This is a genomic window from Sulfitobacter sp. M39 (assembly GCF_021735935.1).
In the GTDB taxonomy this organism is placed as follows: Bacteria; Pseudomonadota; Alphaproteobacteria; order Rhodobacterales; family Rhodobacteraceae; genus Sulfitobacter.
Window position 1 is genome coordinate 1,534,784 of the sequence record NZ_WMDZ01000001.1, and the last position, 56,753, is coordinate 1,591,536.

At 61.7% G+C, this 56,753-nt stretch carries 56 protein-coding genes, 2 tRNA genes and 1 riboswitch (2 of these 59 running past the window's edge); of the genes, 24 read left to right on the forward strand and 34 right to left on the reverse strand.

Annotated features, from left to right (window positions below; genetic code table 11):
* The 16 genes from GLP43_RS07370 to GLP43_RS07445 form a co-directional block, all read right to left on the reverse strand.
* Positions 1–730, reverse strand: the 5' portion of a protein-coding gene (locus GLP43_RS07370; RefSeq protein WP_237278805.1) for a DegT/DnrJ/EryC1/StrS family aminotransferase. It extends 449 nt beyond the left edge of the window; the window shows 730 of its 1,179 coding nt (coding positions 1–730); the start codon lies at positions 728–730; its stop codon lies off the left edge, out of view.
* A 95-nt stretch (positions 731–825) separates the two neighbouring features.
* Positions 826–2,130, reverse strand: a complete 1,305-nt coding sequence (locus GLP43_RS07375; protein WP_237278806.1) for an NAD(P)/FAD-dependent oxidoreductase — start codon at positions 2,128–2,130, stop codon at positions 826–828.
* 73 nt (positions 2,131–2,203) lie between these two features.
* A complete protein-coding gene (locus GLP43_RS07380) occupies positions 2,204–3,562 on the reverse strand; it encodes a glutamine synthetase family protein (protein ID WP_037944976.1) in 1,359 nt (452 codons plus the stop codon).
* Positions 3,562–4,242, reverse strand: coding sequence for a type 1 glutamine amidotransferase (locus GLP43_RS07385; protein ID WP_237279934.1), 681 nt, complete (start codon positions 4,240–4,242; stop codon positions 3,562–3,564). Before GLP43_RS07385 ends, GLP43_RS07380 begins: the two co-directional genes overlap by 1 nt.
* A gap of 13 nt (positions 4,243–4,255) precedes the next feature.
* On the reverse strand, positions 4,256–5,590 hold the full coding sequence (locus GLP43_RS07390) for a glutamine synthetase family protein (RefSeq protein ID WP_005852447.1): 1,335 nt from the start codon (positions 5,588–5,590) through the stop codon (positions 4,256–4,258).
* Between the two features lie 98 nt (positions 5,591–5,688).
* Complete coding sequence (locus tag GLP43_RS07395; RefSeq protein ID WP_237278807.1) at positions 5,689–6,495, reverse strand: ABC transporter permease; 807 nt, start codon at positions 6,493–6,495, stop codon at positions 5,689–5,691.
* A complete protein-coding gene (locus GLP43_RS07400) occupies positions 6,492–7,373 on the reverse strand; it encodes an ABC transporter permease (protein ID WP_237279935.1) in 882 nt (293 codons plus the stop codon). The genes GLP43_RS07395 and GLP43_RS07400 overlap by 4 nt, the downstream gene beginning before the upstream one ends.
* A gap of 109 nt (positions 7,374–7,482) precedes the next feature.
* Positions 7,483–8,217 carry a transporter substrate-binding domain-containing protein gene (locus GLP43_RS07405; RefSeq protein ID WP_237278808.1) on the reverse strand — a complete coding sequence of 245 codons (735 nt, stop codon included), beginning with the start codon at positions 8,215–8,217 and terminating at the stop codon, positions 7,483–7,485.
* 36 nt (positions 8,218–8,253) lie between these two features.
* Entirely contained in the window at positions 8,254–9,030 is a 777-nt protein-coding gene (locus GLP43_RS07410) for an ABC transporter ATP-binding protein (protein ID WP_237278809.1), read from the reverse strand.
* A 127-nt stretch (positions 9,031–9,157) separates the two neighbouring features.
* Entirely contained in the window at positions 9,158–9,598 is a 441-nt protein-coding gene (locus tag GLP43_RS07415; protein WP_005852457.1) for a tellurite resistance TerB family protein, read from the reverse strand.
* Positions 9,599–9,635: 37 nt separating this feature from the next.
* Positions 9,636–10,073, reverse strand: coding sequence for a tellurite resistance TerB family protein (locus GLP43_RS07420; RefSeq protein ID WP_074635615.1), 438 nt, complete (start codon positions 10,071–10,073; stop codon positions 9,636–9,638).
* A gap of 135 nt (positions 10,074–10,208) precedes the next feature.
* Complete coding sequence (locus GLP43_RS07425) at positions 10,209–10,502, reverse strand: DUF1330 domain-containing protein (protein ID WP_237278810.1); 294 nt, start codon at positions 10,500–10,502, stop codon at positions 10,209–10,211.
* A gap of 10 nt (positions 10,503–10,512) precedes the next feature.
* Positions 10,513–11,295 carry a 23S rRNA (adenine(2030)-N(6))-methyltransferase RlmJ gene (rlmJ, locus tag GLP43_RS07430; RefSeq protein ID WP_237278811.1) on the reverse strand — a complete coding sequence of 261 codons (783 nt, stop codon included), beginning with the start codon at positions 11,293–11,295 and terminating at the stop codon, positions 10,513–10,515.
* A 24-nt stretch (positions 11,296–11,319) separates the two neighbouring features.
* On the reverse strand, positions 11,320–12,969 hold the full coding sequence (locus GLP43_RS07435) for a CTP synthase (RefSeq protein WP_237278812.1): 1,650 nt from the start codon (positions 12,967–12,969) through the stop codon (positions 11,320–11,322).
* A gap of 177 nt (positions 12,970–13,146) precedes the next feature.
* Positions 13,147–13,515, reverse strand: a complete 369-nt coding sequence (gene secG / locus GLP43_RS07440; protein ID WP_037943847.1) for a preprotein translocase subunit SecG — start codon at positions 13,513–13,515, stop codon at positions 13,147–13,149.
* Positions 13,516–13,634: 119 nt separating this feature from the next.
* A complete protein-coding gene (locus GLP43_RS07445) occupies positions 13,635–14,030 on the reverse strand; it encodes a DUF6524 family protein (RefSeq protein ID WP_237278813.1) in 396 nt (131 codons plus the stop codon).
* Positions 14,031–14,245: 215 nt separating this feature from the next.
* Here GLP43_RS07445 and GLP43_RS07450 point away from each other — a divergent pair, with 215 nt between their 5' ends.
* Both GLP43_RS07450 and GLP43_RS07455 read left to right on the forward strand, forming a co-directional pair.
* The gene (locus GLP43_RS07450; protein WP_237278814.1) at positions 14,246–15,541 is read left to right on the forward strand and encodes an adenylosuccinate synthase; all 1,296 of its coding nucleotides are present in this window, start codon (positions 14,246–14,248) and stop codon (positions 15,539–15,541) included.
* A 54-nt stretch (positions 15,542–15,595) separates the two neighbouring features.
* Positions 15,596–15,826 carry a DUF2842 domain-containing protein gene (locus tag GLP43_RS07455; RefSeq protein WP_237278815.1) on the forward strand — a complete coding sequence of 77 codons (231 nt, stop codon included), beginning with the start codon at positions 15,596–15,598 and terminating at the stop codon, positions 15,824–15,826.
* 104 nt (positions 15,827–15,930) lie between these two features.
* Here the strand turns inward: GLP43_RS07455 and GLP43_RS07460 are convergent, their stop codons facing one another.
* The gene (locus GLP43_RS07460) at positions 15,931–18,141 is read right to left on the reverse strand and encodes a hypothetical protein (RefSeq protein ID WP_237278816.1); all 2,211 of its coding nucleotides are present in this window, start codon (positions 18,139–18,141) and stop codon (positions 15,931–15,933) included.
* Positions 18,142–18,278: 137 nt separating this feature from the next.
* On the opposite strand from GLP43_RS07460, the gene GLP43_RS07465 reads away from it, so the two are divergent.
* Positions 18,279–18,971: a thiamine diphosphokinase gene (locus GLP43_RS07465; protein ID WP_237278817.1), complete on the forward strand. Its 693-nt coding sequence runs from the start codon at positions 18,279–18,281 to the stop codon at positions 18,969–18,971.
* On the opposite strand, the gene GLP43_RS07470 is transcribed toward GLP43_RS07465, so the two are convergent.
* Positions 18,904–19,830: a DMT family transporter gene (locus tag GLP43_RS07470; protein WP_237278818.1), complete on the reverse strand. Its 927-nt coding sequence runs from the start codon at positions 19,828–19,830 to the stop codon at positions 18,904–18,906. The two genes, GLP43_RS07465 and GLP43_RS07470, sit on opposite strands and share 68 nt — an antisense overlap.
* A gap of 109 nt (positions 19,831–19,939) precedes the next feature.
* A complete protein-coding gene (locus tag GLP43_RS07475; RefSeq protein WP_237278819.1) occupies positions 19,940–21,355 on the reverse strand; it encodes a diguanylate cyclase domain-containing protein in 1,416 nt (471 codons plus the stop codon).
* A gap of 89 nt (positions 21,356–21,444) precedes the next feature.
* Here GLP43_RS07475 and GLP43_RS07480 point away from each other — a divergent pair, with 89 nt between their 5' ends.
* The 5 genes from GLP43_RS07480 to GLP43_RS07500 all read left to right on the forward strand — a co-directional run bounded on the left by GLP43_RS07480 (position 21,445) and on the right by GLP43_RS07500 (position 26,189).
* A complete protein-coding gene (locus GLP43_RS07480; RefSeq protein WP_074635627.1) occupies positions 21,445–21,738 on the forward strand; it encodes a DUF3572 domain-containing protein in 294 nt (97 codons plus the stop codon).
* Between the two features lie 2 nt (positions 21,739–21,740).
* Entirely contained in the window at positions 21,741–22,448 is a 708-nt protein-coding gene (locus GLP43_RS07485; protein ID WP_237278820.1) for an HAD family hydrolase, read from the forward strand.
* Positions 22,449–22,567: 119 nt separating this feature from the next.
* Complete coding sequence (locus GLP43_RS07490) at positions 22,568–23,164, forward strand: heme NO-binding domain-containing protein (protein WP_237278821.1); 597 nt, start codon at positions 22,568–22,570, stop codon at positions 23,162–23,164.
* A 44-nt stretch (positions 23,165–23,208) separates the two neighbouring features.
* Positions 23,209–24,210, forward strand: a complete 1,002-nt coding sequence (locus GLP43_RS07495; protein WP_237279936.1) for a GGDEF domain-containing protein — start codon at positions 23,209–23,211, stop codon at positions 24,208–24,210.
* Positions 24,211–24,440: 230 nt separating this feature from the next.
* Complete coding sequence (locus GLP43_RS07500; protein WP_237278822.1) at positions 24,441–26,189, forward strand: sugar phosphorylase; 1,749 nt, start codon at positions 24,441–24,443, stop codon at positions 26,187–26,189.
* 24 nt (positions 26,190–26,213) lie between these two features.
* Here the strand turns inward: GLP43_RS07500 and GLP43_RS07505 are convergent, their stop codons facing one another.
* Together GLP43_RS07505 and GLP43_RS07510 are read right to left on the reverse strand one after the other, a co-directional pair.
* Positions 26,214–27,434: a glycosyl transferase gene (locus GLP43_RS07505; protein WP_237278823.1), complete on the reverse strand. Its 1,221-nt coding sequence runs from the start codon at positions 27,432–27,434 to the stop codon at positions 26,214–26,216.
* Between the two features lie 13 nt (positions 27,435–27,447).
* Positions 27,448–28,233 carry an HAD-IIB family hydrolase gene (locus GLP43_RS07510; RefSeq protein ID WP_237278824.1) on the reverse strand — a complete coding sequence of 262 codons (786 nt, stop codon included), beginning with the start codon at positions 28,231–28,233 and terminating at the stop codon, positions 27,448–27,450.
* Positions 28,234–28,594: 361 nt separating this feature from the next.
* Here GLP43_RS07510 and GLP43_RS07515 point away from each other — a divergent pair, with 361 nt between their 5' ends.
* The 7 genes from GLP43_RS07515 (at position 28,595) to GLP43_RS07545 (ending at position 35,904) form a co-directional block, all read left to right on the forward strand.
* Positions 28,595–29,185, forward strand: a complete 591-nt coding sequence (locus tag GLP43_RS07515; protein ID WP_443069477.1) for a helix-turn-helix domain-containing protein — start codon at positions 28,595–28,597, stop codon at positions 29,183–29,185.
* Positions 29,186–29,255: 70 nt separating this feature from the next.
* The gene (locus tag GLP43_RS07520; protein WP_237278826.1) at positions 29,256–30,845 is read left to right on the forward strand and encodes an ABC transporter substrate-binding protein; all 1,590 of its coding nucleotides are present in this window, start codon (positions 29,256–29,258) and stop codon (positions 30,843–30,845) included.
* A 92-nt stretch (positions 30,846–30,937) separates the two neighbouring features.
* On the forward strand, positions 30,938–32,047 hold the full coding sequence (locus GLP43_RS07525) for a M24 family metallopeptidase (RefSeq protein ID WP_237278827.1): 1,110 nt from the start codon (positions 30,938–30,940) through the stop codon (positions 32,045–32,047).
* Positions 32,041–33,048, forward strand: a complete 1,008-nt coding sequence (locus GLP43_RS07530; protein ID WP_005852501.1) for an ABC transporter permease subunit — start codon at positions 32,041–32,043, stop codon at positions 33,046–33,048. Before GLP43_RS07525 ends, GLP43_RS07530 begins: the two co-directional genes overlap by 7 nt.
* Position 33,049: 1 nt before the next feature.
* On the forward strand, positions 33,050–33,955 hold the full coding sequence (locus GLP43_RS07535; RefSeq protein ID WP_237278828.1) for an ABC transporter permease subunit: 906 nt from the start codon (positions 33,050–33,052) through the stop codon (positions 33,953–33,955).
* 3 nt (positions 33,956–33,958) lie between these two features.
* Entirely contained in the window at positions 33,959–34,936 is a 978-nt protein-coding gene (locus GLP43_RS07540; protein ID WP_064216034.1) for an ABC transporter ATP-binding protein, read from the forward strand.
* Positions 34,933–35,904, forward strand: coding sequence for an ABC transporter ATP-binding protein (locus tag GLP43_RS07545; protein WP_237278829.1), 972 nt, complete (start codon positions 34,933–34,935; stop codon positions 35,902–35,904). Before GLP43_RS07540 ends, GLP43_RS07545 begins: the two co-directional genes overlap by 4 nt.
* Before the next feature lie 37 nt (positions 35,905–35,941).
* Here the strand turns inward: GLP43_RS07545 and GLP43_RS07550 are convergent, their stop codons facing one another.
* Positions 35,942–36,829, reverse strand: coding sequence for a 2-dehydro-3-deoxygalactonokinase (locus GLP43_RS07550; protein ID WP_237278830.1), 888 nt, complete (start codon positions 36,827–36,829; stop codon positions 35,942–35,944).
* Between the two features lie 172 nt (positions 36,830–37,001).
* On the opposite strand from GLP43_RS07550, the gene GLP43_RS07555 reads away from it, so the two are divergent.
* From GLP43_RS07555 to panC, 6 genes are all read left to right on the forward strand, one after another.
* Positions 37,002–37,925, forward strand: a complete 924-nt coding sequence (locus tag GLP43_RS07555) for a choline ABC transporter substrate-binding protein (RefSeq protein WP_074635647.1) — start codon at positions 37,002–37,004, stop codon at positions 37,923–37,925.
* An 84-nt stretch (positions 37,926–38,009) separates the two neighbouring features.
* A complete protein-coding gene (choW, locus tag GLP43_RS07560) occupies positions 38,010–38,843 on the forward strand; it encodes a choline ABC transporter permease subunit (RefSeq protein WP_237278831.1) in 834 nt (277 codons plus the stop codon).
* Between the two features lie 8 nt (positions 38,844–38,851).
* Positions 38,852–39,880: a choline ABC transporter ATP-binding protein gene (gene choV, locus GLP43_RS07565; protein ID WP_237278832.1), complete on the forward strand. Its 1,029-nt coding sequence runs from the start codon at positions 38,852–38,854 to the stop codon at positions 39,878–39,880.
* Between the two features lie 69 nt (positions 39,881–39,949).
* Positions 39,950–40,891 carry a DMT family transporter gene (locus GLP43_RS07570; protein WP_237278833.1) on the forward strand — a complete coding sequence of 314 codons (942 nt, stop codon included), beginning with the start codon at positions 39,950–39,952 and terminating at the stop codon, positions 40,889–40,891.
* Between the two features lie 156 nt (positions 40,892–41,047).
* Positions 41,048–41,875, forward strand: a complete 828-nt coding sequence (gene panB, locus GLP43_RS07575; protein ID WP_237278834.1) for a 3-methyl-2-oxobutanoate hydroxymethyltransferase — start codon at positions 41,048–41,050, stop codon at positions 41,873–41,875.
* Entirely contained in the window at positions 41,872–42,717 is an 846-nt protein-coding gene (gene panC, locus GLP43_RS07580; protein ID WP_237278835.1) for a pantoate--beta-alanine ligase, read from the forward strand. Before panB ends, panC begins: the two co-directional genes overlap by 4 nt.
* Positions 42,718–42,791: 74 nt before the next feature.
* Here panC and GLP43_RS07585 read toward each other — a convergent pair whose 3' ends face one another.
* The 9 genes from GLP43_RS07585 to GLP43_RS07625 form a co-directional block, all read right to left on the reverse strand.
* Complete coding sequence (locus GLP43_RS07585; protein ID WP_237278836.1) at positions 42,792–44,309, reverse strand: catalase; 1,518 nt, start codon at positions 44,307–44,309, stop codon at positions 42,792–42,794.
* Positions 44,310–44,413: 104 nt separating this feature from the next.
* Positions 44,414–45,181 (reverse strand): ABC transporter ATP-binding protein, encoded by a 768-nt coding sequence (locus tag GLP43_RS07590; protein WP_237278837.1) that lies wholly within the window; start codon positions 45,179–45,181, stop codon positions 44,414–44,416.
* Positions 45,178–46,206, reverse strand: coding sequence for a FecCD family ABC transporter permease (locus GLP43_RS07595; protein ID WP_237279937.1), 1,029 nt, complete (start codon positions 46,204–46,206; stop codon positions 45,178–45,180). Before GLP43_RS07595 ends, GLP43_RS07590 begins: the two co-directional genes overlap by 4 nt.
* Before the next feature lie 20 nt (positions 46,207–46,226).
* Positions 46,227–47,243 carry an ABC transporter substrate-binding protein gene (locus tag GLP43_RS07600; RefSeq protein WP_237278838.1) on the reverse strand — a complete coding sequence of 339 codons (1,017 nt, stop codon included), beginning with the start codon at positions 47,241–47,243 and terminating at the stop codon, positions 46,227–46,229.
* A gap of 144 nt (positions 47,244–47,387) precedes the next feature.
* A riboswitch (cobalamin riboswitch) is annotated at positions 47,388–47,586 on the reverse strand.
* A gap of 124 nt (positions 47,587–47,710) precedes the next feature.
* A tRNA-Glu gene (locus tag GLP43_RS07605) sits at positions 47,711–47,785 on the reverse strand.
* 256 nt (positions 47,786–48,041) lie between these two features.
* Positions 48,042–48,116, reverse strand: a tRNA-Glu gene (locus tag GLP43_RS07610).
* A gap of 75 nt (positions 48,117–48,191) precedes the next feature.
* The gene (recJ, locus tag GLP43_RS07615; RefSeq protein ID WP_237278839.1) at positions 48,192–49,931 is read right to left on the reverse strand and encodes a single-stranded-DNA-specific exonuclease RecJ; all 1,740 of its coding nucleotides are present in this window, start codon (positions 49,929–49,931) and stop codon (positions 48,192–48,194) included.
* Positions 49,932–50,029: 98 nt separating this feature from the next.
* Entirely contained in the window at positions 50,030–51,316 is a 1,287-nt protein-coding gene (locus GLP43_RS07620; RefSeq protein ID WP_237278840.1) for a homoserine dehydrogenase, read from the reverse strand.
* 106 nt (positions 51,317–51,422) lie between these two features.
* Positions 51,423–51,719: a hypothetical protein gene (locus tag GLP43_RS07625; RefSeq protein WP_005852539.1), complete on the reverse strand. Its 297-nt coding sequence runs from the start codon at positions 51,717–51,719 to the stop codon at positions 51,423–51,425.
* A gap of 79 nt (positions 51,720–51,798) precedes the next feature.
* Here GLP43_RS07625 and GLP43_RS07630 point away from each other — a divergent pair, with 79 nt between their 5' ends.
* Positions 51,799–52,386, forward strand: a complete 588-nt coding sequence (locus GLP43_RS07630) for a TetR/AcrR family transcriptional regulator (RefSeq protein ID WP_237278841.1) — start codon at positions 51,799–51,801, stop codon at positions 52,384–52,386.
* 48 nt (positions 52,387–52,434) lie between these two features.
* On the opposite strand, the gene GLP43_RS07635 is transcribed toward GLP43_RS07630, so the two are convergent.
* The 3 genes from GLP43_RS07635 to GLP43_RS07645 form a co-directional block, all read right to left on the reverse strand.
* Positions 52,435–53,115 (reverse strand): nitroreductase, encoded by a 681-nt coding sequence (locus GLP43_RS07635; RefSeq protein ID WP_237278842.1) that lies wholly within the window; start codon positions 53,113–53,115, stop codon positions 52,435–52,437.
* A gap of 93 nt (positions 53,116–53,208) precedes the next feature.
* Positions 53,209–54,582, reverse strand: coding sequence for an L-serine ammonia-lyase (locus GLP43_RS07640; protein ID WP_237278843.1), 1,374 nt, complete (start codon positions 54,580–54,582; stop codon positions 53,209–53,211).
* Entirely contained in the window at positions 54,582–55,268 is a 687-nt protein-coding gene (locus GLP43_RS07645) for a glutathione S-transferase family protein (RefSeq protein WP_237278844.1), read from the reverse strand. The genes GLP43_RS07640 and GLP43_RS07645 overlap by 1 nt, the downstream gene beginning before the upstream one ends.
* Before the next feature lie 228 nt (positions 55,269–55,496).
* Between GLP43_RS07645 and rpiA the strand changes: the two genes are divergently transcribed.
* Entirely contained in the window at positions 55,497–56,285 is a 789-nt protein-coding gene (gene rpiA, locus GLP43_RS07650; RefSeq protein WP_005852551.1) for a ribose-5-phosphate isomerase RpiA, read from the forward strand.
* 21 nt (positions 56,286–56,306) lie between these two features.
* A protein-coding gene (locus GLP43_RS07655; RefSeq protein ID WP_237278845.1) for an FAD-dependent oxidoreductase crosses the window boundary here: on the forward strand, positions 56,307–56,753 show its 5' end (the start). It continues 1,020 nt past the right edge of the window; the window shows 447 of its 1,467 coding nt (coding positions 1–447); the start codon lies at positions 56,307–56,309; its stop codon lies beyond the right edge, outside the window.

Genomic DNA, 56,753 nt, shown 5'->3' on the forward strand with positions numbered 1-56,753 from the left:
TGTTGAGCCGCAGGTTATAAAGCGGCAGTTTGTTCTGCCAGCGCGCACAGGCGTCCGCGATGCCGGGGTGTTTCTTCCAGTTATGTTCATAGGCACCGGACATGATGATCGCACGGGCCACCAGATCGGCGTCGTCGGTGATCAGGATGCCGCCTTCGCCCGCGTTGACCATCTTGTAGGACTGGAAGGAAAAGCAGCCGATCTTGCCGATGGTGCCGATCTTGCGGTCGTGCCAGAGGGTGCCGAGCGAATGGGCCGCATCCTCAATCACCGGCACGTTTGCGGCATCGCACAGCTGCATGATCGCATCCATATCCGAGGTATGCCCCCGCATGTGGCTGATGATCACCGCGTCGACACCCGGCAGCTTGGCGGCGAAATCCGCCATATCGATCCGGTAGTTCGCCCCGACCTCGCAGAGCACCGGCGTATAGTTGGCGTGGATCACGGCAGAGGGGACGGCCGCGAAGGTAAAGCCGGGGATCAGCACCTTGGCATTCTGCGGCAGGTCCAGCGCCAGCAGTGACAGAAACAGCGCGGCAGAGCAGGACGACACCGCCAGCGCATAGCGGCTGCCCATCATTTGGGCAAACTCGGCCTCCAGCAGGGACACCGGCGCATCGGCGGCAGCGGTGTAACGAAACAGATCGCCGCTTTGCAACAGCTGCTCTATCTCGGCGCGGGCTGTGTCGGGAATGGCTTCGGCGCTGTGCATGTCGGGCAGGGTCATATTTCAATATCCTGAATGTTTGTTTTCAGAATGGTAAAACAATGCGCCTATAGGACCAAGTCTTTTCCCCGTTCCGCTACATGAATGTTTTGTGACTATATCCCCAACCGGTCGCGCAGGCTGAACCAGCTCATGGCGAGCGCAAGCAGCGGGCTGCGCAGCGCGCCGCCGCCGGGGAAGGTCGGCGTGGGCAGGGCGCTCATCGTGTCAAAGCCGTCGCCATCGCCCTGGATCGCACGGGCCATCAGCTGCCCTGCGTGGATCGCGGTGCCGACGCCGTGGCCGGAATAGCCCGAAGCCGACAGGATGTTCGGTGCCACGCGGGCCAGAAAGGGCAGCCGTTTCATGGTGATCGCCAGCGTGCCGCCCCAGGCGTAGTCGATCTTGACGTCGCGCAGCGCGGGGAAAACCTGCGCCATAGGTTTGCGTGCCTTGGCGGCGAGGTCGCTGGGGAAGCGGTAGCCATAGCTTTCGCCGCCACCGAACAGCAGCCGCCCATCATGGCTCAGCCTGAAATAATTCACCACGAATTTGCTATCGGCCACGGCGACATCCCGGGGCAGCACGTCTTTCACGCGGTCGCCCAAGGGTTCGGTGGCGACGATAAAGTTGTTGATCGGCATGACCTTGGCCGCGACCTTGCGGTTCAGCCCGCCCAGATACCCGTTGCAGGCGAGGATCACATGGTCCGCCGTCACCCGCCCGCCATCGGTCTGCACAGTGGCGGGGCTGCCTTCGGTGATGTGATGCACCGCACTGCGTTCATATATCTCGACCCCTGCCGCCTGCGCTGCCCGTGCCAGCCCAAGGGCGAGGTTGAGCGGATGCAGATGCGCGGCCCCCATATCCAGAATACCGCCGCGATAGGCGGGCGAGGCACAGACAGTGCGCAGCGCGTCGCGGTCCAACACCTCTATCTGGTCGTAGCCATAGCGGTCCTGCAAGAAGCTGGCATAGGCGTGCAGATGCTCCACGTCACCGGCAGAACTGGCGGTCCAGGCGACGCCGGGCTTGAGGTGGCAATCGATGTCATGGGTCTTGATCAGGCTTTTGACAAGCGCCTTGGCGTCCTCGCCCAGATCCCATAGGCGCGTTGCGCCATCGCGTCCGACCATCTTTTCCAGCGTGTCCTGTTCGACGCGCTGACCGCTCCCCAATTGCCCGCCATTGCGCCCCGAGGCCCCAAAGCCCACGCGCTGCGCCTCGACCAGCACGACGCGGCGACCGGCCTGTGCCAGATGCAGCGCAGCCGACAGGCCGGTATAGCCGCCCCCCAAAACGCAGACATCCGCGCGCTGATCGCCCTTGAGCGTGGGGTAGGCATCGGTCGGGGTTGCGGTCGCGGCGTACCAGCTGTCTGGATAGCGGCCCGGTGCATCGTTTGCGTATAGCAGGTTCATTGCAGATCGGCCCCCTTGGCCGTTTCCAAATGGTCTTAAATCCTCGCCGAAGGCTCCCGCGGGTGCGGCGGGCCTAGACGTTCATCAACAGGTGCTCGCGTTCCCACGGGGAAATCACATGCAGGAACTCTTCGTATTCCGCGCGTTTGACGATGGCGTAGACGCGGGCGAACTCGGGGCCCAACACCTCGTGCAGGGTCGTGGCCTCTTCGAAGAGATCCAGCGCGGATCCCAGCACCTGCGGGATATCCCCGTCGCCGTCATAGGCGTCGCCCTTGAATTCGGCTTTGGGCTTTTTCTGTTCCATCAGACCCAGATAGCCGCAGGCGAGCGAGGCGGCGATGCCGAGGTAGGGGTTGCAGTCCATCCCGGCCAAGCGGTTCTCGACCCGGCGCGACGCGGGGCCGGACAGGGGTACGCGGATGCCCGTGGTGCGGTTGTCGCGGCCCCATTCCAGATTGATCGGCGCGGCATGGTCTTTGACGTAGCGCCGGTAGCTGTTCACATAGGGCGCAATAACGGCCAGCGCGTCGGGCATGTGGTTCTGCATTCCGGCGATAAAGTGGTAGAAGGCATCTGTTTCGCCCCCTTGTGGGCCAGAGAAGATGTTCTTGCCCGTCGTGGCATCCAGCACCGAATGGTGGATATGCATGGCGCTGCCGGGTTCGTTGGCGATGGGTTTCGCCATGAAGGTGGCATAGCAATCGTGGCGCAGGGCGGCTTCGCGGATCAGACGCTTGAAATAGAACACCTCGTCGGCCAGCCGCACCGGATCACCGTGGATCAGGTTGATCTCAAGCTGGCCCGCGCCGCCTTCTTGGGTGATGCCGTCAATCTCGAACCCCTGCGCTTCGGCAAAGTCGTAGATGTCGTCGATCACGGGGCCGAATTCATCGACCGCGGTCATGGAATAGGCCTGGCGCGCGGCAGCAGGGCGGCCGGAGCGGCCCATCATCGGTTTGATCTCATGCGCGGGGTCGAGGTTGCGCGCGACCAGAAAGAACTCCATCTCGGGGGCGACAACCGGCTCCCAGCCTTGGGCACGGTAGAGATCGACAACGCGTTTCAGCACATTGCGCGGCGAATATTCAACTGGATTGCCGTCGCGGTCAAAGGCGTCGTGGATCACTTGCAGCGTCCAGTCGCCGGTCCAAGGGGCGGCGGTCGCGGTCGAGATATCGGGGCGCAGGATCATGTCTTTTTCGATGAACCCGTCGGCACCGGCGGCGTCGCCCCATTCACCGGTGATGGTCTGGTAAAAGATGCTGTCGGGCAGGTGGAAATATTCCTGCCGTGCGAATTTTGTGGCGGGCACCGCTTTGCCGCGTGCGATGCCGGGGAGGTCGGGGATGATACATTCAACTTCGTCGAGCCGCTTGCCCTCTAGATATTCGCGTGCTGCGGGGGGAAGCTCTTCAAGCCAGTCGGACATCATAATCTCTCTTTCTTGAGGAAATCTGCAATATGGTCGGCGATTTTTGCATTGTCGGTGGGGGCGTCCAGCAGGGCAGAGGCCGCCTGAAGCTGGTGATCGGGCACCACGCCTTTGCCGCGGGTGCGGATCAGCCCGTCGATAAAGTCTTGGGTGAATTCGGGGTGGGGCTGGATGGTCCAGATCTGATCATCATATAGCAGGGCCGCATTGGCGCAGAAATCAGAGGCACCGACCACCTTGGCCCCGTCGGGCAATTGGGTGACCTGATCCTGATGCCAGGCGTTCAGGGCCAAGGTCTCTCCGTCGATGGTGTATTCGGTGCGGCCCACGGACCAGCCGCCGGCGAATTTCTCGACCTTGCCGCCAAGGGCTTGGGCAATGATCTGGTGGCCAAAGCAGATGCCGACCAGCGGGCGGCCTGCCTCGCGGATGGCGCGGATCAGCTGTTCCAGCGGGGGGATCCAGTCGTGATCCTCGTAGGCACCGTGTTTCGATCCGGTGATTAGCCAGCCGTCCGCCTCCACCGCCGAGGCGGGGAAGTCGCCATCGACCACGGACCAGATCTTGAAGTCGAACCCGTGCCCGCCCAGCAATTTGACGAACATATCGCCATAATCGCCAAGCGCGGCTTTCATATTGTCGGGGGAGTGGCCGGTTTGAAGGATACCGATTTTCATGGGGGGCATCTGATTACACCGTGTCCAGATAGATTTCGACCTGCTCTTGCGGGGTCAGTTCCTGCATATAATGCAGCTCCTGCCGCTTGGTGAGGATAAAGTTGCGCACCATTTCGGGGGCAAAGATACGCTTTACCTCGGCGGAGTTTTCGAACGCGTCGATCGCGGATTTCCAGTCGCCGGGGATTTGCGGCAGGTCGGCGGCATAGGCGTTGCCGGTGATCGGGGCGGGGGGCTCTGCCCCGTCTTCGATGCCGTTCATCGCGGCCCCCAGCACGGCGGCCAGCATCAGATAGGGGTTCACGTCGCCGCCCGACACACGGTGTTCGATCCGCCGCGCCTTGTGGCTGCCTGAGGGAATACGGATGGAGGATGTGCGGTTTTCGTAGGCCCAAGAGATCCCCGTGGGCGCGTGGGCACCGGGCACCATACGGTCAAAGCTGTTGGCATGGGGCGCAAAGACCAGCGCGCAGCCGGCCATGGCATTCATACAACCCGCCACAGCGTGACGCATGATCGCCGTGCCTTGGGGGCCGCCGTCGTCAAAGACGTTGTTGCCGTTCTTGTCGAGCACCGAGAAATGCGTGTGCAGGCCCGACCCGGGGTAATCCTCGTAGGGTTTCGCCATGAAGCTTGCGGCAAAGCCGTGGCGGCGGGCGAGGCCTTTGACCAGCATCTTGAACAGCCAGGCGTCATCGGCGGCGCGCAGGGCGTCGTCGCAATGCATGAGGTTGATCTCGAACTGGCCCAGACCCGCTTCGGAAATGGCGGTATCGGCGGGGATGTCCATCTCTTCGCAGGCGTCATAAAGATCGGTGAAGAATTCATCGAACTGGTCCAGCGCGCGGATCGACAGGGTTTCGGCGGCCTTGCGGCGTTTGCCCGACCGTGGCGACAGCGGCACCTGCAGTTTGCGGCCCGAATCGTCGATCAGGAAAAACTCAAGCTCGACCGCGCAGACCGGCGTCAGCCCGCGATCCTTGTAGCGTTCGACCACCGCGCGCAGGGCATGGCGCGGGTCGCCGCCATAGGGGCGCCCGTCCTCGTGGAACATCCAGATCGGCAGCAGGGCCGAGGGCGCATCAAGCCAGGGCATCGGCAGAAAGCCGCGCTCGGTCGGGTGCAGGATGCCATCGGCATCGCCACTTTCAAACACCAGCGGGCTGTCGTCGATGTCTTCACCCCAGATATCGAGGTTCAGTACCGACATGGGAAAGCGCGTGCCGTCCTCTACCACCTTATCGGCAAAACGCGTGGGGATGCGCTTGCCGCGGGCCTGACCATTGAGGTCGGCGGCGGCCACACGGATTGTGCGGACCTGAGGATGTTTGCGGAGCCAGTTTTTCATATCACACCTTGCAAGCGGCGGGCATGAACGGCGTTCTTACAACGTGAAAACCGGGGGGTAGCGCCCACGCGCTAAATAATTTGATCAAAAAACAGATACTACCGGATCAGATTTAGACGCAAGCGAATTTTCCGCACCGCAGCTTGGGGCACGTGGCGGTTCAAACGGCGGTTGATCAGCCCGAAGACGGCGATGATCACCAGCGTCAGCAAAATGAAGTAGCCCGCCAGAATGGGGTAGGGGATAAACGGGTTGAACGTTTTGTCCGCGAAATAGCTGGCGTAATACAACGCGTCCCCGCGTTGTTGCAGCGCCGGAAAACCGGTGAAAAACACCAGTGTGGTCGCATGAAACAGGAAGATCGCCTCGTTTGTATAGGCGGGCCATGCCAGCCGCAGCATGGTGGGCCAGATGATGCGCTTGAACCGCGGCCAGCCGGAAATGCCGTAGGCATCGGCGGCTTCGGTGTCGCCCTTGGGAATGGATTGCAGCGCGCCATAGAAGATCTCGGCCGAGTAGGCAGAGGTGTTGAAGAACAGAACAATCAGCGCCCCAAGCCACGCAGAGGTGAACATATCAAAGAACGGGTGCACAGATTTTAGGCTAAGGAACAAAAAATAGCCAAAGAAGAACTGGATGAACAAGGGCGAGCCGCGAAACAGGAAGATAAACCACTCCGCCGGTTTGCGCAGCCAAGGGCTGGGGTGGGCTTTGGCCACGGCCAGCGCGGTCGCCAGCAGAAAGCCGCTGACCAGCGCGAAAAAGCCGTAGTAGACGTTCCAGATCATGCCCGAGCCGATCAGGGTGAACTGGTCACACAGCGTAAAGTCGCTGCGCGGCAGCAGCCGTTCGCCATAGCCAAGCGAGCGCAGCCCATAGGATTGGATGGTTTCCCAACAGGTCATGCCGCTGCCTTTCGCTGTGCTTCGCCGCCGGCGGTGGCCTGACCCTTGGTCAGACGGCGCATCAGCCGGTCGAGCACGATTTCAGACACACGGGTAAAGCAGAGGTAGAACACCAGAAGCGCCAGAAAATACCACATGCGCCAGTCGGGGTGGGGGTAATCGGTAAAGCGCGGGGTCTTGGCTCCGCCCAGATCACGCGCCCAATAAACGATGTCTTCGACGCCCAGCAGGAACAACAGTGGGGTGGCCTTGATCAGCACCATCCACAGGTTCCCCAGACCGGGCAGCGCATAGACCCACATCTGCGGCACAAGGATACGCCAGAAGGTCTGGCGCGGGGTCATGCCATACGCCTCGCCGGTCTCGATCTGGGCGCGGGGCACAGCCCGCATCGCGCCATAAAGGACATTGGCGGCAAAGGCCCCAAAGACGATGGCAAAGGTCAGTACCGCGAGCGAAAAGCCATAGGCCTCGTGGACCCATTGGGCAGAGTTGCCAAGCGGCATCTTGGCGGCCTGACAGACAAGAAAATCACTGCCCTGACGGATCGGCTGATCCCAGTCGGGGCATTTCACCTTGTGGCGCAGGTATTCGATGCCCTGATCCAGCGCGATGACGAAAAACAGGAAGAAGGCGATGTCGGGCACGCCGCGCACAATGGCGATATAGGCGCGGCCCAGCCATGACAGCGGCGCAAAGGGCGACCGCGCGGCCATCGCGCCGCCAAAGCCAAAGGCAAGTGCTGCGGGGGCGGTGATGGCGAGCAGCAGCAAGACGGTGCCGAATGCGCCATAAAAGGCCAAATGCTTGCCCGTGGTCAGGTAGCACGTCAGCCACGACAGGCCGGAAAGCGTTTCTGGGTCGGTGCAGGCAAAAATGGCGGAATGTCCCGGTGGTATGCGCCCTTTGGCGGGCGTCTGGATTTGGGTCTTTAATCAGATCGGCAGGCAGAGAAAAGGGGCGGCATCTGCGCCGCCCCGATCAGGATCAGAATGTTTTAGCTTCTTCGCCGAACCATTTGATGATCAGCTTGTTCAGGCTACCATCGTCCTTCATGGACTGGATCGCGGCGTCGAATTTCGCTTTCAGCTCTGTGTCGCTTTCGCGCAGGCCAAGACCGATGCCGCCGCCCAGTGGCACGTCGTCACCGACGAAAACCATCTCGCCGCCGGATTCCTCGACCGTGGGGACCAGCGCGTCCTTGTCGGCGAAAACCGCATCCGCTTCGCCATTGTTCACGGCTGCGACGGTTTCATCATAAGTGGCGAATTCCAGCAGGGTGGCACCGGATTCAGCCACGTGACCGGCTTGGATCGTGCTGGTCTGTGCTGCAACAACACCGCCCATCACATCGGCATCCGCCGATTTCGCCGCATAGGCGGACGCCGCGGGCGGGAAGTAGTTCTGTGTGAAATCAATCACTTCTTCACGCTCGTCGGTGATGCTCATACCGGCGATGATGGTGTCGTAGTTGCCCGATGTCAGGTTCGGGATGATGCTATCCCATTCGTTGGTGACCCATTCGCAGGTCAGCTCGGCACGGGCGCAAAGCTCGTCCCCGACTTCGCGCTCGAAGCCGTCTACTTCGCCCGCGTCATTCAGGAAGTTATAGGGAGGGTAGGCCCCTTCGGTCCCCATGCGGATGGTTTTGCCGTGGGCGTCTGCCATGGCGAAACCGGTGCTCAGCGCGAGTGCGGCGGTTGCAAGAACGAGTGTTTTCATTTTTGAAGTCTCCCAGTTTATTGTTTTTAGGTGGTTTTACTCTGCGTGAGTGGCCGAGAGGAACCCGCGCAGACGTTCTGATTTAGGGGCGCCGAACAGGTCTTCGGGGGCCCCTTGTTCTTCGATCAAACCCTGATGCAGGAAAACGACGTGATCCGAGACATCGGCCGCCAGTTTCATATCATGGGTTACGATCATCATGGTCCGCCCTTCGGCGGCCAGATCCTTGATGACTTTGACGACCTCTTGCTCAAGCTCGGGGTCCAGCGCCGAGGTCGGTTCGTCGAATAGCAATGCTTCGGGCTCCATGCACAGCCCGCGTGCGATGGCGGCGCGTTGTTGCTGGCCGCCCGACAGTTGCGCTGGAAAGACATCGCATTTGTCGCCAATCCCCACCTTGTCAAGATAGGCACGCGCGGCGGCCTCAACCTCGGCGCGGTCGCGGCGCAGGACGGTCAGCGGGGCCTCCATCACGTTTTGCAGGATCGTCATATGGGACCACAGGTTGAACTGTTGGAACACCATCGACAGATTCGTGCGGATGCGCAGCACCTGTTTGGGATCGGCAGGGCGGCGGTGATGACCGGTGCCTTTCCAGGTGACAGCTTCACCGTTGAAGCGCAAATCGCCCTGTTGGCTGTCTTCCAGCAGGTTACAGCAGCGCAGCAACGTCGATTTGCCGGAGCCGGACGACCCGATCAGCGAGATGACGTGCCCGCGCGGGGCCTTGACCGACACCCCCTTGAGCACCTCCAGAGGGCCATAAGCCTTGTGAAGATTGTTGATCTCAATAACGGGGGGCTGATCTGTCACTGTGCTGCCTTATTGTGCATTCCGCAGCAAGTTAAGGTGATTTTAAGGGGGATTTGCAATCCAGAACTTGGGTTTCGCCCAATAATTCAACGGTTGACCCCGCGTAAATTCACCGCCTGCGCGTAAACTAGTCTTTGTCTTCAATCTGCTTGCGCACGATGGCGCTGTCGGTGTCTGTGACCCCCAGCAAGTTGGCCACCAACCGCAGCAATGCGTTTTCTTCGTCAGAGCGGCTGCCATCGGCCAGCACGACCTCCCACAGGGCTTTGATCACGGCAAGGCGGTCGTCATAGGGTACGGCATCCTTGATCGCGCGGGTAAAGCGGACGGTATCGGGGGCTTCGGCCTCTAGCGCTTCGGCGTCCGCCCGCAGGGAGGCGGTGCCGTCAGCGTCCAGTGCATAGCGTTTCGCGATGATCTGGTCGATGCGCGCGCGCTCGGACGGGGCGTATTCATTATCCGACTTGGCAATGCGCACCAAAAGCGCGGTCAGCGCAAGGCGGGCATCCCCATCGGGAAGCTGGGCGGGATCAGGCTGGGTCAGCCGTTTGATGAATTCTGCGAACATGGGCGTGATATAGAGCGGTTGCGGCGCAAGGCCAAGGTCACAAAGCGTTCAGCGCTTTTTCGCGGGCGGCGGTCATGTCCGCGTCGCTGAGGCCAAGTGCGGTTTCAATGGCCAGCAGCTGGATCTCTTCGTCGTCGTCACGTGCGCCATCCGCAAGCGCCACAGACCACATCGCATCGCCAAGCGCCTTGCGGTCGTCATAGGCGACTTCCTCGCGCAGGATCTGGGCGAATTCGGGCGTACCGGGGGCGTGGCGTTCCAGCGCTTCGCAGGTGGCGCGCAGTTTCGCGGCCTCGATCGGTTTCAGGCCAAAGGTCTGGGCGAGGATGCGGTCGATCTGCCCCACTTCGGCAGCGCGGTAGGTGCGGTCGGCCAGCGCCACACGCACCAGCAACGCCCCAAGGGCAAGCTGGGGGGTCGGCTGTGGCAGCGGCTTGGGGTCCGGCTTGCGGCGGGGGAATAGACGTTCAAACATGGCAACTCTTTATCCTTGCGGGCACATGAGGCTAACCCGATTCCGCGCGCAGCGTTCCGTTTTTCCCATATTCGCAAAGGGGTGATGTATAAAAAGCGCAATGCCGCAGGGGCAGGCGCGGGGCCTGTCGCGACCTTAGGCGTCATACCCTTCGACGATGACCAGATTTCCATCAGAGACGGACGACCGGATATCTTTGGCCGCCTGATACCCCTCGCTTTCATAGCAGGCCACAGCATCGGCCAGCGAGGCAAACTCGATCACCACGATGCGCGGGTGTGACGTACCTTCGCGGATGTCTGGCGTGGCCCCACGGACCAGAAACTTTGCCCCGAAATCGGCAAAAGGCTTGGCATTTGCAGCGCGGTATTTGTCGTAGACTTCGGCATCGCGCACGTCGACGTTAGCGATCCAGTAACCTTTGGGCATCGGGGGCTCCTTATCGGGGTAGGGTTTTGAACTTGGCCGTCAGACGGGCCGCTTCTTCTTTCAGCCCATAGGGCGGGTTCAGCACGAACATGCCTGACCCGACCATCCCGTGACCGGGGCGGGCAGGGGCAAAGCTGACTTCGTGACGCAGGGCCTCGGGGTGGGCACCCATCAGCGCGCTGAGCATCGGTTGATGCGCTTTATTGGTCAAAATCGGATACCACAGTGCAATGATGCCGACGTTCCACGCGCGCGCCAGCTTGCCAATGTGGCGCGGGATATCGGCATAGTCGGTTTTGATCTCGAAGCTGGGGTCGATCAGCATCAGGCCACGGCGCGGCGTGGGCGGGGTCAGGGCAAAGGCCATGTCGAACCCGTCGCGGTGGTGGCATTTGACGTCATAGGGCGACATCGCCAGATCAAGTGCCGCATGTTCGCCGGGGTGCAGTTCGGCCAGATGGATGCTGTCGCTGTCGCGCAGCAGCTTGGCCGCCAGCAGGGGCGAACCGGGGTATGCGTCTGCGCCGTGTTCACCGGTGATCTGGTCTAGCACCTGTGCGTAAGGGTGCGCATCGTCGAACCAGCCGCGCACGCGGCCAATGCCCTGCGCCGCCTCGCCTGTTTTCAGCGCGGGCGTGTCGGACAGGTCATACAGCGCGCGCCCCGCATGGGTTTCCATATAGGACAGCGGTTTGTCCTTGCGGGTCAGATACCCCAACATCCACGCCAGCAGGCTGTGTTTGTGAACATCGGCCAGATTGCCGGCGTGGTAGATATGTTGGTAGCTGAGCATGCCGTTGGCCGCCTTTCGCGAGGGTCAGACCAGCCGCGACATTTCCTTGGCGGCGCGGATGAAATCCTTGAACAAGGGGTGCGGATCAAAGGGTTTGGATTTGAGTTCGGGGTGGAACTGCACACCGATGAACCACGGGTGATCGGACCATTCCACGATCTCGGGCAGCATGCCGTCGGGCGACATCCCCGAGAAGGTAAGACCCGCTTTTTCAAGCTGTTCGCGGTAGGCGGTATCGACCTCATATCGGTGGCGGTGACGTTCGTCGATGGACGTGGTGCCATAGACTTTGGCCACGTTCGACCCTTCTTTCAGCGTCGCGTCATAGGCACCAAGCCGCATGGTGCCGCCTTTGTCGTCGTCGAGCTTGCGTTCGACCTTGTGGTTGCCCTGCACCCATTCCTTGAGGTGGTAGACCACGGGTTCGAACCGTTTCTTGCCGGTGGATTCGTGGTCGAATTCTTCCGAGCCTGCGGTTGTGAGGCCGGCCACGTTGCGCGCGGCTTCGATCACGGCCATCTGCATGCCCAGACATATCCCCAGATAGGGGACTTTCTGCTCGCGGGCATATTGCGCCGCCTTGATCTTGCCCTCGGTGCCGCGTTCGCCAAAGCCGCCGGGCACAAGGATCGCGTGGAACCCTTCGAGGTGGGCCGATACATCATCGCTTTGATCAAAAACCTCGGCATCGACCCAGTCGATCTTGACCTTGACGCGGTTGGCCATGCCACCGTGGGTCAGTGCCTCTGCAATCGATTTATAGGCATCTTCCAGCTGGGTGTATTTGCCGACGATGGCGACGTTCACTTCGCCTTCGGGGTTGTGCACGCGGTCAGAGACATCGCGCCAGACCGACAGTTCGGGCTTGGGGGCGGGGGAAATATCGAACGCGTCCAGCACGGCCTGATCCAGCCCCTGCGCATGATAGGCCAGCGGCGCGTCATAGATGGTTTTCAGGTCATAGGCCGCGACCACGGCCTCTTTGCGGACGTTACAGAACAGGGCGATTTTCTCGCGCTCTTTCTCGGGGATGGGGTGTTCGGAGCGGCAGACCAGAATATCCGGCGCGATCCCAATGCTTTGCAGTTCCTTGACGGAGTGTTGCGTCGGCTTGGTCTTTAGCTCGCCGCTGGCCGCGAGATAGGGCAGCAGGGTGAGGTGCATGAAGATACACTGGCCGCGTGGCTTATCGTGGCTGAACTGGCGGATCGCTTCGAAGAAGGGCAGGCCTTCGATATCGCCGACGGTACCGCCGATTTCGCACAGCATAAAGTCGACCTCGTCATCGCCGACATGCAGGAAATCTTTGATCTCGTTGGTGACGTGGGGAATCACCTGAATGGTCTTGCCCAGATAGTCGCCGCGCCGCTCTTTCTCGAGCACGGTGGAATAGACCCGGCCCGAGCTGATCGAATCCGTCTTGCGCGCGGCCACGCCGGTAAAGCGTTCGTAGTGGCCCAGATCCAGATCGGTTTCGGCGCCATCGTCGGTGACGAAAACCTCGCCATGTTCAAAGGGCGACATCGTGCCGGGATCGACGTTCAGATAGGGGTCCAGTTTGCGCAGACGGACGGAGTATCCGCGCGCTTGCAACAAGGCCCCCAAGGCCGCAGAGGCAAGGCCTTTGCCAAGGCTGGAAACCACACCACCGGTGATGAAAATATAGCGTGCCATGTGATGAAGGCCCCCGTGAGTTCAGATTTGATGCGGCAAAAGCCAAGCAATTGAGCTGCGGAAAACCGCAGCATCACGGGACTTAAGCCTAACAGGATTCGGATGGAAAAAGCAAGGCCAAGCCGCAACATCATGTTGCGTATCTTGGCCCAACCTCAAGCTGTTGTAGTGTCTGGATCAATCCGCAGTCGGCACTTGCGGTGTATTTTCCGCAGGTGTCGGTGGCAGCAGCGCGTCGGCATCGGGCAGCGCTGGTGCGTCACCCTGGTTCAGCGCTGGTGGCGTGCCGCCCAGACGATCGATAACCGAAGAACCGGCAGATTTTTCAGCCGCGATAATGGTCAGCGTGATCGAGGTCACGATAAAGGCCGCGGCCAGAACCCAGGTCAGTTTACCCATGGCTGTGGCTGCCGAACGACCGGAAACGGCTCCGCCGCCACCGCCGCCGCCCATGCCAAGGCCGCCCCCTTCGGACCGTTGCAGCAACACGACTGCAATCAGGCCAAGGGCCAGAATGAGATGGACAATCAGGACTACATTTTCCATGGGTACCTACGGCTCTGCGTTTTGGACTTTGGGCGTGTCTAGGCAAGTTTGCCTATGGGGGCAAGGGAGGATTGGCACCCGCGGTGCCGCTTGGGCGGAAAGCCCGTGTGAAAGCCGCCTCAGGTTTCCACATCGTCCACGTCTGCCTGACCGGATACCGCCCTGCGAAAGATGCTCCAGCTGAGGCCGATGCCCAGCACAAAGCTCAACGCGACAAGGCCGAGCCAGAGGTTAAAGCTGCGATTGTCCAGTCTTAGGATGCCCAGATCATAGAGCACCCAAAGGCTTGACCCCACCAGCGCCAGCACCAGCAGCATCCCCAGCCCACCGATAGAGCGTAGCGTCGCGCGCAGATAGATCACGTAGCCGATGAACAGCAAAAGCCCCAGCAGCACCGCGACGGACAGGTTCATATGCCCGTATCGCTGCGCCCAAGTGACATAGTTATAAGGGGTCGGGTTAAAGGTCGCGGCCAGCAAGACAAAGGCGCAGGCCCAACGTATGATGAATCCCATCTGCGGTACTTCCTTCATTGATCCGTCACGGAATATCGGTGCAGCCTAGGCAAAGTCTATGGCCCGTTGCGAAGTTTCACGGCCCGAGGCTGATAAATGCCCAGAAAAATGACGCGGCGGCGTTTTGGCTGCATTTTACAGTTTCGGTCCCCGACGGTCGTCGCTATACCTCCACGGGTTTGCACGGTTATTTGAACTGTTAAAGGAATATCTTCATGGCCAACGTCGTAGTCGTAGGCGCCCAATGGGGCGACGAAGGAAAAGGCAAAATCGTGGACTGGCTCAGCGAACGGGCCGATGTCATCGCGCGTTTTCAGGGCGGCCATAACGCGGGCCACACATTGGTCATCGACGGCAAGGTCTACAAGCTGCACGCGCTGCCTTCGGGCGTTGTCCGCGGGGGCAAGCTTTCGGTCATCGGTAACGGTGTTGTGCTGGACCCGTGGCACCTGCTGAAAGAGATCGAGACGATCCGCGCCCAAGGCGTAGAGATCACGCCGGAAACGCTGATGATCGCGGAAAACACACCGCTGATCATGCCCTACCACGGCGAGCTGGACCGCGCCCGCGAAGAGGCCGCGTCAAAAGGCACCAAGATCGGCACCACCGGTCGCGGCATCGGCCCGTGCTACGAGGATAAAGTCGGCCGTCGCGCCATCCGCGTTGCCGATCTGGCTGATCCTGCCACGCTTGAAGCCCGCGTTGACCGCGCGTTGCAGCACCATGATCCGCTGCGCAAGGGTCTGGGCGTCGAAGCCATCGACCGCGACGGGCTGGTTGAACTGCTTAAAGAGATCGCACCGAAGATCCTTGAATACGCAGCACCTGTCTGGAAGGTGATGAACGAAAAGCGCAAGGCCGGTAAGCGTATCCTGTTCGAAGGGGCGCAAGGCGCGCTGCTGGACATCGACTTTGGCACCTATCCTTTCGTCACGTCGTCGAACGTGATTGCAGGGCAGGCGGCAACAGGTGTCGGCATCGGACCGGGCGCGATCAACTATGTGCTGGGCATCGTCAAAGCCTATACCACCCGCGTGGGCGAAGGGCCGTTCCCGACCGAACTGCATGATGCGGACGGTCAGCGCTTGGGCGAGCGGGGCCATGAATTCGGCACCACCACCGGGCGTAAGCGTCGCTGTGGCTGGTTCGATGCGGCTTTGGTGCGCCAGACCTGCGCGACCAGCGGCGTCACCGGCATCTCGCTCACGAAACTGGACGTGCTGGACGGGTTTGAAACGCTCAAGATCTGCACCGGCTATGAGCTGGACGGCGCGCAGTTGGACTATCTGCCCACAGCGGCCGATCAGCAAGCCCGCTGCACCCCCATCTACGAGGAAATGCCCGGTTGGTCCGAAAGCACCGAAGGCGCGCGCAGCTGGGCCGATCTGCCAGCGAATGCGATCAAATATGTGCGCCGCGTCGAAGAGCTGATCCAGTGCCCCGTGGCACTGCTGTCGACCTCGCCAGAGCGGGACGACACGATTCTGGTCACCGACCCCTTCGCCGATTGATCTGACACGCCGGGGCCCTTTGGGGCCCTTGGCACGTGATGAAAGGACGACACGATGGCCCTTGGATATAAAGCACGCCGCCGGTGGGCGCTGGTCATTCTGCTGATTGGTCTGCCGCTCTATATCATTGCGGCGGTGGTCACCGTGTCGCTGTTTGACCGGCCACCCTTCTGGATCGAACTGGTGATCTATATCGCGCTTGGCGTGGTCTGGGCGATCCCGTTCAAATTTGTGTTCAAGGGGATCGGTCAGGCGGACCCGAACGCGGATCGCGACGCAGAATAACCCGTTTCGCCTGCACGTCTTAGAGCGTTGCAGACCACCATTATCCCATAAAAAACGGCCCCCGAGGGGGCCGTTTTTCGTTTCGGTCGTCATGTCCTGCCCGCTTAGCCCGCGGCGCGCGCATCCGGCTGGAACCCGATCTGTTCGGAGGCCTTGAAGCGGCCACCTTCCAGCTTTTGCAGCTTGCCGGTGCGCAGCAGCTGACCGAAGGAGCGTAGACCTTCCTCGCGGCTGAAATCCTCGGCACCGCCTTGGCGTACGGTGTTCATCAGCTGCGGACGCGAGAAATCGTCCATGCCTTCGACAAAGGCCATATAGGCCGCGGCCGCCTCCAGCAGGTCGGGAAGCTGGGTCGCGCCCATTTCCTCGGCGAACTCGGCAAAGCCACCGGCTTGCGGTGCCGGCGCGGGGGCCACAGCAGCCACGCGACGGGGGCGTACGGGGGCCACAGTGCGCGGCTGGTCCGTGTCGATCCGCTGTGCCGCTACCAGTTTCAGCGGGGCAGGGCGCGGTTCGGCAGGGCGTTCGGTGCGGGCCGTGGTAGACGCGGGGCGGCGTGGTTTGACCACCTCGGCCAGATCGCTGCGGTAGGCGTTGTTTTCGCGTTCCGCAGCATCGGGCGCACCAAGGGCCATATCGGCCTTTTTCGCGGCCACGGCGGCGCGCAGATGGGTGATCGCGTCGCGGCGTGTAGCGGCTTCGGGTTCGTCCATCTGGTTGTCGGTTTCCGCCAGCAGACGGTTCATATCCGGGCCGCTGTCCGCGTCGAGCGTTGGCAGGCTGCGGCGTTGTGGGGCGGCTTTGGGGGCTTCGGCTTCGGGCTCTGCCACGGTTTCGGTTTCGGCCTGTACCTCTTCGGCGTCATCCTCGGAAACATCAATGTCGACGGTTTCTTCTTGGGCCGTGTCTTCCTGCGAGTCTTCCTCGGCGGTCTCTTCTTCGGGCGCGTTGTCCTCATCGGCGACAGCTTCTTCGGCGTCCTCAGGCGCGTCGGTCAGCGTGTCGGCAGCGGCGGAGGACAATGTTGCCTCAAGCTCGGCCAGTTCGCGGGCCAGATCTTCTTCGTCCTCGTCAGAGAGCGTCGATTCGGGGTCGCGCTGGATACGCAGGGCGGGCTTCTCAGGCTCTTCCAGAACCGCAGGCGCGTGCTCTTCGACCTCTTCCAGCTCGCCTTCGGCGATGGCACGGTCGATGTCGGCGCGTTTGACCTTGAGCACACGACCACGGGGCGCTGTGTCTTCTTCAGCTTCATCGGTTTCTTCAGCCTCGACCTGCGCGGCTTCAGCTTCTTCCACTTCATCAGTCGCAACGTCTTCGTGCTGTTCTTCACTCACTTGTGCAGCGGCAACTTCTTCCTCAGCCTCAGCCTCAGCCTCAGCTTCGAGGTCGGCAGAGTGTGCGATATTTTCGACCGTATCGTCGGCGTCCAGCGCGCCCTCAATGTCGTTGATCGCGTTCGCGATGACATCGTCGGTGCTATCTTCGGCGTCGATTGTGTCCTCGTCGTCAAAGACCTGCGGCTGCGGCGCGGCGGGGGCATCCTGATTGGCGACCACGGCGCGGATGCGCTGCAGTTTGGCCGCGATGCTATCGACGACAGGGGCCGCGACGGGCTGGATTTCGGCGTCTTGGTCGTCGACGGTCACCTCGTTGCGCGGGCTGTCGGCGAAAAATGCTTCGACGTCTTCGTCGGGTTGGCCGGGGACGATATCTACCTCGGCGGCCGGTGCCGCAGGAGCAGGGGCCGCTTCGGCTTGCGTTGCTTCCGGCTTTGGTGCGGCTGCGGAGACATCACGGCTGACCACCTCGTCGCGCGGTGCGGCGGCTTCGGCCTGAGGCGCGGGCGCGGCCTCTGCCTCGGCAGATTTGAGCGCATTGATGCGGTAAGCGTCATAATAGGCAGAGATTTCCTTGGGCCGGCGCGGCGCGAAGGAGGTCGACACCACCGAAGGACCGGCAGCGGTGCTGCTGACCTGTGACTGCGGTGCGGCAGGTGTCTTGGGTGTTTCGGCGGCTTCGGGCGTTGGGGCGGGCTGCGCTGGCGCTGCGGGCTCTGCCGGGGTCTGCGCGCTCAGGACGATCTGACCGTCCTGCTGGCGGGCCTCGACGCGGCGCGAGATTTCTTTCTGGGCGATATGGGCCAGCATCTCCGCATCGGGCTGTGCGGGTTCTGCACCGAAATACCGATCCTCCGACGACAGGTCGCGGAAATACTCTGCGATGGCCTTCATGGTGCCGAATGAATCGTCAAAGCCTTCCAACGTGCACGAGAAAGTGCCGTATGAGACCGTCAGAATTTTGTTGTTATTCATCATCGGATGGTCGTCCTCTGCCTATTTGCAGCTTACTGTTTACCATAAGGTTCAAGACCAATTCGGCTCGAATCTGTGCCCTGCAACGTATCATTTAATGTCAAAATTGCGGCATTGTTTCCAATTTGAGGTAAAACGGCGTGAAAACAACCATTGTGGCAAGCCGCGGCCCTGTCACCGTCATTGGGGGCGGACAGCCCGGCCCGAACGACCTCAAAGAGGCGTTGCAGCTTGCCCCGATGTGTGTGGCGGTCGATGGCGGGGCAAATCTGGCCCGCGACGCAGGCGTAGAGATCGCGGCGCTGGTGGGGGATTTTGATTCCGTCACGCCCGAGACCCTGTCGCAAATCCCGCCCGCGCGGCAGTTTAAACTGGCAGAGCAGGAAACCACCGATTTCGACAAGGCGCTGCGGTCGGTGGCCGCGCCGTTGATCGTGGCGGTGGGGTTTTCGGGCGGGCGCGTGGACCATCAGCTTGCCGCCCTGAGCAGTCTAGCGCGGCATCCGCACCAGCGTTGCCTGCTCATCGCCGGAGAGCAGGTGATTTTCCTCGCGCCGCCCCGGCTTGATCTGCCGACGCGGGCGGGGGATGTGGTGTCGATATACCCGCTGGCGGCGGTCCACGGGGAAAGCAGCGGGCTTGAGTGGCCGCTTGACGGGCTAGAGCTGTCGCCGCTGGGGCGGTTGGGGACATCGAACCGTGCGACGGGGCCCGCGACCCTTAGGGTGGATCGCCCCGCTGCGTTGGTGATGGTTCCCAGGGTGCTCATTCCGCAGGTTGCACAATCGCTGCTGCAGCCAGACGCCGCTGCGTGGCCCGCTCCCTCAGAATAATATAGAGACCGGCGGCCATGGTGATCCCCATCCCAAGCGCCGCCAGCGCATTGGGTAGATCGCCAAAGACGATCAACCCGACCAGCGTCGCCACGGGAATTTCGAGATATTGCATCGGGGCCAGCGTGGCCGAGGGGGCGAAGCGCAGGGACCATGTCATCAGCAGATGTGCCACGCTGCCCAGGACGCCGATTGCGATCAGCAGCATCCAGGCGTTTGCATCAGGGACGCGCCAGCCCAAGGCGGGCAGCGCAAGTGTTTGACCCAGACCCAGCAGGGGCAGCAGTATCATGACCGCCATGAACCCGCTGACCGTTTGCAGGCTGATCGGGTCGGTGTGTTTCGCAATCTGCCGTGTCACCAGCATGAACAGCGCAAAGTTGAGCGCCACGCCGACGGGCAGCAATGCGGGCCAGCCCACCTCGGCAAAGCTGGGTTGCACCACCAGCAGCGTCCCACAAAAGCCGACGATACAGGCGAGAAGACGGCGGCTGCCGACCTCTTCCCCCAGCACGTATTTGCCGAGCAGAAGTATAAAGAAGGGCATGACAAAGATAATCGCCACCGCATCGGCCAGCGGCAGGTATTTAAGCGCGGTGAACATCATCGCGATCCCGATGACATGCAGCACTGTGCGCACAAAGGCGAGACACAGCGTTCGGCCCCGCATCGCCAGCGGCCTGCCCGTCAGCAGCACCAGCGGCAGCAAGATCAGCAATTGCACGGCAAAGCGGATAAACACGACCTGACCCAGCGGCACGGAGGACCCCAGCAGTTTCGCAATTGCATCGCCCACAGGGGCAACGATGCAAAAGCCAAGCATCATGGCAATACCGGTCATCGGTTTATCGGGCAGCATGGCAAAGCCTTTGTCGAGGATCAGGGGGGATAGGCCCCAGACGTGCAGGCATATCGCAGCCAGAGTGGCGGCATTTTTCCGGCTTTGCAACCGTGGGGAGAGGGTGATTTCACGCCGCTGACCGGATTAGTCCTACGCGATCGCGCCCGCGGTGTTTCGCACTGTATAAAGCCTGATCCGCGCGGTCGATTAGCTGTGCCGCGATGGCCGAGGCATCAAGTGGGGCGGGGAAGGCGTCGCCGGTTTCAGGCTGTGCGGTACATAGCCCGATGCTGATCGTGGCATGGATTGGCTGCGCGCTGGCGGGGATGGTAAATGGCGTCGTGCGGTAGGCGTCGCACATGCGTTTGGCCATCTGGGCGGCTTCTGCCTCTGTGATGCCCGGGAGGATGAGTAAAAACTCCTCCCCTCCGATGCGGGCGGCAACGTCGAGCGGGCGCAAACATGATTTTAGCCGGCGTGCTGTTTCTACCAACACGGCGTCCCCCGAGGCGTGGCCGAAAGCGTCATTCACTCGTTTGAAGTGGTCTATGTCTACCAGCATCACGGCCAGCGGTATACCTTTGCGGCGGGTGCGCACGGCAAGCCGCGCGACCTCTGACAGGGCGTGCCGGCGGTTGTAGATTCCTGTCAGCGGATCAAAAACCGCTTCGCGCAGGCGTGTATCGACATCACGCCGGATCGTGTCACCCTGCTGTTTGCGCGCCAGGAGCCCGGTCAGCCGCAGCGAAAGTTCCTCTATATCAAAGCCATGCTGCATCAGGTCGTCGGCCCCCAGATCCAGCGCATGGGCGGCACCGGCGGGGTGGGGGCGCGATTGCAGCACAAGAATGCCGCAGTGCCGCGTCGTCGTATTCGCCCGCAGGGTCGAGATCAGGCGCAGTGGCGCCTCGTCGCGCGTTTCGACACCGGTCAGGGTCAGGATGAAGACATCGGGCAGCGCGTTCTGCCGGATACCGGTCAACGCGTCGCGGATGGTCGTCTGGCTGACAGCCCCCCTCAGACGTTTGCGTAGCTGAGTGACATGCACCTGTGTCTCTGCCTTGTCATGGCTGACGATCTGGAACGTGCCCGGGCGGGTGAAGGTGGCAGCGGTTTCTTCCAGCCCGAGCGGGGGGCAAATCCCGTCCCGCATGGCCGTGGGGCTGGCCCCATGGGCCGCGCGTATCATGCTGCGCACCCGTCCCAGAAACAGCTTGTCGCAGACAGGTTTGACCATTGCTTCCTGTGCGCCATTCGCCAACAGGTGCAAACACAGCTCCGCGCCACCGCCATCGGCCAAGGCAAAGATAGGTATCCGTGATGTCCGCGGCGACCCCGCGAGCATCGTGCATAGGGCCGTCGCATCTTGCCCGTCCAGATGATGCGCCGTGATAACCAAATCAGGCGCCGACCGGCGCGAGATGTCGACCGCCTGGGCCACGGTGGACGCCTGCCATACCTCGTAGGAGGCGGACATGAGTTTGGTTTTCAACGCGATGCGGTTGGTCGCAACCGTATCCACAATCAGGACTTTACCGGGCACTTGTCTTCATTCTCCACTCACGTGTAACTGGCTTTAGCGCTCTTTGTTGCTGTGATTGGTTAACAAAGCGTTTCGTTTGAGAAACCGTGATGGAAATTAATATGATGAAGCAAGATGCCGCCGAGACGGTCGCCCTGCAGGCCTTGGCCTGGCTGGCCGCGAACGAAGACCTGATGCCCACCTTTATGGGATCAACAGGCGCATCTGCCGAAGATCTGCGCACGCAGGCTGGTGATCCGGTGTTTCTGGGCGCGGTGCTGGATTTTATCATGATGGATGACGCCTGGGTCACGGAGTTTTGCGATACCGTGAACATCCCTTACGACCGTATCATGCAAGCACGTCAGTCGCTTCCGGGTGGCGCACAGATGAATTGGACCTGAAAATGATCAAAGCGCTGCTGTTCGACAAAGACGGAACCCTGTTCGACTTCGCTGCCACATGGGAGACATGGGCCAATGCTTTTCTGACCCGGATTAGCAAGGGAGACGGAGAGAGGGCGACTTTGCTGGGGCAGCAGATCGGCTTTGATTACGGGACGCAGACGTTCTCGCCCGACAGTATCGTTATTGCGGGCACACCGGGGGAGGTCGTCGATGCGCTGGCCCCCCATGTGGCTGAAATTGCGAAGACGGATCTATTGGACCTGCTGAACCACGAGGCCGAAAACGCCCCTCAGGCAGAGGCAGTGCCGCTGGTTGCCTTGCTGGAGGCTTTCAAGGCACGCGGGCTGGTGCTTGGCGTCGCCACCAATGACGCCGAAGCGCCCGCCCGCGCGCATTTGGGCGGCGCAGGGGTGACCGGGTATTTTGACTTTATCGCCGGTTTCGATAGCGGACACGGTGCTAAGCCCACGCCGGGGCAGCTCTTGGCGTTTGCCAAAGCCGTGGGGGTGGACCCGTCGGAAGTCGCGATGATCGGGGATAGCCTGCACGATATGGCGGCGGGCCGTGCGGCAGGTATGGCCTGCGTTGCGGTGCTGACGGGACTGGCCACACGTCAGGACCTGGAAGGGGCCGCCGATGTGGTGCTGCCCGACATCGGCCATTTGCCCGCGTGGCTGGACGGGCAGACTCGTGATCCGCAGGGCTGACAGCTAGATTGCATTTGAGGCAAAACCAAAGCGCATTCCGCCGCGGCGGAGGTTTAGCCTTCGGCCTTTGTTAACTCTCATCCGCCATCTTCCCCGTGTAACGGCGGAAAAGGGGTGCGATGCACGGGCTGATCAACCATACGATCCAACGGTTCGTGCTGGATAGCTTTGGCCACCGTGTCTGGGTGCAGGTCGCCCTGCGCGCCGATCTTTGTGCCGCTCTGGGCACGGCGGATTTCGAACCGATGCTCACCTATGATGATGCGATCACGCCGCGCGTTATCAACCGCCTGTCTGCCGTGATGAAACGCTCGATCCCCGATATTCTAGAAGATCTGGGCGCATGGCTTGTGTCCAACCCCGACCGCGAAGGCGTGCGACGTTTGCTGCGCTTTGGCGGCGAAGATTTTGAAGAGTTCTTGCATTCTCTCAATGACTTGCCAGAACGTGCCAGCCTCGCCGTGGAAGACCTGCAACTGCCCCAGATGGAGGTCGCGCAGCTTGATGACTGGCGCTTTACGCTCACCTGTCGCGGGAAAATACAAGGGTTTGGCTATGTGATGATGGGCGTGATGCGGGTGATCGCGGATGACTATGGCACATTGGCCCTGCTTGACTGCAAAGCCGCCCCACCGGAGGGGGAGGTGATTACCGTCACGATTATTGACCGGCACTACGCACAAGGCCGCAGCTTTGATCTGGGTGCACGCGGGTGACAGTAGGGGCAGCCTATGAGGCGGCATTGGATGTGCTATGCCCGATGCATGTGATCGTGCAGCCCTGCGGACGTATCCGGCATGTGGGCCCCACCATCCACAAACTGCGCCATCGGGGCACTTGGATCGGGAGCGATTTTTTCGACCAGTTTGTCATGCGCCGACCGAATATGGCCGACAGTATTGCGCAAATCCGCCCAATGGCGGGGCGCAAGCTGCATCTGGCGTTGCACGACCGGCCCGAGCAGATTTTTAAAGGGGTTCTGGTCCCGCTGCCTCGTGGTGCCGAACAGATGGAAAGCTCGGAAACCGACTGTCTGATAAACCTGTCATTCGGGATATCGATCCTGAGTGGCGTCCGCACCCATCGCCTAAGCAATGCAGATTTCGCGCCGACGGACCTCGCGGTCGAGATGCTTTATCTGATGGAGGCAAAATCGGCGGCGATGGCGGCATCACGTGCGCTGAACCAGAAGCTTGAGGTCGCAAAGATCGCGGCGGAGGAGCAAGCGTTTACGGATACGCTGACCGGCTTGAAAAACCGGCGCGCGATGGATCACGTGCTGTCCCGGCTTATCGCGGGGAACAAGGGGTTCGCCGTGATGCAGATCGATCTGGATTACTTCAAGGCGGTAAACGACAGTCTGGGCCATGCGGCGGGGGATCACGTGTTGCAAACCGCGGCCCGGATCATGGTGGAGGCAACACGGGACATCGACACCGTCGCCCGCGTCGGCGGTGACGAATTTACCCTGCTGCTGCCTGGGGTTACCGGCAGCGCGCATCTGGCACAGGTCGCCGAACGGATCATCACGCGACTGGAACGGCCGATCGGATTTGATGGCGCGGCGTGCCAAATCTCCGCCAGCATCGGCAGCATATGGGTTAAAGCGGGGCAGGATGCCGTGGCCGAAGATGTCCTGTCGGACGCCGATGCGGCGCTCTACCGCTCCAAGCAAGCTGGGCGTGCGCGGCACACGGTGCACGGCGAACCTGTGCCAGACGCCATACCGAAGGGGAGGGAGAAACCACATGCGCTGCAGTAGATGACGGCGCGCGCTGGGCGTGGTGGCTTTAGTGCACGTCACAAAGGCGGGGGCCTGTAGATATACGGGCGTTAAATCTGTGCAATGCTTCAATATTGTGCGCGATGCCTGAAAACGCGCCGCAGGGGGCTGCAGCGACAGGATTATGGGGGCCCCGCTTTTGGCTGCTCGTCACACGGGCGCGGCTGCGTTAGGGTTTGGGGAAGGATATTCAGGCAAGGCAGGAAATTATGACGGACAGTGCCCGTTCTCTCGGCTCTCGGCTTAGCGCGGTGTTGGCAGAGGTCTACCCCGATCTGGATGCCGATATCCTTTCCAGCAAGGTCCTTGACGCCTTCTGGCCCGAGGGAACAACCCGCCGCAAAAGGGGCCGTGTTGCCGGCAATACGCTTTGGTCGGAACGCGACGCGCTGCTGATCACCTATGGCAACTCTATCGTGGACGGGGCGCATAAGCCGCTGGATTTGTTGAACGACTTCTTGCACCGGTACTTGCGCGGCACATTGAACAGCGTGCATATCCTGCCGTTCTTCCCCTATACTTCTGACGACGGGTTTGCGGTGTCCGATTTTCGCGCGGTGAACCCGCAGCTAGGGGATTGGCCTGATATCAACCGCATCGCCGCCGATTTCACGCTGATGTCCGATCTGGTGCTGAACCATGTGTCGAGCCAGGGGAACTGGTTCAACGCCTACCGTCAGGGGCAGGCCCCCTATGACAAGTTCTTTTTCGAAGCCTCACCGCAGGATGATCTGCGCGAGGTGGTACGCCCGCGCACGACGCCCCTGCTGCAAGAGGTAGAGACCTCGAGCGGCCCGCGCCATGTCTGGTGCACTTTCAGCCATGACCAGATCGACCTTGATTTCCGCAACCCCGAGGTGCTGCTCGAGTTTTTGCGGATCATCCGCCTGCATGTGGACAATGGCGTGCAGATCATCCGGCTGGATGCGGTGGCGTTCTTGTGGAAGCAGATCGGCACCCCGTCGATCCACCTGCCACAAACCCATGCGATTATCCGGCTGATGCGTTTGCTGTGCGATTATGCGCCGGAAAAGATCATCTTGCTGACCGAAACCAATGTGCCCAAGGCCGAAAACCTCAGCTATTTCGGGGCAGGGGACGAGGCCCATGCGATCTATAATTTCCCGCTGCCGCCGCTGATCTTGCATGCGATGATGTCGGGCAATGGGGCGCATCTGCGGCGCTGGCAACGTACGATGCCGCCGGCCCCCATGGGTTGCGCCTATCTGAACTTTACCGCCAGTCACGACGGGATCGGCATGCGCCCCGCCGAAGGGTTGTTGCCCGAGGATGAAAAACAACAGGTCATTGATACGGTGCTACAGGTCGGCGGGTTGGTGTCGATGCGCAGCCTGCCCGACGGCGGGCAAAGCCCGTACGAGCTGAACACGACCTTTTACGACGCGCTGTCGCGGACCTTTAAGGGCGAGGATGACCATCATCATGCGCGGTTCATCTGTTCGCAGACCATCGTCATGTCGCTGGAGGGGATACCCGCCTTCTACATCCACGCCATGCTGGCGACACCCAATGATCACGCGCAGGTCGAACATCGCGGGATGAGCCGCGCGATCAACCGACACCGATGGGATTATCCGAGCTTGCGCGACCGGCTGGCCGATGCGTCCAGCGCGCAGTCGCAGGTCTTGGGCGATCTGTCGGCGCGGCTAAAGGTGCGGCAGAAACAAAAGGCGTTTCACCCCAATGCGACGCAATTCACCGTGAACCTGCAAGATGACCGCGTGTTCGGCGTGTGGCGGCAAAGTCTGGACCGCAAACAGTCGATCTTTGCGCTGCATAACGTCAGCGACGCCTCTGTCGCGATTTCGGCGGCGGCGCTAAACCTGATCGAGGATCAACCGTGGCTGGACCTGATCAGCGGTGATTTGATTGACGCCAGCGCTGATCACATCACGCTAGCCCCCTATCAATGCATGTGGATCACCAACCGGTTCTGACGGCACCGCCCGCGCGGCCCCTAGTTAACTGTATTCAGCGTCATCCGCTGCCGCGGCCTCGCGTAGTTTGGCGAGAAATTCAGGTGCGGCGGAATGAACGCGGTTCCATGTGGGGATAAAGGGGGTCTCGTGCGGGTTATCGAGAAAGAAGTGTCCCGCCCGCATGATATTCTCGGTAAAGAGCTCGATCGCGCGTTCTTCCTTGTGGCGGTCGATGCTCAGCCCGTTCATCTTGGCGTCGTTGTAATAGGCATCCAGCAGGTCGAGCGCACAGCGATAATAGGTCGCCTTGAGCGTGCGAAAGACATTGGGTGTGAACACCGTGCCGTCTGCCGCCAGCTTGCGGAAAATAGCCTTGCAGATGTCGGTGGACATGCGGTTCAACCCCGCATCGGCGTCGGCCTCGCTCAGATCTTGGTGCTTGTGGTCATAGTCGTCGGCGATTTCGACCTGACAGACCGATTTCGGCGCGAGGTTGCGCCATGCCTCTGACAGCACGCCGATCTCCAGCCCCCAGTCGGAGGGGATGCGCAGATCGGGCAAGATATTGGTGCGCATGGCAAATTCACCCGAGAGCGGATAGCGGAAAGCGCGCAGGTAATCGATATAGTCACGGTCGCCCACGACCTTTTTCAGCGCGATCAGCAGCGGGCTGACCAGCAGCCGCGTGACCCGCCCGTTCAGCTTGTCGCTGCCCACCCGCGCGTAATAGCCTTTGGCGACCTGATAGGGGAAATTCGCATTGGCGACAGGATAGATCAGCCGCGCCAGCAGGTCGTTGGTATAGGTCACGATATCGCAATCATGGATCGCCATCACCGCGCTGTCCTGACAGGCGATCAGATAGCCGAGCGAGGACCAGACGTTCTTGCCCTTGCCTTGTTCGGCGGGGGCGAGGCCCATGTCTTTGAGCTGCGCGCCAAGCGCCAGCATCCGCGGGCTGTCGTTCCAGATCACGATATGGTTCTGGTTGAGGCCCTTGAAGAACTCTTTCGCATGGCGGAACTGTGCCTCGTCGGCGCGGTCCAGACCGATGATGATGCGGTGCAGATAGGTGACCTTGGACAGCTCGGCCAGAATGCGGGGCATCGCCTCGGTCTCTAGCTCGGAGTAGAGACAAGGCAGGATCAGCGCCATTTTGCGGGTCTGGGCAAACGTCTCAAGCTCGTAGGTCATTTCGTCCAGCGAGCGGGTGCGCAGATTGTGCAGGGTCGCGATATTCCCGTTTTGATGAAAATCAGCCATGCTTTGTCATTCCTTAGTTCAGGTTAAGCCGCGCGATCAGGTCCAGCACGGCACCGTTCCATCCGGCAGGGCCGGGGAGCGTGGTGCGGGTGATCCTGCCGATGTCCTCACCGGGCAGCGGGGGCAGGGGGTCGCGGTGCGGGTTGGCGACAATGACGCCAAACTCGGCCGCTTGCAGCATCTCTATGTCATTGGGGGCATCGCCAAGCGCCAGCGTATGGCGCGGCGCAAAGGCGTCGGTCAGCGCGGCCATCTGGTCGGCCTTGGTACGCCCGTAGGAGAGGGTCAGAAACCGTCCCCCTTCACGGGCATGGATACCGTGATCGTGCAGCGCGTCGATAAATGTGCCGCGCAACTCGGCGCTGCCCGACCAGATGCCGGGTTCGGAAAAGGCCCGCTCTGCCGCGTTGGCGGCGTCATTATGCGACAGGCCGGTGATCTGTGCGATCTGTGCCACGGTCATATCGCCGAACCCGCAAAACGGGTCGCGCAGGTCCGCAGGCAGGCTGTCGAGCGTGCGGCGCAGGCGCACGTAACTGTCCGTTTTGGGCATGTCGGTGCTATCGGGCGGTAGAATGCCGGCACCATTTTCGATGATCGCGGGGCAGTGATCCCATGCCAGTTCGGCGCGAATCCCTGCGATCTCGGGCGCGGTTTTCGAGCTCGCCAACACCACTGCGGCCCCGATTTTGCGCAATGTATCCAAGGCCGGGGTGGCCGCATCCCAGCGATAGGAACTATGTGACAGCAACGTGCCATCAAGGTCGGTAAACACCAGCAGGGGTAAAGACATAGCCATAGATCAAGCGTGTGGCGCGGGATGGATAGTTGCAACTGGACACAGACGTTCATCGCGCGGTTTGCATTGTTTTTCTAGCTTTTGCCTAAAAAATGTGCAGAAACTGGACTGAGCGGATGCGCACGTATAAATAGAATCACATGGGCGCTTTCCGGGGGAGGGTACGGTCTGAAAACGGTCAGGTGACGTCGCGACCAAAGGCTGTATTTTCACTCTGACAATAATTTTTATTGTTGACGTAAACAAAGTTGCGCGACAGTCTGAGCGCCAAGATACGCCAAAGCGTGCTTCGGGGGATTATTTGTCAACAACTGCGATACAGGCGGCGGCGCTTTCGCCACCGGATGGATTGGGCGACCGCATGCGGATGCAGCGTCATCGGATGGCGATGACATTGCAGCAGCTGTCGGCTGCGTCTGGCGTGTCGGTGGGCTATCTGAGCCAGGTGGAACGCGGCAACGCGACACCGACGCTTGGCACGCTTAGCCAGATCGCCGCAGCACTTGAGGTAGATACGGATTTCTTCGTGCGGACCCCGCGCACGGTCGACAGCCTGACCCGCGGTGTCGCACGGCCCCGTTTTGCGGTGGCAGGATCGTCGATTGAATATGAACAGATCGGTGCCGAACGCGCGGGTCACGAGATGACATCTTATGTGATGAATGTCCCGCCCGGCTACGAATCCGAAACGGTGACCCATGTTGGCGAAGAGATCATCTATATCCTTGAGGGTGAGATCTCGCAGATGGTTGGCGAACGGGAGTATCTGATGACGGCGGGCGACAGCCTGCATTATCTGGGTACCACGCCCCATTGCTGGGCCAACAGGACAGACCGGCAGGCCCGCATCTTATGGGTCGGTCGCATGAAATACGATAAGTCCGGGGAAATCGGACAGAGTGAGGCCGCGCCAGCAGAGAGCTCGCGCGAAATGTTACCCCTCAGGCGTTAACCCTATCGCCCTCATCGGCCCAGAGAGGCCGTGGGGAGATAACACTTTACCAACTAGGAGAGTAAATCGAATGTCTTTCAAGAAAATCATGGCCACGGGCCTGCTGCTCAGCACGCTTGGCGTTGCGGCGCAGGCGCAGTCGCTGGTCTATTGCTCGGAAGGGTCGCCAGAAGGCTTTGACCCGGCCCTGTACACCGCAGGCACGACCTTTGATGCGTCCAGCCACCCGATCTACAACCGCCTGGCGGAATTCAAGGTCGGCACCACCGAAACCGTTCCCGCGCTGGCCGAAAGCTGGGACGTGTCCGAAGACGGCAAGACCGTGACGTTCAAGCTGCGCAAAGGCGTCAAGTTTCACAGCAACGCCCAGTTCACGCCCACACGCGACTTTAACGCCGATGACGTGATCTTTAGCTTTGACCGTCAAGGCAACGCCGACAACCCCTACAACCAAGTATCGGGTGGCACCTGGGAATACTACGGTGCGATGTCGATGCCTGACCTGATCGAAAGCATTGAAAAGGTTGACGATTACACCGTTCAGTTCAACCTGACCCGCGCCGAAGCGCCGATCATTGCCAACATGGCGATGGACTTTGCCTCGATCGTGTCCAAGGAATATGCCGACGCGATGCTAGAAGCCGGCACGCCGGAAATGCTGAACCAGGCACCAATCGGTACCGGCCCGTTCACCTTCCAAGCCTACCAGAAAGACGCCGTGATCCGTTACGTGCGCAACGACGAATACTGGGGTGACCCGGCGAAAGTCGAAGCGTTGATCTTTGCGATCACACCGGACGCCTCCGTGCGCTACCAGAAGGTACAAGCGGGCGAATGCCACGTCATGGCCTATCCGAACCCTGCGGACGTGCAGGCGATGAAAGACGCCGAAGATGTCGTCGTGATGGAGCAAGAGGGCCTGAACGTGGGCTATCTGGCGTACAACACGCAGATGCCTCCGTTCGACAACGCCAATGTGCGTAAAGCGTTGAACATGGCGATCGACAAGCAAGCGATCATCGACGTGGTGTTCCAGGGCTCCGGCGAAATCGCCAAGAACCCGCTGCCGCCGACAATGTGGTCCTATAACGACGCGATCGAGGACGACAAATACGATCCCGAAGCCGCGAAAGCCGCGCTGGAAGCCGAAGGCGTATCCGACCTGACGCTGAAAATCTGGGCGATGCCGGTACAGCGTCCCTATAACCCCAATGCCCGCCGTATGGCCGAGCTGATGCAGGAAGACTTCTCGAAGGTCGGTGTCGACGTAGAGATCGTGTCCTACGAATGGGGTGAATACCTTGAGCGTTCCAAAGCGAAAGACCGCGATGGTGCCGTTCTGCTGGGTTGGACAGGTGACAACGGTGACCCCGACAACTTCCTCGCGGTTCTGCTGGGCTGCGACGGCGTAGAGAAATCCAACCGCGCACAATGGTGCAACGAGGAATTCGACGCGCTGGTTCAGGAAGCCAAGGTTCTGCCAACACAAGAAGAACGTGCGCCGCTGTATGAAAAAGCGCAGGAAATCTTCAAGGACCAAGCCCCTTGGGCCACCATCGCGCATTCGGTTGTTTACATGCCAATGCGCCCCGAAGTTGAAAACTATGTTGTGCACCCGCTGGGTGGCCACATCTTCAACCAGGTTGGTCTGTCGCAATAACAGCGATGACAACGCAATGGGGACGGTGCATATCGCGCCGTCCCTTCCTCTATTCTAGGCCCCGGCCACGTTAACGAAAGGCGCAAGCCCCCGTGTCAAAGAACCTCTCTCAACGTCTTGCCGACTATGCCGCTGTCGCCGCCGATCTGGGCGTGGATGCCGTGGCGCTGGTGCCCGGACCCAATTTCTCGCGCGCTGTCGGCCAAAGCTTCATGAGCCACGAGCGTCCCTTTGTTCTGGTGATCCCTGCGGATAAACCCGCGGCGGTGCTGTTGCCGAACCTCGAACTGGGTAGCTGGGACACGGTCGGTTTTGACGGCGCGGTATTCGATTGGCGCGACCAAACCGGCTATGCCGATGCTTTTGCCGCGCTGACGCAGCATTTGGGGATCTCGTCGCTGGCGGTCGAAGGGCAGGTGATGCGCGTGTTCGTGCACCATGCGTTCAAACAGGCACAGCCCGATCTGACCATCACCGATGCAGAGCGTGAAATTTCGGCCCTTCGGATGATCAAGACCCCCGAGGATATCGCCGCCCTGCGCGAGGCGATCGGCATTTCCGAACGCGCCCTCCAGCGCACGCTGGACAGCGTCAAGCTGGGCCAGAGCGAGAAGCAGATCGAACAGACGCTGGTGCAGGCGCTTTTCGCGGAAGGGGCGGATGACCTGTCCTTTGGTCCCATCGTGGCCGCCGCAGATGGCTCGGCCCGGCCCCATGCCCACGCCCGCGAGGATTACGCGGTCAAGGCGGGCGATGCGCTGCTGCTGGACTTTGGTGCGCGCAAGAACGGCTTTGCCGCCGACATCACCCGCACCGTTTTTCTGGATCACGTCACCGACGAGGGGCGCGATGTCTATGACACTGTGCTGCGCGCCAATATGGCAGGGCTTGCCGTGACCCGCGCGGGGGTGACCGCGCATGACATCGACGATGCCGTGATCTCTGTTCTGGAAGCCTCGCCCTACGGGGATCGCATCCGCACCAAGACCGGCCACGGTCTGGGCCGCGAGGTCCACGAGGCCCCTTATATCATGCGTGGCAACCACATGACTTTACCCGCCGGGACGGTTTACACCAATGAGCCCGGCCTTTACGAGATCGGAAATTTCGGCGTGCGCATCGAGGATGACGTGCTGATTACCGACGACGGCTATGAAACGCTGACCAACTTCCCCAAAGAGCTGATGGTGATAAAATGCTGAACTATGTTCTGGGACGACTGCTGACGTTCATCCCGACTTTCATCGGGGTGACGCTGATCTCCTTCGGGTTCATCCGCGCGCTGCCGGGCGACCCCATCCAAGTGATGGCGGGCGAGCGCGGCATCTCTGATGAACGCTATGCCCAACTGGCCAAACAATTCGGCTATGACCAGCCGATCTATGTGCAATTCTGGGACTATCTGACCGGCGTGCTTCAGGGCGATTTGGGCAATAGCTTTGTCACCAAGCGCCCGGTGTTCGACGAGTTTTTCACCCTTTTCCCAGCCACGCTTGAGCTGGCGGTCTGCGCGATGATCTTTGCCATCGCCCTTGGCCTTCCGGCGGGGGTGATTGCGGCGGTGAACCGGGGCAAGTTCTTTGACCGGGCGCTGATGTCCACGGCGCTGGTGGGCTATTCGATGCCGATCTTCTGGTGGGCGCTGCTGCTGATCATTGTCTTTTCGGGCAACCTGCAATGGACACCTGTGTCGGGGCGGATTGATCTGCTGTATTACTTCCCCAACCCCACCGGTTTTATGCTGATTGACAGTCTGGCGTCGGGTCAGAAGGGGGCGTTCCTGTCAGCGGTGCGCCATCTGGTTCTGCCAACGATCGTGCTGGGGACAATCCCGCTGGCCGTGATCGCACGCCAGACGCGGTCGGCCATGTTGGAGGTTCTGGGCGAGGATTACATCCGCACCGCCCGCGCCAAGGGGATGTCTCCGGGGCGGATCAACGGCATCCACGCCCTGCGCAACGCCCTGATCCCCGTGATCACCGTGATTGGTCTGTCGGTCGGCACATTGCTGGCCGGTGCGATCCTGACCGAAACCATCTTTAGCTGGCCGGGCATCGGCAAGTGGATGGTCGATAGTATTTTCCGCCGCGATTACCCCGTGGTTCAGGGCGGGCTGCTGCTGATTGCTGTGATGGTGATGGTCGTGAACCTGACCGTCGACATGCTTTACGGCGTCATCAACCCCAAAATCAGAAAGCGATAACATGGACGACGCACTCTCTGCCGAAGCCGCAATGGTCCAGGAACGTCCGGGCCGCTTGCGCGAATTCTGGTTCTACTTCCGCGAAAACCGCGGCGCTGTCATCGGGCTGTGGATCTTTGCGGTCTTTGCCTTTCTGGCCCTGTTCGGCCCCTGGGTCGCCCCCCATGACGCGACAGAGCAATTCCGCGCCGCCACCCTACAGCCCCCCGCGTGGCAAGAGGGCGGCACCTGGACCCATATCCTGGGCACCGATCCGCTGGGGCGCGATATGCTGTCACGTCTGATTGTGGGCGCGCGTTATTCCTTCTTTGTGGGTGTCGTCGTTGTCTCTATCGCGGCGACCGGCGGGATCATCATCGGGCTGATCGCGGGCTTTGCGCCCAAATGGGTCGATAGCATCATCATGCGTGTCATGGATATTGTGCTGGCGTTCCCGTCCTTGCTGCTGGCGTTGGTGCTGGTGGCGATCCTCGGGCCGTCGCTGACCAACGCGATGATCGCCATCGCGATTGTGTTGCAGCCTCACTATGTGCGCCTGACCCGCGCCAGCGTCATGTCAGAACGTCAAAAAGACTACGTGACCTCGGCCCGCGTGGCGGGGGCAGGGATCTTCCGGCTGATGTTTGTCACCGTGCTGCCCAACTGCCTTGCGCCGATCATCGTGCAGGCCGCGCTGTCATTCTCGACCGCGATCCTTGATGCGGCGGCCTTGGGCTTTCTGGGGATGGGGGCGCAGCCGCCCACACCTGAATGGGGCACCATGCTGGCCGAGGCACGCGAGTTCATCCTGCGCGCCTGGTGGGTCGTGACATTCCCCGGCGTGGCGATCCTTGTGACCGTGCTGGCGATCAACCTCATGGGTGACGGCCTGCGCGACGCGCTTGATCCGAAACTGAAACGGAGCTGAGCCATGACACTTTTGCGTATCAGAAACCTAAGCGTTGATTTCGCCACGGCCTCGGGCAAGTTCCGGGCGGTGGACGGCGTCGATCAAGACGTGAACGAAAGCGAGATCCTCGCGATTGTGGGGGAAAGCGGGTCGGGTAAATCCGTATCGATGCTGGCGCTAATGGGGCTGCTGCCCTGGACCGCCACCGTCACCGCGGACGAGCTGACCTTTGACGGGCACAACCTGCTGACGATGGACGCCAAGGCGCGCCGCAAGATCGTTGGCAATGATCTGGCGATGATCTTTCAGGAACCGATGTCATCGCTCAACCCCTGTTTCACCGTGGGCTGGCAAATCCGCGAGGCCCTGCGGGTGCATCTTGGCATGGGCCGCCGCGAGCGTCAGAAACGGGCGATTGAGCTGTTTGAACAGGTCGGCATCCCCGACCCCGAAAAGCGGCTGTCGGCATTTCCGCACCAGATGTCGGGGGGTATGAACCAGCGCGTGATGATCGCCATGGCGATTGCCTGCAAGCCCAAGCTGCTGATTGCTGATGAACCCACCACGGCGCTGGATGTGACCATCCAGGCGCAGATCCTTGATCTGCTCGCGTCCCTGCGCGAGGAAACGGGCATGGGGCTGGTGTTGATCACGCACGACATGGGCGTCGTTGCGGAAACCGCCGAACGGGTCAGCGTGCAATATGCCGGCCAGAAGATCGAAGAGCAGCCGGTGATCCCGCTGTTTGACGCGCCGCACCACCCCTATACCTCGGCGCTGCTCGACGCGCTGCCAGAACGGGCGACGGAAAAGCGGCTGCCGACCATTCCGGGCGTGGTGCCGGGGCAATTCGACCGCCCCGCAGGATGCCTGTTTTCGCCACGCTGCAAATTCGCCAACGCCAAATGCAAGTCCGAAGCGCCGCCCGCCTTGGGCCCTGATCTGGGCTATGCGCGTTGTTTCTACCCCTTGAACACAGACGAAAGGGTCGCATCATGACCGCACCTGTGATGACTGCAACGGCGCTAGAGCGTCACTATGAAGTCGGCGGCGGGCTGTTTCGCAAGCCGCGCACGCTCAAGGCCGTCGGCGGGCTCGATTTCGCGCTGTATCCCGGCAAGACGCTGGCCGTTGTAGGCGAAAGCGGCTGCGGGAAATCGACGCTCGCGCGGATGGTCACGATGATCGAGGACCCGACCGCCGGATCGCTGACACTGGATGGCAAACCCGTGGTGCGCGAAGACTGGGCATCGCTGCGCAAATCGGTGCAGATCGTGTTCCAAGATCCCTATGGCTCGCTCAACCCGCGCCAGCGGATCGGCGCGATCCTCGAGGAACCTCTCAAGATCAACCGCCCCGACATGAGCAGCAAGGAGCGTACCGCCAAAGCGCGCGAGATGCTGGGGTTGGTGGGGTTGCGGCCTGAGCATTTTGACCGCTATCCGCACATGTTTTCCGGCGGGCAACGCCAGCGGATCGCGATTGCGCGGGCGTTGATGCTGGACCCCAAAGTGCTGGTGCTGGACGAGCCTGTGTCCGCGCTGGACCTGTCGATCCAAAGCTCGGTGCTGAACCTGTTGGTCGATTTGCAGGAACGTCTGCAACTGGCCTATCTGTTCATCTCCCATGACCTGAGCGTTGTGCGTCACGTGGCGGATGAGGTGATCGTGATGTATCTGGGGCGCGCGGTTGAACGTGGCAGCCGCGATGATGTGTTCACCGCGCCGTTCCACCCCTATGCCAAGGCGCTGCTGTCGGCGACGCCCCAAGCGGACCCACGCGGCGCGAAAGAGCGGATCAAGCTGCAAGGCGAACTGCCATCGCCACTGGCGATCCCCGATGGCTGCCCCTTTGCGCCACGGTGCTGGAAAGTGCGCGACAAATGCCGCGCCATGCGGCCCGAACTGCCGCAGGGGCATCATGCCGCGGCGTGCTTCTTTCCTGAAAATGGCGGCACCCCGGCCTAGGGCCGGGGGCTTCCCCTCTTATCTCGCGCGCGTCAGATCAACTCGCGCTTGCGTCGGCGCAAAGCCGTAGCCCGGCGCGTATATGGTCCCGCCGCGAGACGTGGCTGGCCGTCAGACCCTGGGCGGCAAGCCCGCGTGTATAAAGCGGGGCGAGGGGGCTGTCGGATAAGATGACCACCTCGCGGCCCAGCCAATAGGCGCGGGCACCGGCCAGCTCTAGGCCGATCAGCAAGCCCATCAGCCGTGACCAGCCTGCGTCCGTCGTGGGCCCGTTGATTGTGGCTTGTGCCGAAATCTCGGCCAGCGCGGTGGCAAAGATTTGCGGGCGGGCCATGACATCATTCACGGCGGCGTCGAAAGTATTCCCATCCAACGCACCACCGGCAACCGCCTTTGATAGCGGGGCTGTCGCGGACAACTGCGCGGCCATCATGGGGGTGAGAAAACTTTGAAAACTGACGACCTCGCGGGCGCTGATGTGGACCCATGTGGACTGCGCATCAAGGCAACAGATCACCCCGTCAAACTCGGGCGCTGCCTGAAGGTAGCCCGCAATCGCCGTCTCGGCCCCTTGCATGATCTGCGGGGGGCTGGCCTGTTTCAAGCCGGGCACCGCGCGCAGCTCTAGCCGGGGGTCATCAGCCTCTAGTGCGAGCACCCCGCCCAAGGGCTCTGCCGGAACGGGGCGCAGGCTGCTGGCGGGCAGGGCAGGCAGCCCCGCGACGATCACCGGCAAACGCTGTTGGTCCGACAGATAGGGCGACAGTAAATCCGTAAGTGCCGCGACAAAGCCGTCTTCCGCGGGCAAGGCAGCGACTGGCCCGTCGGCCTGCGCCAGCACATCGCCGCGAGGATCATGCACCCACAGATGCATATGCCCATCCGCGACATCGACCCCGATCCACGCGGGGCTTGCGCCGCTCACGCGCGGGGGCCTGATAAGATAGTGCTGGGGAAATGGCGTGTGCCGATCATGGGGTGTCTCCTTGCCTGTGCCGCAGCTTGCCGCGCGGTCGTGTAGAAATCGGGTTGCATCAAAGGGCGCAATCGCGCTCTATTGCGCGATCAACAATAAACATAACGGGAGTTCCTCTGCCATGAAAGTTCTTGCAGCAACCACCGCGCTTACCCTGTCCCTTGCCAGCAGCCTTGCTGCCGCAAGCTGTGACGAGATCACCTTTTCCGACGTAGGTTGGACCGACATCACCGCGACCACTGCCGCGACCACCGTCGTGCTGGACGCCTTGGGCTATGAAACAGACGTTAAAATCCTTTCCGTTCCAGTGACCTACACGTCTATGGCCGCGGGCGACGTGGATGTGTTTCTTGGCAACTGGATGCCCACGATGGAGGCGGACATCGCCCCCTACCGCGAGGATGGCAGCGTTGACACAGTGCGCGCGAACCTGACTGGTGCGAAATACACGCTGGCCGTGAATAAAGCCGCCGCTGACATGGGGATCAAGAATTTTGCCGACATCGCCGCCAATGCAGACGCGCTGGACGGTCAGATCTATGGCATCGAGCCGGGCAATGACGGCAACCGCCTGATCCAGTCGATGATCGACGACAACGCCTTTGATCTGGCCGAGTTCGAGGTCAAGGAATCCTCGGAGCAGGGGATGCTGGCACAGGTCAAACGCCTGTCCGCCAAGGGCGAGCCTATCGTCTTCCTTGGTTGGGAACCGCACCCGATGAACGCGAACTTTGATCTTACCTATCTGGAAGGCGGGGACGATTTCTTTGGCCCCGATCTGGGCGGTGCGACCGTGCACACAAACACCCGCGCCGGTTTTGTCGAGGAATGCCCCAACGTGGGCAAGCTGCTGACCAATCTGGAATTCACCCTCGCTATGGAGAACGAGATCATGGGGGCCATTCTGGATGACGGCGAAGAGCCCCGCGATGCGGCGACAGCCTGGATCAAGGCGAACCCTGATGTGCTCGACACATGGCTGGACGGCGTGACCACCGTGGACGGTGGCGACGCGATGGCGGCCGCCAAGGCCATCGTCGAGTAATCCACCCTTAGGATGTGAAAAGGGCCTGCCATCGGGCGGGCCCTTTTTGCTATCATCGCATGATACCAGCCTCCGGAGGTTCCCATGAACTGGCTCACCGATAACAAGATCCCGATTGATGACGCCGCAGAGGCAGTTTTTGATTGGCTGCTGGTCAACGCCGGTTGGCTGTTCGACGGGCTGGCCGTCGCGATGGAGTGGTTGATTGACGCGATCCTCTGGGTGCTGCAAACGCCGCACCCGCTGATCATCATCGCTGTCTTTGGCGTGTTCACCTGGGCGATCCAGCGCAACTGGAAAACCCCGCTGCTGATCGTGCTGGGGTTCCTGTTCATCCTCAATCAGGATTACTGGGAAGAAACCACCGAAAGCCTGACGCTGGTGCTGTCGGCCTGTGTGGTTTGCATGGGCGTCGGCGTTCCCATCGGCATCGCCGCGGCGCACCGCCCGCGCATGTACCGCTATATGGCACCAGTGCTGGATCTGATGCAGACGCTGCCCACCTTCGTCTATCTTATTCCCGCGATTGTCTTTTTCGGCATCGGCATGGTGCCGGGGCTGATCGCGACGGTGATCTTTGTCCTGCCCGCGCCGATCCGGCTGACGCAGCTTGGTATCGCCTCCACCCCGAAGGCGCTGCTTGAGGCCGCGCAGGCCTTTGGCGCGAAGCCCAGCCAGACGCTGTGGAAGATCGAACTGCCCTATGCGCTGCCGCAGATCATGACCGGTCTGAACCAGACGATCATGCTGTCGCTGTCGATGGTGGTGATCGCAGCGCTCGTGGGGGCTGATGGCCTTGGCGTGCCGGTGGTGCGCGCGCTTAATCAGGTGAACACGGGGCTTGGCTTTGAATCGGGGCTGATCATCGTCGTGGTCGCCATCATGCTGGACCGGATGCTACGGGTGACACGAAAATGAGCGATCAAATGACCAACCCCGCAAACGCCGTCGAATTCGACAATGTGTCCATCGTCTTTGGCCCGAAACCGGCCAAGGCGCTGCCCTTGATGGATGCTGGACAAGACCGTGCCGAAATCGAGGCCGAGACAGGGCAGATCCTCGGGGTGCATAACTGCACGCTTGACGTCAAACAGGGCGAGATCCTTGTGCTGATGGGCTTGTCCGGCTCGGGCAAATCCACCTTGCTGCGCGCGGTCAACGGGTTGAACCCGTTGGTGCGTGGATCGGTGCGGGTGCATGATGGCGACTGGAGCTGTGACGTCACCGCCAGCTCTGCCGCGGATCTGCGCCGCGTGCGCCGCGAATGTGTGTCGATGGTGTTCCAGCAGTTCGGATTGCTGCCGTGGCGCACGGTGCGCGACAACGTGGCCCTTGGGCTGGAACTGGCCGATGTCCCCAAACGCGAACGGCTTGAACGGGCAGAGGCGCAGCTTAGGCTCGTCGGTCTGGCCGATTGGGCCGGCCGCAAGGTCAGCGAGCTGTCGGGCGGGATGCAGCAACGTGTGGGGCTGGCCCGCGCCTTTGCCACCGAAGCCCCGATTCTGCTGATGGACGAGCCTTTCTCGGCCCTTGATCCGCTGATCCGCACCCGGCTGCAGGACGAGCTGCTTGATCTGCAACGCGAGTTGAAACGCACGATCATCTTCGTGAGTCACGATCTGGACGAAGCCTTCAAGCTGGGCGGGCGTATCGCGATTATGGAGGGCGGGCGCATCGTGCAATGCGGCACCCCGCGCGAGATTTTTTCGAACCCCGCGTCGGACTATGTGGCGGAATTCGTGGCCAATATGAACCCGCTTGGCGTGCTGACTGCCCGCGATGTGATGGGCCCGCCCGCCGCGACATCGGACGGGGCCGTCGCCGCCGAGACGCCGGTGGCCGAGCTGATTGGCAAGATCGGCGGTGATGCGCAGGCGATCCCCGTGGTCGAGGACGGAGAGACGATCGGCACCGTGACCGCAGGCAGTATCGTATCGCGCTTGCAGTCCGAATGATGCTTTGACCTCAGGCACTTGGCGGGTCATCACTGCGCCACAGGACCGCGCAGCGCAGGGGATGACAGGATGACGGATCAGGAAAGCTCGGGCCGCGAAAGCAATGCGCTTGGCGTGGCGGGTGTGCTTTTTGCGGGCATCGTCTGGGGCACCACCGGCACCGCCGCGACCTTTGCCCCTGACGTGAGTGCTGCGGCGATCGGTGCCGCGGCGATGGGGATCGGCGGCATCGGGCAGGCGCTGCTGGCGCTGCGGGGCATCGCCCATGCGCGTGCGCAGCTTTGGCAGCAGCGTGGGTTGCTGCTGCTGGGGGCCTTGGCGGTGATGATCTATCCGCTGGCGTTCTATGGCTCCATGCGGTTGGCGGGGGTGACCATCGGGACCGTCGTCACCATCGGCACCGCGCCCCTGTTTGCCGCGCTGATCGAGTATGTGATGGAGCGTTCCTTGCTGACCCTCCGGTGGAGCCTTGGCGCGCTGGCGGGCGTGGCGGGCATGGTGCTGATCTGTCTGGCCGAGGGCGGGCATGGGGCCGCGGGGGGCGTCAATGTGCCGCTGGGGGTCGTGCTGGGTCTGCTCGGCGGGTTTACCTATGCGCTTTATAGCTGGACGGCGCGCGCGATGATGCTGCGCGGCCTGCGGTCGTCGGTAGCCATGGGGGCGACCTTTGGACTGGGCGGGCTGATGTTGATGCCGGTGCTGCTGGCGACCGGCGGCCCGCTGCTGGCTTCGTGGGGCAATGCGGCGGTCGGGCTTTATATGGCGTTTGTGCCGATGTTTCTGGGCTATATCTGTTTCGGCTACGGGCTGTCGCGGGTGCGGGCGAGTACGGCCACGACCCTGACGCTGATCGAGCCGGTGGTCGCAGCACTGCTGGCCGTTGTCGTGGTGGGCGAACGCTTGCCCCCCCTTGGCTGGGCCGGCGTGGGGCTGGTTGTGCTTTGCCTGTTGGTGCTGACCGTACCGACGGGGCGGGGCGCGCAGCCAGTGGCCCCGATCCCGCCCAAGTAGTATCAGATCGGCCTGACGCTGCGACATGGGTAAAATTCTTGCGCTTTTGCTACCTATATCACGGCGTTTTAGTCTAGAAGCGTCGCCAAGCCGCCCCATGCCCCGCCATGGCCCGATAGATTGCAATGACGACCTTACCAAAAAGGACCGCCACAGATGAGCGCCACAGCCCGTAAGACCGCCCCCATGCCGACGGATATTCTGGCCCGCAAAGGGGGGGCTCCGCTGGTGAGCCTGACCGCCTATACCACGCCGATGGCGCAAGTGATGGATGGCATCTGCGATTTCGTGCTTGTGGGCGATTCAGTGGGGATGGTGCTGCACGGGCTGCCCTCGACGCTGGACGTCACGATGGAGATGATGATCCTGCATGGTCAAGCGGTTCGGCGCGGGCTGACCCAGTCGATGCTGGTGATCGATATGCCCTTCGGCAGCTACGAGCAAAGCCCGGCCCAAGCCTTTGAGAACGCGGCACGCTTGATGCGCGAAACCGGCGCCGGTGCGGTCAAGCTTGAAGGGGGGGAGGTGATGGAAGACACCATCGCCTTCCTGACCAAACGCGGCATTCCGGTGATGGCGCATATCGGCCTGACGCCGCAGTCGATCCACACGCTTGGCGGGTACAAGGTGCAGGGGCGCGGTGCGGCAGCCACGCAGCTGATGGCCGACGCGCAGGCGGTGACGCGGGCAGGGGCCTTTGCCGTGGTGCTTGAGAAAGTGCCGCAGGCTTTGGCGGACCAGATCACTGAAACGGTCGCCATTCCCACCATCGGCATCGGTGCGTCAGCACAATGCGACGGGCAAATTCTGGTGGTCGATGACATGCTGGGGCTGTTCACCGCCTTCAAGGCGAAATTCGTAAAACGCTATGCCCATCTGGGCGATGACGCAAAGGCTGCGGTGCAGGCCTATGCCGATGAGGTCACGGCGCGATCCTTCCCCGGACCCGAGCATGTATTTTCTGACGAGGTTTCCAAAACATGACACCCGAAATTATCCGCACGCTGGTTGAACTGCGCAACAAGGTCGCCGGATGGAAAGCCGCGGGCGAAAGCGTCGCCGTGGTGCCGACGATGGGCGCGCTGCATCAGGGCCACCTGAGCCTCGTGCGGGCCGCCAAAGCGGCGTGCGACCGTGTGATCGTGACGATCTTTATCAACCCCAAGCAATTCAACAACCCTGAGGACTACAAGAACTACCCCCGCACCGAGGAAGAGGATGCGCGCAAGCTGATCGCGCTGAAGGCGGATGTCGTCTATGTGCCCGATGGAGAACAGATGTACCCCAACGGCTTCGCGACGACGGTATCGGTCGAAGGTGTCACCCAAGGGCTGTGCGGGGCGCATCGGGCAGGGCATTTTGACGGCGTGGCCACCATCGTGACCAAACTCTTTACCCAGACCCAGGCCGACAAGGCGTTCTTTGGCGAAAAGGATTATCAGCAGCTACAGGTGGTGACCCGTCTGGCGCGGGATCTGGACCTGCCGATAGAGGTGATCGGCTGCCCCACCATCCGCGAGGAGGACGGGCTGGCCATGTCCTCGCGCAATCTGCTGCTTTCGGATCGCGCCCGCACCTGGGCCCCCGAACTTCATCGCGCGATGGAGGAGATGGCGGAAGGGCTGCTGGCCGGAGGCGATCTGGAAGAGCTGCGCGCCGCTGCGGTGAAGCGGGTGGAACGTGCGGGCTTTACGCAGGTGGAATACCTTGACCTGCGCTCTGCTGACCGGTTGGAGGTGATGACCACGCCCGACCGCCCCGCACGTCTGTTGGCCGCCGCGTGGCTGGCCGGTGTGCGGCTGATCGACAATATCGCCGTCGGTTAAATCTTCATCGGTTAGCAAAGAAAAGCGGGGCCCGCGAAGGCCCCGCTGATCGTTTGGCTCAGAATGGGTCGGCGTTACTTGCCGCCGATGCTGAGGGCAGAGGCCATACCGGGGGCTTTGGATTCCCCGCCCAGCTTCTCGCGCACACCGGCCTCGATCTTGTCGCCAGTCTCCTTGTCGATATTGCGCCAGTATTCAAAGGCACGGACGAGCACCTTTTCGCTGACACCGTCGCAGAGGTGCCCCACGACATTCGACACCAGACGCTCGCGACCGTCAGCATCCATCACCTCGCGGACGAGCTTGCCAGCCTGGCTCCAGTCGTCATCATCGGGGCGCAGCGTATAGGCCTGGCGCACCATGTCGCCGTCGGAATACCATAGGCCAGCCTCGTGCTGGTGCGGCTGCGCGGATGGCCCACCGTAAGAGTTAGGCGCGTACACCGGGTCAGACACTTTCTCTGTCCGGCCCGCACCATCTTTCGAATAGCTATGGGTGGGCGAGACGGGCTTGTTGACCGGAATCTGCTTGTAGTTCACGCCAAGCCGCGCGCGGTGTGCGTCGGCGTAGGAAAAGCCCCGTGCCATCAGCATCTTGTCCGGCGACAGACCCACGCCCGGCACCATATTGTTCGGCTCGAACGCGGCCTGTTCGATCTCTGTATGGAAATCGGTGGGGTTGCGGTTCAGGGTCAGCTTGCCGACTTCGATCAGCGGGTAGTCCTCGTGCGGCCAGACCTTGGTCAGATCAAACGGGTTGATGCGATAGGTCTTGGCATCCTCGTAAGGCATGATCTGCCACTTGAGCGTCCAGCTGGGGTGGTTCCCGTCGCGGATGTTGTTGAACAGATCGGCGCGGTGGTAATCGCCGTTGGTCCCCGCCAGCTTGTCGGCTTCGTCTTGGCTAAGGTAGGCATTGCCGTCGCCCTGATCGGTGTGGAAGTGGAACTTGACCCAGAACTTTTCACCCTCGGCATTGACCAGCGAATAGGTGTGGCTGGAATACCCGTTCATCTCGCGCCAGTTTTTCGGAATGCCACGGTCGCCCATGAGATAGGTCACCTGATGTGCGCTTTCGGGCGAGAGCGTCCAGAAATCCCACTGCATGTCGTGGTCGCGCATGTTGTTATCCGCACGGCGTTTCTGGCTGCGGATGAACTGCTGGAACTTGATCGGATCGCGGATGAAGAAGATCGGGGTGTTGTTCCCCACCATGTCAAAGATACCTTCGTCCGTGTACATCTTGATCGAAAAGCCGCGCGGGTCGCGCCATGTGTCCGGGCTGCCGCGTTCGCCTGCCACGGTCGAAAACCGCATCACCACATCGCATTGCGCGCCGGGCTGGAAGATATTCGCCATCGTGTACTTCGACACGTCTTGCGTCGTCTCGAAGGTGCCAAAGGCGCCCGAGCCTTTGGCGTGTGGCTGGCGCTCTGGAATACGTTCGCGGTTAAAATTCGCCATCTGTTCCAGCAGATAGGCGTCATTTAGCACGATCGGGCCATCGGGGCCAACGGTCAGCGAATGTTCATCGCTTTGAACGCGAATGCCGGCGTCTGTGGTTGTGGGAGGGGTTTGCTTCTTGTCGGTCATCTGTAGCTACTCCTTCAGGATCCACTGGCAAAACCTGTAGCGTGACGGATGGTTCCCGACAAAATGCGTAAGGAGTTGGATAGAGGTGTGGCCTGTTGCGCGGCTTAATGGGTCGCCGTGTGAAAGCGGATCACCTGCGCGTTATCCGCCGGATCGACAAGGAAATGCCCGCAGACGCCAAAGACCTCGCGCAGGAGGGTTTCTGTCATGATCTCGGAGGGGGTGCCGATGGCGCGCAGCTTGCCATCTTGCAAGACGCAGATCCGGTCGCAGAGCGTGGCTTGGTTCAGGTCGTGCAGGGCGATGATCGCCGTTGTCGGCAAGCGCTGGATCAGCTCAAGGATCGACAGCTGGTGGCGGATATCCAGATGGTTCGTCGGCTCGTCTAGCAGCAGCACTTGCGGCCTTTGGGCCAGTGCACGGGCGATATGGACGCGCTGTTGTTCACCGCCCGACAGCGTGTGCCAGTGGCGGTCGCCAAAACCCGACAGATCCACATCCGCCAGCGCCTGCGTGACGATGGCGTCGTCTCCTGCGCTCCACCCGCGCAGGGCCGACAGCCACGGTGTGCGGCCCAGTTCAACGGCATGGCGCACGGTGATGCGGTCAGCCGTGTCGGCGTGTTGTTCAACCAGGGCCAGCCGTTGCGCAATGTCGCGCTGGCGCATCTTTGCAAGCGGCGCGCCGTCCAGTTCGACCCGCCCGCGCGAGGGTTTCTGAATACCGGCAAGCATATGCAGCAGCGTGGATTTGCCGGACCCGTTCGGCCCGATCAGCCCCAGCTTTTCGCCCGGCCGCAAGGACAGGGACACGTCATCGACGATGGCGCGGTTGCGCACTCGCCAGCCCAGTTCGTGACACGACAGGATCATGGCGATGTCCTTTTGCCGATCAGGATAAGCGCAAAGACCGGCGCGCCGACCAAAGCGGTCACGACTCCGATGGGCAGCACTTGGCCCGGTACAATCACCCGTGAAATCACATCGGCGAAGACCAGAAACACCGCCCCCGCCAGTGCAGATGCAGGCACAAGGATCGCATGTCGGTGACCCACGACGATCCGCATGGCATGGGGGATCACCAGCCCGACAAAGCCGATCGCACCGACCACCGAGACCATCACCGCCGTGACCAGCGCCGCCGTGCCGATCAGCAGCAGCTGCACGCGGCGCACCGGAATGCCCAAGGACGCGGCGCTGTCGCTGCCGAAGGTAAAGGCATCCAGCGCGCGGGCGTGCCACAGACAGGCCAGCAGCCCGATCATCGCCGCGGGCAGGGCGCTCAGGACATCGGGCCAGCGCACGCCCGACATATTCCCCAAAAGCCAGAACATGATGGCACGGGCCTGTTCGGCATTGGCCGATTTCGTGATCATCAGCGCGGTCAGGGCGTTGAACATCTGGCTGCCCGCAATACCGGCCAGCACGATCACCCCCGCGGCCCGTAGGCCCACACCGCCGCCCGCCGCCTGCGCCAGCAAGGCGACAAAGGCAAAGGCCACCAGCGCCCCGCTGAACGCACCGATAGACAGCGAGATTGCACCACCCCCCAGCCCGAGGATGGTCACCGCCACAGCACCCGTGGACGCCCCCGCAGAGATCCCCAGCAGATAGGGATCCGCCAGCGCATTGCGCAGCAGTGCTTGCAGCACGACGCCCGACAGCGCCAGACCGGCGCCACAGCACATTGCCACCACGGCCCGCGCCATGCGGTAGTTCCACACGATGCCCTCGTCGATCTTGTCGACCGCATAGCCCGCGTTCAGCGCCTTGTTGGCCAGCACCTTCAGCACCACCAGCGGCGGGATAGAGACCTCGCCGATGGCCGCACCAAACAGCAGTGCGGCCAGCAGCACCGGCGGGATGATCACCCACCAGTGCCACTGCGGCCTGCGCATCACAGAGCGGTCGATTGCGGTCATTCGGCCAGATCGAAACCGGACAGCGCGTCAGCCATCGTTTCCAGCGCATAGATCGCACGTACGGTCGGGTCCATCGCATGGGCATCCATGGTGATGATGCGGCCCTCTTTCACCGCGGTCATCTCGCGGGCGACGGGGTCGTTCATCAGGAAGGCGCGCTTTTTCTCGATGTCATCCGCAGGGAAGCGGCGACGGTCCATTTTGGCGAGCACGATGAACGTCGGGTCGGATTTCGCCAGAGTCTCCCATCCGACCAGCGGCCATTCCTCGGCCGAGGTCACGACGTTTTCAACGCCAAGCTTGTCCATCATATAGGCGGGCACACCCTGTTGACCTGCCACATAAGGGTCCGCCGCCATCTCGGACGACGAGAACCAGAACAACGCTGATGTACCCTGAGGCAGGTTCAGCGATTTGGCCTTGGCCACGGCCTTTGCTTCGCGCGATTGCAGGTCTTGCAGCAGGGCGGCACCGGCATCTTGCGCGTTGTAGATCCGGGCAAGTTCCTCGATGCTGGTATACAGCTGCTGGGTCGTGAACAGTTCAGATCGTGTGCCGTCCGCGCCGACAGAGTTATCCTTGGCCGCGCAATCGGTGGGCATCACATAGGTCGGCACGCCCACCTCGTGAAAGCTGTCGCGGGTGCCGACCATACCTTCGGGGCCGACGTGCCATTCATACATCACGGTGACCAGATCGGGGCGTTTACCCAACACGCTTTCAAAGCTGGGATCGTTATCCGCCAGCCGTTCAATCGCATCGTTGGTGTCTTTGAACTCTGGCAAAACAGGGCTGAACCAGACAGAGGTTCCCGCGATCCGGTCCTGCTGACCCAGCAGATACAGGATCTCTGTCGTGGATTGCCCGATGGTCACGGTGGTCTGGGGGGCCGCGTCAAAGCTAAGCGTGTGGCCGCAGTTATCGATGGTCAGCGGATAGTCTGTCTCTGCGCCAAGCGCGGTGCTGCCCGCAAGGCTCGCAATCAGAGTCAGGCTGGAAAAAAATGGTTTCATATCAAGGGCTCCGGTTGGTCCGATGCCGGGGTCTTTGAATAGAAAGACAAGGGGCTAGCCAAACGGCGCGCGGGCGCATTTTGGTCTGCGCGTGTGGTAAGATCCGGTCCCATCATCATCCTCTCCCGAGCAACCCCGCCCGGTGTTTCAGGTTCAGTGTCGGCAGGTCTCCTGACTGACGGATCGCGGCTGTCCCCGCCTTCCCGGACCTTGAGGCCCAGTGGCATGATGGAGGTAGCTCACCGTCTACAGTTGCGGGGGCAGTTCCGGTTCATCCAGACCAAAGCGCGGATGGCGAATTCCCTATTATTTCCCGAAGGAAACCGACCCGGTTTCGATGACAGTTGTCCGCCCACCCGTCAAGTTGCGTTTTTGGGGGCACCATCGTGTGACAAAGGCAAATGACGCAGGTTACAGTTCCGCAGAACGCGCTAGAGGCATGAACAACAAACGGATGGAAAACCAAGTGGCAGCCCGTAGGGGAGTCGAACCCCTCTTTTCAGGTTGAAAACCTGACGTCCTAACCGATAGACGAACGGGCCACTTAACTTGTGAGCGCTTCTTTAGGCAAAGCCATCGGCGGGCGCAAGTGGAAGCAGCGTGAGAAAGGGGGGAAATACGGCAAAAAATTCACGGGGTTTGATACCACATTCCTAAGTGCCATTGATGCGGGGCGCTTGACTGTCCGCTTGCTACGGCGTGCGCCGTGCCAGTCCAAACCGGCCCCGAACAGCGAACGAAACGCATCTCGCCCACATTCACAGCGTAGTATGTTGGGATGTCAGGGAAAGGCACAAGTGGCAGCCCGTAGGGGAGTCGAACCCCTCTTTTCAGGTTGAAAACCTGACGTCCTAACCGATAGACGAACGGGCCACTTAGCTTGTGAGCGCTTCTCTAAGGAATGCGGCGCAGGCGCGCAAGCAGAAATCGAAAGAAAATGAAAAATTTTTACGCAGGTGCCGCATCTTCCAGACGCAGCTGCACGGACTGTCGGCCGCGCCAGGTATTGATGTCCAGACGACCGGCCAGATGGAACCGTGCACCACCGTGGTTTTCCAGTGCCGGGCCAAGCGGGCCGTCAAATGCGCCAAAGGCGATGGCGTCCATTTTGGTGTTGTTGCCGTCGCCAAAACTGATCTTGAGGTGGCTTTCACCCACCCGCTTGGCAAAGCGGATCTGCATGTCGGCAAAGGCATATCGCGGGGCAGGGGCACCGGCCCCAAAGGGGCCTGCCTGCTCCACCTGCTGCGCCAGTTCCACCGTCGCGGCGGCGGGCATCAACATGCCGTCCAGCTTCAGGTCTGCCGCGCCGGCCAGATGCGCGCCCTGCTTGGCCAAGAGCTCTGACAGCCGCGCCATCGCTTCCTCCAGCTTGTCTTCGGCAACGGTCAGACCGGCGGCCATCTTATGCCCGCCGCCCTTGATCAGCAGCCCCTCCGCCGCCAGCCGCTGGATAGGCGCGCCCAGATCGATCCCCGAGACCGATCGGCCGGAGCCTTTGCCGATGCCATCCTCGAACCCGATCACGATCGACGGCCGGTTCGACGCCTCTTTAAGCCGCGAGGCGACGATGCCCACCACGCCCGGGTGCCAGCCCGCGCCCGAGGCCCAGACCAAAGGCGCGTCAAAGCCGCGGGCCTCTGCCTGATCCAGCGCGGCGGCGCGCACGGCGGTTTCGACATCGCGGCGCTCGGTGTTCAGCAGGTCCAGCTTTTCGGCAAGCGACTGCGCCTCATGGGGATCATCGCAGGCCAGCAGCCTTGCCCCCAGATCCGCTTGCCCGATGCGCCCGCCCGCGTTGATCCGCGGGCCAAGCAGAAACCCAAGATGATAGGCCGCCGGGGCCGTATCCATCCGCGCCACATCGGCCAAGGCGGCAAGCCCCAATCTGTCGCGCCGCGCCATGACGCGTAGCCCCTGACGCACAAAGGCGCGGTTCACGCCGATCAACGGGGCGACATCGGCCACCGTGGCGAGCCCCACCAGATCCAGCAGCGCCATCAGGTCAGGCCCGCGTGCGCCCGCTTCGCGCAGTTGGCGCCCTGCCTCGACCAGCATCAAGAACACCACTGCCGCGGCACAAAGATGCGCCAAGGCACCGTCTTCATCCTGCCGGTTGGGGTTCACCACTGCCAAGGCGTCGGGCAGGGTCTCTCCGCCCAGGTGGTGGTCCAGAATAACGACATCCGCCCCGACCGCCGCGGCCACCGGCCCATGCGACAAGGTCCCGCAGTCAACGCAGACAATCAGATCATGAGCCGCGGCCAGCTCGGCCATCGCGGCGTCGTTGGGGCCATATCCTTCGTCGATCCGGTCCGGCACATAAAGCGTCGCGGTGCAGCCCATCTCGCGCAGCCAGACCAGCAGCAGCGCGGCAGAGCTGCCACCATCGACATCATAATCCGCAAAAACGGCAATCCGCTGACGCGCTTTGACCGCAGCTAGAAAACGGGTCGCGGCTTTCTCCATGTCGCGTAGGGAACGCGGGTCAGGCAGTAGATCACGCAACGACGGCGCAAGAAACGCCTCGGCCTCTTCCGCCGCCACGCCGCGCCGCGCCAGCACCTGACACAGGGCCAGCGGCAGGCTGGTCTGCTGCACGAGAACTTCGGTCGCGCGTTCCACCTCGACACCGGGGCCAACCCAGCGACGCCCCGTCAAAGACGCATTAACACATAGAAAGCTCATGCATCTCCCCCTTCCAAATGGTCAAAAATCCTCGCCGAAGGCATCCGCCCCATCCTCCCCACAATGGGAAGGGCAGGGGGCAGCCGCGCCCCTCGGGGTTACAGATCCTCGATCCGCAGCGCCACGGGATCACTTGCCAGCACACCGGTTTTCGCCATCGCGGCCAGAGCCTCGTCCAGCGCGGTGCGGCTGCATTTATGGGTGACGATCAAGACCGGGGCCTGATCGCTGCGGTGTTCGGTCTGGCGCATGCGGTCGATGCTGATGCCGGCCTCGCCCAGAACGGTGGCGACTTTGGCCAGGGCACCGGGCTTGTCCAGCAGGCCCATTCGCAGATAGAAGGCGGCGGGGCGCTGCGACAGGGCTGCAGTGGCCGAGGCGAGCGTGGCTGCCTTCTGACCAAAGACCGGGCCATGCCAGCCGCGCGCGATATCGCAGATGTCCGACAATACAGCGCTGGCGGTGGGGCCTTCACCGGCACCGGGGCCGCGCAGGACGATCTGCCCGATCGCATCGCCTTCCAGCACGATCATATTGGTCCCCCCCGCGAGCTGTCCCAGCGGAGAGCTGTCGGGCACAAGGCAGGGCTGCATGCGCTGTTCCAGCCCGCGGCCGGTCATTTGCGCGACGCCCAGAAGCTTGATCTTGTATCCCATATTCGCGGCAGCCTGAATGTCGTCGATGCTGACGCGCTGGATGCCTTCGATCTCGATCCCGTCGAAATCCACTTGTGTGCCAAACGCGATCGAGGACAGGATCGCCAGCTTATGCGCCGCGTCAATCCCGCCGACATCAAGGTTCGGGTCCGCTTCAAGATAGCCAAGCGCCTCGGCCTCTTCGAACAGGGAGTTATAGCCGTTGCCGGTCTCTTCCATGCGGGTCAGGATATAGTTGCAGGTGCCGTTCATCACGCCCATGACGCGGGTGATCTCGTTACCGGCAAGGCTTTCCGTCAACGCCTTGATCACGGGGATGCCCCCGGCTACGGCGGCTTCATAGCGGATCAGCGCGCCGGCGGCTTCGGCTTGTTCGGCCAGCGCCTGACCGTGGATCGCCAGCAGCGCCTTGTTGGCGGTGACCACATCCTTGCCCGAGGCGAGCGCGGCTTCGGTCGCGTCTTTGGCGGGGCCTTCGTCGCCGCCCATCAGTTCGACAAAGACATCCACATCATCACGTTTTGCCAGTGCGACGGGATCATCTTCCCACGCGTAGCCCGACAATGTAACACCGCGGTCCTTGTCGCGGCTGCGGGCAGAGACGGCGGTGATGGTGACGGGGCGACCGGTGCGGGCCTCGATCAAGGCAGCCTGCTTGCGGATGATCCGCACCACGCCAACCCCAACGGTGCCCAATCCGGCAATCCCAAGACGAAGCGGTTGTGACATGGTGCAATCCTTTTGGTGGTGCGCGGCAGCGGGCTGCGGCGTTTCGGGGGTTTAGCCGCGATGTAGCCCTTTCCCACCGCGCACGCAACGCGACATTGCATGCGGTTTATTGCAAACCTTGGGACAAACGCTGCTTTTCCGACCCCGACAGAACCGATCCGCGCAAGCGCGCCGCACGCGCCTGCAACCGTTCGACCCGCGATGTCAGCCCGCTTTCGGTTTGCGGGATGTTCACCTGTCCGGCCTCGGCTTTGGCAAGCAGCGGATCGACCGGCACAAGCGCGGGATAGTCCGAGGCGAGAAGCTCGGGCGTGGCACGGCTGTCGAGCGCGGGAAACTGCGTGCAGGCTGCGGGCAGGGTCAGCGCGGCAAGGCAGAGCGGAAGAAGGATACGGTGCGTCATAGATCAGTCATGCACCAGCGACGGAAATCGCGCAAGCAGGGGTTTGCCTTTGAACATGCGTTCAATTAACCTTTGACCCATGGCGCGTACAACCGGATCACATTCTGACATCACTCGGCCCAAAATCCGCGCGGCAGCGTTGCGGCTTTTCGCCCGTCACGGCTTTGCTGCCGTATCCATGCGGGCACTGGCGACGGAAGTCGGGGTGCAGGCGGGCGCATTGTATAATTACACGCCGGACAAGCAGACGCTGCTGTTCAGCCTGTTGCAGGACCATATGAACGACCTGCTTGCGGCCTGCGACAGTGACCCCGGTCAAAGCGCAGTGGATCGCCTGCGCCAATTCGTCGACTTTCACATCCGCTTTCACGCCGACCGCCCGGACGAGGTTTTCATCTCTTATATGGAGCTGCGCAATCTCACGCCCGAGAACTTCGCCGAGGTCGAAGCATTGCGCCGCCAATACGAAGACCAGCTAGAGACGATTTTGCGCGACGGGGCGGCGGCGGGGGATTTCGCCATCGCCGATACCAAGATCGCGACCTTAGCGGTGATCGCGATGCTGACGGGGGTGAACACGTGGTTTCGCGCAGGCGGACGGCTGTCGCTGGACGAGGTGATCGCGCAATATTGGGATATGGTGCGCAAGTCGGTCACGGCGGGGTAGGCCCCCGCACGCGACGCTTGTTTTTGCGGCGCTTCGCAGCGCAGGGCGTTAGTCGTCGAAGCCGACGAACCGCGTGACCTCTTCGACGGGGCGTCGGGTAGAGACGACGGCATTGGCCGAAAAATCCTCGTCCGGCCAGCCCATGGCGACGCAGGTCATGATCACCTGATCATCGGGGATTTGCGCATGTTCACGCACCACAGGCGATTGCATGATGCCCTGACCGTTGATCACGCAGCCCAGACCTTTGCTCCACGCGGCGAGGACAAGGCCGTAGGTCACCGCGCCCAGATCGAAATGCGCGATGGTGCCATTGTCATCCAGCGACTTGTCAAAGCAGACGACGATGGACACCGGCGCATCGAACTGGCGGAAGCCGCGCATCACCCAATCTTGGCGGCGTTCCTTGTCGTCGCGTTCGATCCCCATGGCGGCAAAGAGCTGTTTCGCGATGCCGACCTGCCGGTCGCGGTGGACACCGGCATAGGCCCCGTGATCGCTGATTTCACGCACCGGCGGCACGCCTTGCAACATACGGGTCGAATTCCCTTCGCGGACTTTTTCAAGCGGTTCGCCGGTCAGCACATGCAGATGCCACGGCTGGGTGTTCATCGACGATGGCGCGCGATTGGCCAGTGCGATGACCTCTTCCAGCAAGGCGCGCGGCACGAAGTCTTTCTTGAAGCCCCGGATGCTGCGCCGTTCCTGCATTGCCTGTTTCAGTTCCATCTTGCCCTCCCGCAAATTTCCTGACGGCTGTCAGACTGTTGCAGTTCCACGGTGGGGTCAAGCGCGGGTGGGGCCGCGTGCCGCTGCGTCAGATCAGCAGTTCGGCACGTTGACCGCCAGACCCCCAAGCGAGGTTTCTTTATACTTTTCAGACATATCCGCGCCAGTCTGACGCATGGTTTCGATGCAGGCGTCCAGCGGCACCAGATGCGTGCCGTCGCCGCGCAGCGCAAGCGACGCGGCGGACACCGCCTTGATCGCGCCAAGCCCGTTGCGTTCGATGCAAGGCACCTGCACCAGACCGCGCACGGGGTCGCAGGTCATGCCCAGATGATGTTCCAGCGCGATTTCGGCGGCGTTCTCGATCTGCTGCGGCGTGCCGCCCATGACGGCACAGAGCCCGGCGGCGGACATGGCGGCGGCGCTGCCCACTTCGGCCTGACAGCCCGCTTCCGCCCCCGAGATCGACGCGTTGAATTTGACCAGCCCGCCGATCGCCGCAGCGGTGAGCAGGAAATCCTCTATATGCGCCTCCGACGCGCCAGGGACGTGATCCAGATAATAGCGCAGGGTCGCGGGCATCACACCCGCCGCACCATTGGTGGGGGCGGTGACGACTTGCCCACCGGCGGCATTTTCCTCGTTCACCGCCATGGCGTAAACGCTCATCCAGTCGTTGATCGTGTGGGGCGCGCGCTGGTTCTGGCCGCGTTCGGAAACCAGCGCATCATGGATCGCCTTGGCGCGGCGTTTGACGTTCAACCCGCCGGGCAGGATGCCATCGGTCTCCAGCCCGCGGTTGATGCAGTCGTTCATCACCTGCCACAGCCGTTTGGTGCCGTCGCGTAGCTGCGCCGCCCCGCCGCGCGCTTCCTCGTTGGCGCGTTTCATCTGGGCGATGCTCTTGCCGGACTCTGTCGCCATCTGCAGCATCTCGGTTGCGGATTTGAACGGGAAGGGTATCGGCGCGCCTTCGTCTGTGTCCTTGCCCGCCGCCAGTTCGGCTTCGGTCATCACGAAGCCGCCACCGATGGAATAATACGTCTCGCGCAAGCTAACGTCGCCTTGGCCGTCGGTGGCCATCAGCATCATCCCGTTGGCGTGGCCGTCCAGCTTGATGTCATAGTCAAAGATCATATCGGACTTGGGCGCGAAGCTCAGCGTGCCAAACTCGGGCAGGGTGATCGTCTGCGTTCGGTTGATCTCGGCCAGTACCTCTTCGGCGCGGTCATTGTCGTAGTCTTGCGGCGTGAACCCCGCGAGGCCAAGGATCGTGGCGCGGTCCGTGGCGTGGCCCACACCGGTAAAGGCCAGACTGCCGTGCAGGGAGGCGCGCAGGCCCGCAAATTTGAACGGCGAGGCGCGCATCAGGTCCAGAAACCGTGCCGCCGCCACCATCGGCCCCATCGTATGCGACGAGGACGGGCCGATGCCCACTTTGAACATATCGAAGACAGAGAGAAACATCAGGTGGCACTTCCTATGGGTGGGGTGGCAAGGTGGGGCGCGGTAAAGGGCGTGGGCCCCAGCCCTTCGGCGGTTTGCGCGGCCGCCGTGCAGGGGAGCGTTTCGACCCGGGTGCAAAGCGCGTGCAGATGCGGGGTGGCGCGCAGATCGAACCAGCCGCGATCACGGGTGCGCGGATACAGCGCACACCAGCGCAACAGCGGGGCGAGGTAAAGCGCAAGCGCGAGGGGCAGCGCATCAGCCGCGGCCCGGTCCTCCAGCCTGCGCAGGTGGGTCTGCAACGCTTGGGTTACGGTCGTGTGCAGCGCGTCTTGGGCAGCGTCGTCAACGCCCACGTATTTATCAGGGTAAAACAGCATACGCAGGGCAGGGTGCACCGTATTTGAGACGAAAAACAACCACTTGAGGAAATCCGCCCGCGTGGCATCCGTCGCGGCGGGGGCCAGCCCCCCGTGCCGGTCCGCCAGCCACAGCAGGATTGCGCCGGTTTCGAACATCGGCCCGTCCGGCGTCTGCAGCGCGGGGATCAGCCCGTGCGGGTTCAGCGCCAGATAGGCGGGGGCAGACTGCCCCCGCGCCGCGCGATCGACCAGACAGGTGTCATAGGCCACACCCTGCGCTTCAAGCGCGAGGCGGATGATCAGAGAGGCATTATCGGGGGCGTAGTGCAGCGTGTAATCGGTCATAGGCCGGTGGTATCCCATTGCGCCGGAGGCGGGCGATTGAAAACGACCGATCTGCGCGGTTTGCGGTACTCTATCCAGATTATCGGCGCATAAAACCCCCGTGGCGTCGCAGTGCAGGCCATGTGACACCGTCTGTAGGCCACGCGACGCGACGACAATGCGGTTTTGAGGGTCGCGCGCCGGCGCGGCTGCGTCTATAAGGGCGTCGATTAACGAGGAGTCGCTGCCATGACCGGAGAATTGTCACCCATTGATAAGGCCAAATTTGTTGCCGCCAAACGCGCTGCACAATTTGTAGAAGACGGAATGCGCGTCGGATTGGGCACCGGCTCTACCGCCGCGTGGCTGGTGCGCTGCTTGGGCGAGATGGTGCGCGACGACGGCTTGCGGATCAAGGGCGTGCCCACGTCGACCCGTACCGCGCAGCTGGCGCGCGAAGTGGGGATCGAGGTGATCAGCCTTGATGAAGCCAAGTGGCTGGACCTGACCATCGACGGCGCGGACGAGTTCGACGGAGAGCTGAACCTGATCAAGGGCGGCGGCGGTGCCTTGCTGCAAGAAAAGATCGTGGCAACCGCTTCCGATCAAATGGTCGTGATTGCCGACATCGGCAAAGAGGTCGAAACACTGGGCGCATTTCCCCTTCCGGTAGAGGTTATCCCCTTCGGATGGCAGACCACACAAGCGCTTGTCGAAGAGACTTTGGTGTCGATGGACGTGCTGGGGCGTAATTCCACGCTGCGTATGAACGGCGACATTCCCTTCGTGACGGACGAGGGGAACTACATCCTTGACCTGCATCTCAAGCGGATCGGCAACACCCGCCAGATGGCTTTGGTCATGAACCAAATGCCGGGCGTAGTTGAAAACGGGCTGTTCATTGATATCTGTGATGCCGTGGTGATCGGCTATGGCGATGGCCGCGTCGAAGTGCGCGACATCAACGAAGGCACTGTTGATCGCGATAAGATGGAGTTTGTCGAGACGGATAACCTGTTCTCCGACCTGAGCGATTAACAAAGAAAGGCCCCGGCCCAGATGAGCGATTTTGATTACGACCTTTTTGTCATTGGTGGCGGTTCCGGCGGAGTACGCGCCGCGCGTGTTGCGGCGGGTGAATACGGGGCCAAAGTCGCCCTCGCCGAAGAAGACCGCTATGGCGGGACATGCGTGATCCGGGGCTGTGTGCCGAAAAAGCTGATGGTCTTTGCCTCGGGCTATGCTGAATTGGTGGACGAGGCGAAATGCTTTGGCTGGGACATCAAGCCGGGCACCTTCGACTGGCACGCGTTCAAGACCCGCTTGAACAATGAACTGGACCGGCTGGAAGGCGTCTATCGCAAGCTGCTGGGGAATTCGGACGTCGAAACCTTTGACCAGCGCGCCACGATCAAGGACGCGCACACTGTGCAGCTGGCCAATGGCGAAACCCGCACGGCCAAGCACATCTTGCTGGCCACCGGCGGCCGTCCGGTACGCCCCGAT

Coding starts and splice junctions, on each gene's coding strand:
- GLP43_RS07490 (WP_237278821.1), top strand. CDS start 22,568: ATGCACGGGCTGATCAACCATACGATCCAACGGTTCGTGCTGGATAGC.
- GLP43_RS07570 (WP_237278833.1), top strand. CDS start 39,950: ATGACGGATCAGGAAAGCTCGGGCCGCGAAAGCAATGCGCTTGGCGTG.
- GLP43_RS07460 (WP_237278816.1), bottom strand. CDS start 18,141: ATGATGAATAACAACAAAATTCTGACGGTCTCATACGGCACTTTCTCG.
- GLP43_RS07645 (WP_237278844.1), bottom strand. CDS start 55,268: ATGACCGATTACACGCTGCACTACGCCCCCGATAATGCCTCTCTGATC.
- secG (WP_037943847.1), bottom strand. CDS start 13,515: ATGGAAAATGTAGTCCTGATTGTCCATCTCATTCTGGCCCTTGGCCTG.
- GLP43_RS07485 (WP_237278820.1), top strand. CDS start 21,741: ATGATCAAAGCGCTGCTGTTCGACAAAGACGGAACCCTGTTCGACTTC.
- GLP43_RS07530 (WP_005852501.1), top strand. CDS start 32,041: ATGCTGAACTATGTTCTGGGACGACTGCTGACGTTCATCCCGACTTTC.
- GLP43_RS07450 (WP_237278814.1), top strand. CDS start 14,246: ATGGCCAACGTCGTAGTCGTAGGCGCCCAATGGGGCGACGAAGGAAAA.
- GLP43_RS07520 (WP_237278826.1), top strand. CDS start 29,256: ATGTCTTTCAAGAAAATCATGGCCACGGGCCTGCTGCTCAGCACGCTT.
- GLP43_RS07620 (WP_237278840.1), bottom strand. CDS start 51,316: ATGTCACAACCGCTTCGTCTTGGGATTGCCGGATTGGGCACCGTTGGG.
- GLP43_RS07405 (WP_237278808.1), bottom strand. CDS start 8,217: ATGAAAACACTCGTTCTTGCAACCGCCGCACTCGCGCTGAGCACCGGT.
- GLP43_RS07635 (WP_237278842.1), bottom strand. CDS start 53,115: ATGGAACTGAAACAGGCAATGCAGGAACGGCGCAGCATCCGGGGCTTC.
- GLP43_RS07510 (WP_237278824.1), bottom strand. CDS start 28,233: ATGGCTATGTCTTTACCCCTGCTGGTGTTTACCGACCTTGATGGCACG.
- GLP43_RS07555 (WP_074635647.1), top strand. CDS start 37,002: ATGAAAGTTCTTGCAGCAACCACCGCGCTTACCCTGTCCCTTGCCAGC.
- GLP43_RS07495 (WP_237279936.1), top strand. CDS start 23,209: ATGCATGTGATCGTGCAGCCCTGCGGACGTATCCGGCATGTGGGCCCC.
- GLP43_RS07535 (WP_237278828.1), top strand. CDS start 33,050: ATGGACGACGCACTCTCTGCCGAAGCCGCAATGGTCCAGGAACGTCCG.
- GLP43_RS07600 (WP_237278838.1), bottom strand. CDS start 47,243: ATGAAACCATTTTTTTCCAGCCTGACTCTGATTGCGAGCCTTGCGGGC.
- GLP43_RS07585 (WP_237278836.1), bottom strand. CDS start 44,309: ATGACCGACAAGAAGCAAACCCCTCCCACAACCACAGACGCCGGCATT.
- choW (WP_237278831.1), top strand. CDS start 38,010: ATGAACTGGCTCACCGATAACAAGATCCCGATTGATGACGCCGCAGAG.
- GLP43_RS07590 (WP_237278837.1), bottom strand. CDS start 45,181: ATGATCCTGTCGTGTCACGAACTGGGCTGGCGAGTGCGCAACCGCGCC.
- GLP43_RS07375 (WP_237278806.1), bottom strand. CDS start 2,130: ATGAACCTGCTATACGCAAACGATGCACCGGGCCGCTATCCAGACAGC.
- GLP43_RS07380 (WP_037944976.1), bottom strand. CDS start 3,562: ATGTCCGACTGGCTTGAAGAGCTTCCCCCCGCAGCACGCGAATATCTA.
- GLP43_RS07415 (WP_005852457.1), bottom strand. CDS start 9,598: ATGTTCGCAGAATTCATCAAACGGCTGACCCAGCCTGATCCCGCCCAG.
- GLP43_RS07505 (WP_237278823.1), bottom strand. CDS start 27,434: ATGGCTGATTTTCATCAAAACGGGAATATCGCGACCCTGCACAATCTG.
- panC (WP_237278835.1), top strand. CDS start 41,872: ATGACACCCGAAATTATCCGCACGCTGGTTGAACTGCGCAACAAGGTC.
- GLP43_RS07540 (WP_064216034.1), top strand. CDS start 33,959: ATGACACTTTTGCGTATCAGAAACCTAAGCGTTGATTTCGCCACGGCC.
- GLP43_RS07395 (WP_237278807.1), bottom strand. CDS start 6,495: ATGACCTGTTGGGAAACCATCCAATCCTATGGGCTGCGCTCGCTTGGC.
- choV (WP_237278832.1), top strand. CDS start 38,852: ATGACCAACCCCGCAAACGCCGTCGAATTCGACAATGTGTCCATCGTC.
- GLP43_RS07455 (WP_237278815.1), top strand. CDS start 15,596: ATGGCCCTTGGATATAAAGCACGCCGCCGGTGGGCGCTGGTCATTCTG.
- GLP43_RS07595 (WP_237279937.1), bottom strand. CDS start 46,206: ATGCGCAGGCCGCAGTGGCACTGGTGGGTGATCATCCCGCCGGTGCTG.
- GLP43_RS07480 (WP_074635627.1), top strand. CDS start 21,445: ATGGAAATTAATATGATGAAGCAAGATGCCGCCGAGACGGTCGCCCTG.
- GLP43_RS07625 (WP_005852539.1), bottom strand. CDS start 51,719: ATGACGCACCGTATCCTTCTTCCGCTCTGCCTTGCCGCGCTGACCCTG.
- GLP43_RS07630 (WP_237278841.1), top strand. CDS start 51,799: ATGGCGCGTACAACCGGATCACATTCTGACATCACTCGGCCCAAAATC.
- GLP43_RS07420 (WP_074635615.1), bottom strand. CDS start 10,073: ATGTTTGAACGTCTATTCCCCCGCCGCAAGCCGGACCCCAAGCCGCTG.
- GLP43_RS07470 (WP_237278818.1), bottom strand. CDS start 19,830: ATGCTGCCCGATAAACCGATGACCGGTATTGCCATGATGCTTGGCTTT.
- panB (WP_237278834.1), top strand. CDS start 41,048: ATGAGCGCCACAGCCCGTAAGACCGCCCCCATGCCGACGGATATTCTG.
- GLP43_RS07385 (WP_237279934.1), bottom strand. CDS start 4,242: ATGAAAATCGGTATCCTTCAAACCGGCCACTCCCCCGACAATATGAAA.
- GLP43_RS07435 (WP_237278812.1), bottom strand. CDS start 12,969: ATGGCACGCTATATTTTCATCACCGGTGGTGTGGTTTCCAGCCTTGGC.
- rlmJ (WP_237278811.1), bottom strand. CDS start 11,295: ATGCTCAGCTACCAACATATCTACCACGCCGGCAATCTGGCCGATGTT.
- rpiA (WP_005852551.1), top strand. CDS start 55,497: ATGACCGGAGAATTGTCACCCATTGATAAGGCCAAATTTGTTGCCGCC.
- GLP43_RS07640 (WP_237278843.1), bottom strand. CDS start 54,582: ATGTTTCTCTCTGTCTTCGATATGTTCAAAGTGGGCATCGGCCCGTCC.
- GLP43_RS07515 (WP_443069477.1), top strand. CDS start 28,595: ATGCGGATGCAGCGTCATCGGATGGCGATGACATTGCAGCAGCTGTCG.
- GLP43_RS07500 (WP_237278822.1), top strand. CDS start 24,441: ATGACGGACAGTGCCCGTTCTCTCGGCTCTCGGCTTAGCGCGGTGTTG.
- recJ (WP_237278839.1), bottom strand. CDS start 49,931: ATGAGCTTTCTATGTGTTAATGCGTCTTTGACGGGGCGTCGCTGGGTT.
- GLP43_RS07390 (WP_005852447.1), bottom strand. CDS start 5,590: ATGAAAAACTGGCTCCGCAAACATCCTCAGGTCCGCACAATCCGTGTG.
- GLP43_RS07445 (WP_237278813.1), bottom strand. CDS start 14,030: ATGGGATTCATCATACGTTGGGCCTGCGCCTTTGTCTTGCTGGCCGCG.
- GLP43_RS07425 (WP_237278810.1), bottom strand. CDS start 10,502: ATGCCCAAAGGTTACTGGATCGCTAACGTCGACGTGCGCGATGCCGAA.
- GLP43_RS07545 (WP_237278829.1), top strand. CDS start 34,933: ATGACCGCACCTGTGATGACTGCAACGGCGCTAGAGCGTCACTATGAA.